General features: G+C 69.5%; 58 protein-coding genes (1 of these 58 cut by a window edge). 32 read left to right on the top strand and 26 right to left on the bottom strand.

The annotated features are described in order from the left end of the window. Positions 1-158, top strand: the end of a protein-coding gene (locus MKL09_RS08195; protein ID WP_244019419.1) for a YoaK family protein. 637 nt of this gene lie to the left of the window's left edge; 158 of the gene's 795 nt are visible here — the last part of the coding sequence; the start codon falls outside the window, past its left edge; the stop codon is at positions 156-158. 15 nt (positions 159-173) lie between these two features. Here MKL09_RS08195 and MKL09_RS08190 read toward each other — a convergent pair whose 3' ends face one another. The 4 genes from MKL09_RS08190 to MKL09_RS08175 all read right to left on the bottom strand — a co-directional run bounded on the left by MKL09_RS08190 (position 174) and on the right by MKL09_RS08175 (position 2,056). Next, positions 174-602: a carboxymuconolactone decarboxylase family protein gene (locus MKL09_RS08190; protein WP_244019417.1), complete on the bottom strand. Its 429-nt coding sequence runs from the start codon at positions 600-602 to the stop codon at positions 174-176. A gap of 20 nt (positions 603-622) precedes the next feature. Next, a complete protein-coding gene (locus tag MKL09_RS08185) occupies positions 623-994 on the bottom strand; it encodes a MerR family transcriptional regulator (protein ID WP_244019416.1) in 372 nt (123 codons plus the stop codon). 195 nt (positions 995-1,189) lie between these two features. Then, a complete protein-coding gene (arfB, locus tag MKL09_RS08180; RefSeq protein ID WP_244019415.1) occupies positions 1,190-1,621 on the bottom strand; it encodes an alternative ribosome rescue aminoacyl-tRNA hydrolase ArfB in 432 nt (143 codons plus the stop codon). Positions 1,622-1,759: 138 nt separating this feature from the next. Further along, a complete protein-coding gene (locus tag MKL09_RS08175) occupies positions 1,760-2,056 on the bottom strand; it encodes a BolA family protein (protein ID WP_244019414.1) in 297 nt (98 codons plus the stop codon). Between the two features lie 108 nt (positions 2,057-2,164). Here MKL09_RS08175 and MKL09_RS08170 point away from each other — a divergent pair, with 108 nt between their 5' ends. The 5 genes from MKL09_RS08170 to cobT all read left to right on the top strand — a co-directional run bounded on the left by MKL09_RS08170 (position 2,165) and on the right by cobT (position 6,985). Then, a complete protein-coding gene (locus MKL09_RS08170; protein WP_244019413.1) occupies positions 2,165-2,788 on the top strand; it encodes a J domain-containing protein in 624 nt (207 codons plus the stop codon). 208 nt (positions 2,789-2,996) lie between these two features. Then, complete coding sequence (gene cobS / locus MKL09_RS08165) at positions 2,997-3,980, top strand: cobaltochelatase subunit CobS (protein ID WP_244019412.1); 984 nt, start codon at positions 2,997-2,999, stop codon at positions 3,978-3,980. 44 nt (positions 3,981-4,024) lie between these two features. After that, entirely contained in the window at positions 4,025-4,495 is a 471-nt protein-coding gene (locus tag MKL09_RS08160) for a DUF29 domain-containing protein (RefSeq protein WP_244019411.1), read from the top strand. Between the two features lie 84 nt (positions 4,496-4,579). Further along, on the top strand, positions 4,580-5,071 hold the full coding sequence (locus MKL09_RS08155) for a DUF29 domain-containing protein (protein ID WP_244019410.1): 492 nt from the start codon (positions 4,580-4,582) through the stop codon (positions 5,069-5,071). Between the two features lie 6 nt (positions 5,072-5,077). Further along, positions 5,078-6,985: a cobaltochelatase subunit CobT gene (gene cobT, locus MKL09_RS08150; RefSeq protein WP_244019408.1), complete on the top strand. Its 1,908-nt coding sequence runs from the start codon at positions 5,078-5,080 to the stop codon at positions 6,983-6,985. 27 nt (positions 6,986-7,012) lie between these two features. Here cobT and MKL09_RS08145 read toward each other — a convergent pair whose 3' ends face one another. After that, on the bottom strand, positions 7,013-7,492 hold the full coding sequence (locus MKL09_RS08145; RefSeq protein ID WP_244019407.1) for a carboxymuconolactone decarboxylase family protein: 480 nt from the start codon (positions 7,490-7,492) through the stop codon (positions 7,013-7,015). Between the two features lie 79 nt (positions 7,493-7,571). On the opposite strand from MKL09_RS08145, the gene MKL09_RS08140 reads away from it, so the two are divergent. Continuing rightward, complete coding sequence (locus tag MKL09_RS08140; protein ID WP_244019406.1) at positions 7,572-8,027, top strand: MarR family winged helix-turn-helix transcriptional regulator; 456 nt, start codon at positions 7,572-7,574, stop codon at positions 8,025-8,027. Positions 8,028-8,121: 94 nt separating this feature from the next. On the opposite strand, the gene rpmB is transcribed toward MKL09_RS08140, so the two are convergent. Beyond that, positions 8,122-8,424: a 50S ribosomal protein L28 gene (gene rpmB / locus MKL09_RS08135; RefSeq protein WP_058190906.1), complete on the bottom strand. Its 303-nt coding sequence runs from the start codon at positions 8,422-8,424 to the stop codon at positions 8,122-8,124. Positions 8,425-8,764: 340 nt separating this feature from the next. Between rpmB and MKL09_RS08130 the strand changes: the two genes are divergently transcribed. From MKL09_RS08130 to MKL09_RS08100, 7 genes are all read left to right on the top strand, one after another. Continuing rightward, positions 8,765-9,670, top strand: coding sequence for a DUF3108 domain-containing protein (locus MKL09_RS08130; RefSeq protein ID WP_244019405.1), 906 nt, complete (start codon positions 8,765-8,767; stop codon positions 9,668-9,670). Positions 9,671-9,747: 77 nt separating this feature from the next. Further along, on the top strand, positions 9,748-10,038 hold the full coding sequence (locus MKL09_RS08125) for a DUF1330 domain-containing protein (protein WP_244019404.1): 291 nt from the start codon (positions 9,748-9,750) through the stop codon (positions 10,036-10,038). A gap of 654 nt (positions 10,039-10,692) precedes the next feature. Next, positions 10,693-14,016, top strand: coding sequence for a helicase-related protein (locus MKL09_RS08120; protein ID WP_409566908.1), 3,324 nt, complete (start codon positions 10,693-10,695; stop codon positions 14,014-14,016). 9 nt (positions 14,017-14,025) lie between these two features. Next, positions 14,026-14,319: an RNA-binding S4 domain-containing protein gene (locus MKL09_RS08115; protein WP_244019403.1), complete on the top strand. Its 294-nt coding sequence runs from the start codon at positions 14,026-14,028 to the stop codon at positions 14,317-14,319. A 215-nt stretch (positions 14,320-14,534) separates the two neighbouring features. Beyond that, a complete protein-coding gene (fdxA, locus tag MKL09_RS08110; protein ID WP_058190913.1) occupies positions 14,535-14,873 on the top strand; it encodes a ferredoxin FdxA in 339 nt (112 codons plus the stop codon). Between the two features lie 557 nt (positions 14,874-15,430). Beyond that, positions 15,431-16,027: a CarD family transcriptional regulator gene (locus MKL09_RS08105; protein WP_244019402.1), complete on the top strand. Its 597-nt coding sequence runs from the start codon at positions 15,431-15,433 to the stop codon at positions 16,025-16,027. Between the two features lie 332 nt (positions 16,028-16,359). Beyond that, positions 16,360-17,235 (top strand): RNA polymerase factor sigma-32, encoded by an 876-nt coding sequence (locus MKL09_RS08100; protein WP_244019401.1) that lies wholly within the window; start codon positions 16,360-16,362, stop codon positions 17,233-17,235. Positions 17,236-17,469: 234 nt separating this feature from the next. On the opposite strand, the gene MKL09_RS08095 is transcribed toward MKL09_RS08100, so the two are convergent. The 3 genes from MKL09_RS08095 to MKL09_RS08085 all read right to left on the bottom strand — a co-directional run bounded on the left by MKL09_RS08095 (position 17,470) and on the right by MKL09_RS08085 (position 19,758). Then, complete coding sequence (locus MKL09_RS08095; protein WP_244019400.1) at positions 17,470-18,702, bottom strand: MFS transporter; 1,233 nt, start codon at positions 18,700-18,702, stop codon at positions 17,470-17,472. Between the two features lie 87 nt (positions 18,703-18,789). Further along, positions 18,790-19,182 carry a tautomerase family protein gene (locus MKL09_RS08090; protein WP_244019398.1) on the bottom strand — a complete coding sequence of 131 codons (393 nt, stop codon included), beginning with the start codon at positions 19,180-19,182 and terminating at the stop codon, positions 18,790-18,792. A gap of 15 nt (positions 19,183-19,197) precedes the next feature. Then, entirely contained in the window at positions 19,198-19,758 is a 561-nt protein-coding gene (locus MKL09_RS08085) for a DUF4865 family protein (RefSeq protein ID WP_244019397.1), read from the bottom strand. Between the two features lie 91 nt (positions 19,759-19,849). Between MKL09_RS08085 and MKL09_RS08080 the strand changes: the two genes are divergently transcribed. From MKL09_RS08080 to MKL09_RS08070, 3 genes are all read left to right on the top strand, one after another. Continuing rightward, complete coding sequence (locus MKL09_RS08080) at positions 19,850-20,725, top strand: LysR family transcriptional regulator (protein WP_244019396.1); 876 nt, start codon at positions 19,850-19,852, stop codon at positions 20,723-20,725. A 182-nt stretch (positions 20,726-20,907) separates the two neighbouring features. Further along, entirely contained in the window at positions 20,908-21,333 is a 426-nt protein-coding gene (locus tag MKL09_RS08075) for a hypothetical protein (protein WP_244019395.1), read from the top strand. 3 nt (positions 21,334-21,336) lie between these two features. Continuing rightward, positions 21,337-21,492, top strand: coding sequence for a hypothetical protein (locus tag MKL09_RS08070; RefSeq protein ID WP_244019394.1), 156 nt, complete (start codon positions 21,337-21,339; stop codon positions 21,490-21,492). 145 nt (positions 21,493-21,637) lie between these two features. Here MKL09_RS08070 and secB read toward each other — a convergent pair whose 3' ends face one another. Next, complete coding sequence (gene secB / locus MKL09_RS08065) at positions 21,638-22,138, bottom strand: protein-export chaperone SecB (RefSeq protein WP_244019393.1); 501 nt, start codon at positions 22,136-22,138, stop codon at positions 21,638-21,640. A 339-nt stretch (positions 22,139-22,477) separates the two neighbouring features. Here secB and MKL09_RS08060 point away from each other — a divergent pair, with 339 nt between their 5' ends. From MKL09_RS08060 to gmk, 9 genes are all read left to right on the top strand, one after another. Beyond that, entirely contained in the window at positions 22,478-23,194 is a 717-nt protein-coding gene (locus tag MKL09_RS08060) for a Tim44/TimA family putative adaptor protein (protein ID WP_244019392.1), read from the top strand. A gap of 18 nt (positions 23,195-23,212) precedes the next feature. Next, entirely contained in the window at positions 23,213-24,394 is a 1,182-nt protein-coding gene (locus tag MKL09_RS08055; RefSeq protein WP_244019391.1) for a murein transglycosylase A, read from the top strand. Next, the gene (locus tag MKL09_RS08050) at positions 24,391-25,038 is read left to right on the top strand and encodes a Smr/MutS family protein (RefSeq protein ID WP_244019390.1); all 648 of its coding nucleotides are present in this window, start codon (positions 24,391-24,393) and stop codon (positions 25,036-25,038) included. The genes MKL09_RS08055 and MKL09_RS08050 overlap by 4 nt, the downstream gene beginning before the upstream one ends. A 128-nt stretch (positions 25,039-25,166) precedes the next feature. After that, entirely contained in the window at positions 25,167-26,057 is an 891-nt protein-coding gene (mutM, locus tag MKL09_RS08045) for a bifunctional DNA-formamidopyrimidine glycosylase/DNA-(apurinic or apyrimidinic site) lyase (protein ID WP_244019389.1), read from the top strand. Positions 26,058-26,239: 182 nt separating this feature from the next. Continuing rightward, positions 26,240-27,673, top strand: a complete 1,434-nt coding sequence (gene mltG / locus MKL09_RS08040) for an endolytic transglycosylase MltG (protein WP_244019387.1) — start codon at positions 26,240-26,242, stop codon at positions 27,671-27,673. A 339-nt stretch (positions 27,674-28,012) separates the two neighbouring features. Beyond that, the gene (locus MKL09_RS08035; RefSeq protein WP_244019386.1) at positions 28,013-28,198 is read left to right on the top strand and encodes a hypothetical protein; all 186 of its coding nucleotides are present in this window, start codon (positions 28,013-28,015) and stop codon (positions 28,196-28,198) included. A 3-nt stretch (positions 28,199-28,201) separates the two neighbouring features. After that, a complete protein-coding gene (locus tag MKL09_RS08030; protein WP_244019385.1) occupies positions 28,202-28,765 on the top strand; it encodes a type II toxin-antitoxin system VapC family toxin in 564 nt (187 codons plus the stop codon). A 279-nt stretch (positions 28,766-29,044) separates the two neighbouring features. After that, positions 29,045-29,923, top strand: a complete 879-nt coding sequence (locus MKL09_RS08025; RefSeq protein WP_244019384.1) for a YicC/YloC family endoribonuclease — start codon at positions 29,045-29,047, stop codon at positions 29,921-29,923. Positions 29,924-29,966: 43 nt separating this feature from the next. Continuing rightward, positions 29,967-30,641 (top strand): guanylate kinase, encoded by a 675-nt coding sequence (gene gmk, locus MKL09_RS08020; protein WP_244019383.1) that lies wholly within the window; start codon positions 29,967-29,969, stop codon positions 30,639-30,641. 107 nt (positions 30,642-30,748) lie between these two features. Here gmk and MKL09_RS08015 read toward each other — a convergent pair whose 3' ends face one another. From MKL09_RS08015 to MKL09_RS07970, 10 genes are all read right to left on the bottom strand, one after another. Continuing rightward, positions 30,749-33,364, bottom strand: a complete 2,616-nt coding sequence (locus tag MKL09_RS08015; RefSeq protein WP_244019382.1) for a histidine kinase dimerization/phosphoacceptor domain -containing protein — start codon at positions 33,362-33,364, stop codon at positions 30,749-30,751. Between the two features lie 360 nt (positions 33,365-33,724). Continuing rightward, entirely contained in the window at positions 33,725-34,753 is a 1,029-nt protein-coding gene (truB, locus tag MKL09_RS08010) for a tRNA pseudouridine(55) synthase TruB (RefSeq protein ID WP_244019381.1), read from the bottom strand. A 54-nt stretch (positions 34,754-34,807) separates the two neighbouring features. Next, on the bottom strand, positions 34,808-35,242 hold the full coding sequence (rbfA, locus tag MKL09_RS08005; RefSeq protein WP_244019380.1) for a 30S ribosome-binding factor RbfA: 435 nt from the start codon (positions 35,240-35,242) through the stop codon (positions 34,808-34,810). 136 nt (positions 35,243-35,378) lie between these two features. Beyond that, entirely contained in the window at positions 35,379-38,336 is a 2,958-nt protein-coding gene (infB, locus tag MKL09_RS08000; protein WP_244019379.1) for a translation initiation factor IF-2, read from the bottom strand. A gap of 79 nt (positions 38,337-38,415) precedes the next feature. After that, positions 38,416-39,150 carry an RNA-binding protein gene (locus tag MKL09_RS07995; RefSeq protein WP_244019378.1) on the bottom strand — a complete coding sequence of 245 codons (735 nt, stop codon included), beginning with the start codon at positions 39,148-39,150 and terminating at the stop codon, positions 38,416-38,418. A 24-nt stretch (positions 39,151-39,174) separates the two neighbouring features. Then, a complete protein-coding gene (gene nusA / locus MKL09_RS07990; protein WP_244019377.1) occupies positions 39,175-40,809 on the bottom strand; it encodes a transcription termination factor NusA in 1,635 nt (544 codons plus the stop codon). A 76-nt stretch (positions 40,810-40,885) separates the two neighbouring features. After that, positions 40,886-41,671 (bottom strand): ribosome maturation factor RimP, encoded by a 786-nt coding sequence (rimP, locus tag MKL09_RS07985; RefSeq protein WP_244019376.1) that lies wholly within the window; start codon positions 41,669-41,671, stop codon positions 40,886-40,888. Positions 41,672-42,018: 347 nt separating this feature from the next. Further along, entirely contained in the window at positions 42,019-42,318 is a 300-nt protein-coding gene (locus tag MKL09_RS07980) for a type II toxin-antitoxin system YafQ family toxin (protein ID WP_313901173.1), read from the bottom strand. A 67-nt stretch (positions 42,319-42,385) separates the two neighbouring features. Further along, complete coding sequence (locus tag MKL09_RS07975) at positions 42,386-42,679, bottom strand: type II toxin-antitoxin system RelB/DinJ family antitoxin (protein ID WP_244019374.1); 294 nt, start codon at positions 42,677-42,679, stop codon at positions 42,386-42,388. A gap of 84 nt (positions 42,680-42,763) precedes the next feature. Beyond that, the gene (locus MKL09_RS07970) at positions 42,764-43,774 is read right to left on the bottom strand and encodes an aldo/keto reductase (RefSeq protein WP_244019373.1); all 1,011 of its coding nucleotides are present in this window, start codon (positions 43,772-43,774) and stop codon (positions 42,764-42,766) included. 196 nt (positions 43,775-43,970) lie between these two features. Here MKL09_RS07970 and MKL09_RS07965 point away from each other — a divergent pair, with 196 nt between their 5' ends. The 3 genes from MKL09_RS07965 to MKL09_RS07955 all read left to right on the top strand — a co-directional run bounded on the left by MKL09_RS07965 (position 43,971) and on the right by MKL09_RS07955 (position 45,863). Further along, on the top strand, positions 43,971-44,915 hold the full coding sequence (locus MKL09_RS07965; protein ID WP_244019372.1) for a sulfite oxidase heme-binding subunit YedZ: 945 nt from the start codon (positions 43,971-43,973) through the stop codon (positions 44,913-44,915). Positions 44,916-44,967: 52 nt separating this feature from the next. After that, positions 44,968-45,357 (top strand): hypothetical protein, encoded by a 390-nt coding sequence (locus MKL09_RS07960; RefSeq protein ID WP_244019370.1) that lies wholly within the window; start codon positions 44,968-44,970, stop codon positions 45,355-45,357. 140 nt (positions 45,358-45,497) lie between these two features. Continuing rightward, positions 45,498-45,863, top strand: a complete 366-nt coding sequence (locus tag MKL09_RS07955) for a hypothetical protein (protein WP_244019369.1) — start codon at positions 45,498-45,500, stop codon at positions 45,861-45,863. Between the two features lie 11 nt (positions 45,864-45,874). Here MKL09_RS07955 and MKL09_RS07950 read toward each other — a convergent pair whose 3' ends face one another. Then, a complete protein-coding gene (locus MKL09_RS07950) occupies positions 45,875-46,051 on the bottom strand; it encodes a hypothetical protein (protein ID WP_007569379.1) in 177 nt (58 codons plus the stop codon). A 146-nt stretch (positions 46,052-46,197) separates the two neighbouring features. Further along, positions 46,198-46,596 (bottom strand): DUF4174 domain-containing protein, encoded by a 399-nt coding sequence (locus MKL09_RS07945; protein WP_244019368.1) that lies wholly within the window; start codon positions 46,594-46,596, stop codon positions 46,198-46,200. Between the two features lie 108 nt (positions 46,597-46,704). Here MKL09_RS07945 and MKL09_RS07940 point away from each other — a divergent pair, with 108 nt between their 5' ends. The 3 genes from MKL09_RS07940 to MKL09_RS07930 all read left to right on the top strand — a co-directional run bounded on the left by MKL09_RS07940 (position 46,705) and on the right by MKL09_RS07930 (position 50,858). After that, entirely contained in the window at positions 46,705-47,721 is a 1,017-nt protein-coding gene (locus tag MKL09_RS07940; RefSeq protein WP_244019367.1) for an NADP-dependent oxidoreductase, read from the top strand. 168 nt (positions 47,722-47,889) lie between these two features. Continuing rightward, a complete protein-coding gene (gene ssb / locus MKL09_RS07935) occupies positions 47,890-48,465 on the top strand; it encodes a single-stranded DNA-binding protein (protein ID WP_244019366.1) in 576 nt (191 codons plus the stop codon). Between the two features lie 479 nt (positions 48,466-48,944). Then, positions 48,945-50,858 (top strand): M23 family metallopeptidase, encoded by a 1,914-nt coding sequence (locus MKL09_RS07930; RefSeq protein WP_244019365.1) that lies wholly within the window; start codon positions 48,945-48,947, stop codon positions 50,856-50,858. A gap of 70 nt (positions 50,859-50,928) precedes the next feature. On the opposite strand, the gene MKL09_RS07925 is transcribed toward MKL09_RS07930, so the two are convergent. The 4 genes from MKL09_RS07925 to MKL09_RS07910 all read right to left on the bottom strand — a co-directional run. After that, the gene (locus MKL09_RS07925) at positions 50,929-51,807 is read right to left on the bottom strand and encodes an SDR family oxidoreductase (RefSeq protein WP_244019364.1); all 879 of its coding nucleotides are present in this window, start codon (positions 51,805-51,807) and stop codon (positions 50,929-50,931) included. Between the two features lie 255 nt (positions 51,808-52,062). Next, positions 52,063-52,872, bottom strand: a complete 810-nt coding sequence (gene xth, locus MKL09_RS07920; RefSeq protein ID WP_244019363.1) for an exodeoxyribonuclease III — start codon at positions 52,870-52,872, stop codon at positions 52,063-52,065. A 340-nt stretch (positions 52,873-53,212) separates the two neighbouring features. Then, complete coding sequence (locus tag MKL09_RS07915) at positions 53,213-54,142, bottom strand: outer-membrane lipoprotein carrier protein LolA (protein WP_244019361.1); 930 nt, start codon at positions 54,140-54,142, stop codon at positions 53,213-53,215. A gap of 146 nt (positions 54,143-54,288) precedes the next feature. Beyond that, positions 54,289-54,832 (bottom strand): DNA translocase FtsK (locus tag MKL09_RS07910; protein WP_279605740.1); only part of this gene is annotated, 544 nt, incomplete at its 5' end.

Below are 54,832 nucleotides of genomic sequence, written 5' to 3'. Positions count from 1 at the left end.
GCGAATCCGCCTTCCTGTTCCCCGCTGGCCTGGCGGCGATTCTGGCTCTGGTGGCGATCGCCCTGACCATTGCCAAACCCGGCAGCACCCTGGTCGCCGGCTCGGCCCCCGCCCCCGATGCGAGCCCGAAGGCGAAGGTGATCGACGCGATCCATTGAGTGGTCCGTGCTGCCTCACTCGGTGGCGAAGGCATCGCGCGCGGTGCCGATGGCGTTGAGCGCCGCGGGAAAACCGGCATAGGGGATCATCTGCATCACGGTCTCCACGATCTCCTGCCGCGAAGCCCCGACCCGCAACGCGGCCCGCATGTGGACCTTCAGCTGCGGAGCCGCCGTCCCCATGGCGGTGAGGGCCGCGACGGTCGCCAGTTCGCGAGTCTTCACATCCAGACCCGGACGCGCGAACACGTCGCCATAGGCGAACTCGACGATGTAGCGGCCCAGGTCGGGAGCGATGTCACTGAGGCTCTCGACCACTGCCGCGCCCTGCGTTCCGCTGATGGCCCTGAGTTGGGCGAGACCGCGCTCATACCGATCCTGGGGCTTCGATCCTTCAGGAACGCTGGAGCCATCCGCCAGCGGAAGCGCCGCCGCGCCGGCCATAACAGTGCGTCGATCGACCATCATAGGTTGTCTCCGGTTTGGATTTCTCGGTCGTGATAGTGAGCGATCTTCGCGTCGAGCGCCGCGATGAGGCCGCGCAGTTCGTCCTGGCGCGCGACGAGAGCGGCCCGGTGCGCTTCGAGCATCGCGCGACGCGCACCGAGGGTGGCGTCGCCCTTGGATCGCAGGCGGCTGTATTCGAGCCGTTCGCGGATCGGCATGTCCATCGCTTGGAGCTTGCCCAGGAAGCGTGCCCAGGCGAGATCATCCGCCCCGTAGCTGCGCCGGCCGCCGCCGTCGCGCGCGGTTCGGGGCAACAATCCGATCCGCTCGTAATAGCGGAGGGTGTCGGTGCTGAGGCCGCTTCGGGTTGAAAAATCGCTGATCTTCATCGGGCGAGACTCACTGCGCCGATGCGGTTTACGTGTTGGAGTGCGCTCCACGTCAAGCGGGCGTTTCGCGACAGCCTCGTGAGATCCTGAGCCTTCGGGCAAACGGCACGCGAAAGCGCGCGCCGCCGAAATGGATACGGGTTCGGCGCATGCGAGCCTGATGGCAACGCGATCGGGGCTGCCTCTAACGCTGGATCAGCCGTCCGAATCCCGGTAGCTGCCCCGCCCCTGCTTGATCACGGCGCGGCTCTTCTTGGCACCGATGCGTCGCTCCTTCGAGCCCTTGGTCGGCTTGGTCGCGCGGCGGATCGGCGGCGGCGGCTTGGCCGCCTCGGTCACGAGATCGACCAGCCGCTGCAGCACATCCGCCCGGTTGCGCTCCTGGGTGCGGTGCCGCTGCCCGGACAGGACCAGGACGCCGTCCTTGGTCAGGCGCCGGCCGGCGAGCTTGTACAGGTTCGCCTTGACCCGCTCGTCGACCGAGGGTGAGGCGAGGATCGACCAGCGCAGTTGGACCGCGGTCTCGACCTTGTTGACGTTCTGCCCGCCCGCCCCCGAGGCGCGCATGAACGACAGCTCGATCTCGTCGTCCTCGATGGCGATCCGCGCATTCACCCGCAGGGACATGGCGACCTCCGGACCGCGCCTGACCCGGCTCGGCGGCAGGTGCCTCGACACACCGGCTCCGGCCCGGGAACGGCGATCTTGATGATGCGAACCGAAGCCACGATCGCCATATCCCCACCTCCCAGTCCGATGCCGGCTTCAGGCGGCCTCGGCCGGGGTCCGGGCGCGCAACGCCAGAGCATGCAGCCCGCGCTTGAACGCATCGTCCAGCAGGGCATTGACCAGCCGGTGCCGCTCCACGCGGCTCTTGCCCTCGAACGCCGACGCGACGATGTCGAGCCGGTAATGGGTCTCGCCTCCGGGCCGCGCGCCGGAATGGCCGGCATGCAGGTGTGATTCGTCGATCACATCAAGGTGTGCCGGCGCCAGTTCCGTGCGCAGTTTCGCCTCCATCCAGCCCCGAAGGGTGTCGTCTTCACCAGTCCCGTCAGCCATCGCGCCCTCGCCTCATGTCGCCACCATCCGTCAAGCCCGATCCCGCGCATGCGTCATCAGGCCCAGTGCCCTTGTGTCTCCGGTTTGCCCCCTCATAATCGGCCCGTCATGGATCTCAACTCGCGCCTGTTCGACAGCATCCGGATCAAAAAACCGTCCTGCGACGAGCCCAAGCCCGCGGCTGACGGCACGTGCGAGGCCCAAGGCTGCACGCAGCCGGGGCTGCACCGGGCTCCGAAGGGTCGGAAGGCGGAAGGCCAGTACTGGCGGTTCTGCATCGATCACGTCCGCGCCTACAACGCGAGCTACAACTATTTCGACGGCATGAACGATGCCGCCGTCCAGGCCTATCAGAAGGACGCGATCATCGGGCACCGCCCGACCTGGGCCATGGGCGTGAACCCGGCTGGCCAGGGCAAGCCGGCCGAGGAGCCGACCCGCGACTGGGCCTATGTCGATCCGCTCGGCATCCTGAGGGGCGCCGGTGTCGAGGGACGCCGCCGCGCCCGCCAGCCGGAGCCGGAAAAGCCCCGCCGCACCGCCACGGTCCGCCGCGCCCTCGACGTGATGGGCCTCGAAGAAGGGGCGGACGGGCCCGCCATCAAGGCGCAGTACAAGGCGCTGGTGAAGCGCTTCCACCCCGACGCCAACGGCGGAGACCGCTCGTTCGAGGAGCGCCTGCGCGACATCATTCGCGCCCACGACGTCCTGCGCGCCGCCGGGCTCTGCTGAGCGGCATGAACGATGCAGGCCGATCCGGTCGTACGATAGGGCAAACCGCGCGGCGTGACCCTATATGGAGCCGGTGCCGATCGGTGGCGCAGCGCCGCGCCGCCGTTTAAAGATTGAGTCCGCCCCGCGGCGGATGCCCGGCTCGACGTTCTTCCGTGCGGATGCTCCCACCTTCGGGCCGGAGTTTCCGCGCCTCACGAGGTCCCGAATGCTCTCTGACGACACGCCCGCCGCGCTGCCTGACCGCACCGTTTCCGTCCGCGAGGTCTTCGGCATCGACCTCGACCTCAAGGTCCCGGCCTATGCCGAGCCAGAGGAACACGTTCCTGATCTCGATCCGGACTACATTTTCGACCGGGAGACGACCCTGGCCGTGCTGGCCGGCTTCGCCCGCAACCGGCGCGTGATGGTCACCGGCTATCACGGGACCGGCAAGTCGACCCATATCGAGCAGATCGCGGCCCGGCTGAATTGGCCGTGCGTGCGGATCAACCTCGACAGTCACGTCTCGCGCATCGATCTCGTCGGCAAGGACGCGATCGTCCTGAAGGACGGCAAGCAGATCACGGCCTTCCAGGACGGGATCCTGCCCTGGGCGCTGCAGAACAACGTCGCCCTGGTGTTCGACGAGTACGACGCCGGCCGTCCGGACGTGATGTTCGTGATCCAGCGCGTGCTGGAGCTGTCCGGCCGCCTGACGCTGCTCGACCAGAAGCGCGTGATCCGCCCGCACCCGGCCTTCCGGCTGTTCGCCACGGCCAACACGGTCGGCCTCGGCGACACGTCGGGCCTCTATCACGGCACCCAGCAGATCAACCAAGGCCAGATGGACCGCTGGTCGATCGTGACGACTCTGAACTACCTGCCGCACGACCGTGAGGTGGACATCGTGCTGTCGAAGGCGGTCCATTACCGCAACGACCAGGGCCGCGACATCGTCAACCGGATGGTGCGCGTGGCGGACCTGACCCGCAACGCGTTCATGAACGGCGACCTCTCCACCGTCATGAGCCCGCGCACCGTGATCACCTGGGCCGAGAACGCCGACATCTTCAAGGATGTCGGCTTCGCGTTCCGGGTGACGTTCCTGAACAAGTGCGACGAACTCGAGCGGACGCTGGTAGCCGAATTCTACCAGCGCGCTTTCGGCAAGGAGCTGCCCGAGAGCGCCCTGAACGTCGCCTTGAGCTGAACCGCATGGAGGACCACGTGGCGCGTCCGGCCCGAAGCGAAGCGATGGCGGCGGCTGCCCCGTCCGCGCGGGGCCGCACGCGCTACGAGGACGACCTGTACACCTGGGTTCAGGAGCAGGTCGCGCTGTTGCGCGCCGGCCGGTTCGACGAGGTCGATGTCGAGTTGGTCGCCGAGGAGCTCGAGGATGTGTCGAAGCGCGAATATGCCAGGCTCTATAGCTGCCTGCGCGTGCTGGTGATGCACATGCTCAAGTGGGATCAGCAGGCGGAGCATCGCACACCAAGCTGGATCTTCTCGATCCGCGAGCAGCGCCGACGCTTCGATCGGCTTCTCAAGGGCAGCCCGGGCCTCAAGTCCCGGCTCGATGAGGCCCTGGCGGAGGCCTATCCGGACGCGCGGGACTGGGCCGCCAACGAGACCCACCTCCCACCCGACGAGTTCCCGCCGGACTGCCCCTACGCTTGGGACGATCTGCTTGAACGTCCGTTCGACCTCGATTCGGTGAAGACGTAGCCCCGCATGTCCGTCACCCTTCAAAAAGGACCTGTCCGGACCCGCGGCGGCAGCGGTGCCGATCCTGTCAGCGTGGAGGATTCCGTGGCGCATCCGGCCCAGACGCACGAGCCTGCTCCGGTCGTGCCTGCCGGGGGCCGGACGCGGTATGCGGACGATGTCTACACCTGGGTTCAGGAGCAGGTCGCGCTGCTCCGCGCCGGCCGGGTGGACGCGCTCGACCTCGACAACATCGCCGAGGAGCTGAGCGACGTGGGCCTGAGCGAATATTACCAGCTCCAGAGCGCTGTCGAGATCATCCTGCTTCACATGCTGAAGTGGGATCACCAGCCGGAACGGCGTAGCCGAAGCTGGGCGCTCAGCATCGCCGAGCATCGTGAGCGGGCTCGGATCCGGTTGCGGAAGAGCCCCGGCCTGAAAGCGAGCCTGGACGAAGTGCGCCTCGACGCCTTCCGCCTCGCCCGGCTGGGTGCTGCCCGCGAAATGGAGCGCTCGCCCAAAACCCTGCCCGAAGAATGTCCCTACACCTGGGACGACATCCTGAATCGCCCCTTCGAATTCGAGGCCGACCGGTAGCCCCGCATGTCCATCTCCAACCGCAAGCCCGGCGAGCGTCGCGAATCCGTGGCCGAGCCCCTGAAGCGCTCGGTGGCGGGGTGCCTGCGCGCCATCGCCCGCCGGTCCGAGGTCGAGGTGACCTACGCCACCGACCGGCCGGCGCTGACCGGCGACAAGGCTCGGCTGCCCGAGCCGCCCCGCAAGCTCTCGGCCCAGGACGTGGCGGTGCTGCGCGGCAATGCCGACGCCATGGCGTTGCGGCTCGGCTGCCACGACATCGCGGTGCATCGCCGGCTCGCCCCCGAGAACGCCGCCGCCCGGGCGGTCTACGACGCGGTGGAGCAGGCCCGGGTCGAGGCGATCGGCTCGCGCCGGATGGCGGGCGTTGCCAGCAACATCACGGCGATGCTGGAGGACCGCTACCATCGCGGCGGCAAGTACGAGACCATCACCGACCGGGCCGACGCGCCGATGGAGGATGCCGTCGCCCTGATGGTGCGTGAGCGCCTGACCGGACAACGGCCGCCGGAAGCAGCGGCCAAGATCGTCTCGTTGTGGCGCGAGCATATCGAGGCCAAGGCCGGCCCGAACCTCGACGGCCTGATCGGCTCGATCGAGGACCAGCGCAAGTTCGCACGCTCGGTGCGCGACCTGCTCACCTCCCTCGACATGTCGGACGAGACGCCGTTCGACGCCGAGGATGACGAGAACGACGACGAGAACGACGCCCAGGACGACGAGCAGAACCCCAGCGAGGGCGATTCCGAGGAGAAGAGCCAGGGCGAGCGCGCCGAGATCGAGACCTCGGAGGAAGCCTCCGACGAGATCGAGGAGGGCGCGCAGGAATCGGCCGACGCGCCGTCGGGCGAGTTGCCCGACGAGTCCGAGGACGCGGAATCCGAGGAGGCCTCCGAGGCGTCCCGGCCGCCGACGCGCCAGGGCAACGAGGCGCGGGGCCCCGAATACCGGGTGTTCAACCCCCGGTTTGACGAGATCATCCACGCCGAGGAGCTGTGCGACGCCGATGAGCTGTCGCGCCTGCGCAGCTATCTCGACAAGCAGCTGTCGCACCTGCAGGGCGTCGTCGGGCGTCTTGCTAACCGGTTGCAGCGCCGGCTCCTGGCGCAGCAGAACCGTGCCTGGGACTTCGACCTGGAGGAGGGTCAGCTCGACCCGGCCCGGCTCGTCCGCGTCGTCACCGACCCCCATCAGCCTCTCTCCTTCAAGCAGGAGAAGGACACCAATTTCCGCGACACCGTGGTCACCCTGCTCCTCGACAATTCGGGGTCGATGCGCGGCCGGCCGATCACCGTGGCGGCGACCTGCGCCGACATCCTGGCGCGGACGCTGGAGCGCTGCGGCGTGAAGGTCGAGATCCTGGGCTTCACCACCCGGGCCTGGAAGGGCGGCCAGAGCCGCGAGGCCTGGCTCGCCGCCGGCAAGCCGCCGAACCCGGGCCGCCTGAACGATCTGCGCCACATCGTCTACAAATCCGCCGACGCGCCGTGGCGCCGGGCGCGGAAGAATCTCGGGCTGATGATGCGCGAGGGTCTTCTCAAGGAGAACATCGACGGCGAGGCCCTGGACTGGGCGCATAAGCGCCTGCTCGGGCGGCCCGAGCAGCGCAAGATCCTGATGGTGATCTCGGACGGTGCGCCGGTCGACGACTCGACCCTGTCGGTCAATGCCGGCAACTACCTTGAGCGGCACCTGCGCTGGATGATCGAGGAGATCGAGACCCGCTCGCCGGTAGAGCTTCTGGCCATCGGCATCGGCCACGACGTGACCCGCTATTACCGCCGGGCCGTGACGATCATCGACGCCGAGGAACTGGGCGGCGCCATGACCGAGAAGCTGGCCGAGCTGTTCGAGGAGAACGGCTCCCCGACGGCGACGGGCAGGGCCCTGCGCACGGCTGGCGGACGGCGCTGACGGTTTGCCGGAAGCCCGGCGCGGCCCTCAGGCCGCCTGCCGGGCGGGCGGCGGGAAATGCAGCCCGCCCGCGATGCGGTTCCAGGCGTTGATGGTGGCGATCGCGACGGTCAGCAGCAGCGTCTCGTCCCGGCTGAACAGTGCGCGCGGCGGCTCGGCGGCGCGCGACGGCACAGCACCATCGGCCATGCGCGTAAGCTGCTCGGCCCAGGCCAGGGCAGCGCGCTCGCGGGCCGAGAAGCCCGGATGGTCGCGCCAGACCGCGATCGCGTCGAGAATCGGGTCGGCAATGCCGAGGCGGCGCGCCGTGTCGAGGTGGAAACCAACGCAGAACGCGCAGCCATTGATCTGGGAGACGCGGATCTTCACGATCTCACTGAGATGCTTGTCCAGGCCGGCCTCGTCCACGGCCTTGCCGAGGGCGAGCAGCGCGGCCTGGGCCGCCGGGACCGAACGCCTGAACGTGTCGTAGGAAAAGTCGGCTTCCGCCAGATCCACGTCGGACATGGTACGCCTCCCGCGAGTCAGATAACATCAGAGCACGAATAACATATCAGAGCTCTGATAAACGGCAAGGGGCGACGCCATGGGAGACTTGCCCGCGGTCGGCGAAGGCAAGCGTGGGGAGGACGGCCATCTGGGCTATCTGCTGCGGCAGGCAGCCCACGCGCATCGCCAGCGCGTCGAGCAGCGGCTAGGCGACCTCGGCCTGACCCTGCCGCAATTCTCCGTCCTGACGATGCTGGCCGCCTATCCCGGCCACAGCAGCGCGGATCTCGCGCGCCTCGCGCTCGTGACGCCGCAGACCATGAGCGTGATCGTCGCGAACCTGCTGAAAGCCGGTCTCATCGTGCGGACACCGCATCGGGTTCACGGCCGGATCCAGAGCATCGCGCTGACGGACGCGGGCGAAGCGACGCTCGGAGACGCGAAGCAACGCGTCTATGCGCTGGAAGCGGAGATGCTGCGCGATCTCGCGCCCGAGGCGCAGGCTGCGATTCGTCAGTGGCTGACGCGAATCACACAGCCGGAGGCCGCGTAAGAAAGCGCGGCGCAGGCAAGCGCAAACCGCCGCGGCAGGGCTGCCACGGCGGTTTGCGTCGTCCGATGATTGAGGGGCGCGGAAGCGCCCGAGATCAGGCCGCGACGGCCGGGGTCTCGGCGAGCTTCTTGTGGATCTCGCGCTTCAGCAGGCGGGCGGTCTGCGACAGGTCGCCTTCGCCGGCCTTGATCAGGAAGGCGTCGAGGCCGCCGCGGTGCTCCACCGAGCGCAGGGCGTGCGCGGTGACGCGCAGGCGCACCCGCTTGCCGAGCGCATCCGACTGGAGCGTGACGTTGCACAGGTTCGGCAGGAACCGGCACTTGGTCTTGTGGTTCGAGTGGCTCACGAGGTGGCCGACCTGAACGGCCTTGCCGGTGAGTTCGCAGCGGCGCGCCATGATGACTAAAATTCCCGTCTCGTTCCGCCCGAGAAGACCCGATCGCAAGCGGCGCGATCATCGTCGCAGCGGGCGGCGCCCGATACGTATTCCAGGTCCAGCGGAGTCCTGTTGAAGGCGCGAGCCTATAGGCGACCCGGCCCCGATGCGTCAAGCTCCGGACCGATCGGAGGCGTCCCGAGTGTCCAACGGTCTGTTAACCACGATGCCGGGATATAACCGTCATCGGCTCGACGAAGGCCGGCGCCGCGCTGGCACCGATGCGTCGAGCGCCCGTCTCGCGAGATCGTCTCGCAAAAGATATTTTTTCGCCCGCGTTTCCTGGGATGCGATCCGGATCATGAGCGCCACGCCTGTCCGTCGGACGATCAATCTGCTGACGACGCGCCTTCTCGGGACCGTGCTCGCCGTCGCGGCGCTCGGCGCCCCGATCGATGCGACCGCCCGCGCGCGGCGGGCCGCCGCCGCAGCACCCGCCACGGTGACGGTCGACTACAGCATCAACCTCGCCGGCCTGCCGATCGGCACGGCGCGGCTCGCGGGCAGCTTCGAGCGCGACCGCTACCTCATGGACGTCTCGGCGACGCTGACCGGCCTGGTCGGTGCGATCACAGGCGGCAAGGGCTCGGCCCGGGCCTCCGGGATCTTCGCGGCAGCGCCGCAGCCGGGCGCCTTCTCGATCGCGACCCATACGGCGAGTTCCGGGATCGCGGTGCGCATGGCGCTGGCGCGCGGCAACGTCGTGCAGGCCGAGATCACGCCGCCCCTGGTCGACATGCAGGACCGGGTACCCGTCACGGCCGCCCACAAGCGCGGCATCATGGATCCGGTGAGCGCATTGCTGATGCCGGCCCAGGGCCGGGGCGAGCCGCTCGATCCGGGCAATTGCAACCGGTCCCTGCCGGTGTTCGACGGCGCGACCCGCTTCAACGTCGTGCTGAGCTACGCCGAGACCCGGGACGTGCAGAAGCCCGGCTATGCCGGCCCGGTCCTCGTCTGCACCGCCCGCTACCAGGCGGTGGCTGGCCACCGGCCGGACCGGCCCGGGGTGAAGTTCATGGAGGACAACCGCGAGATGTCGGTCTGGCTCGCCCCCGTCGAGGGGACGCGGGCGCTGATTCCGTTGCGCATCTCGGTGCTCACCACCATCGGCACCAACATCATCGAGGCGACCCGCTGGACCCAGGGCGCCGCCACCGGGACGGCCGGCGCCAGCGTCGCCCAGGCGAGCCTGCCCGGGCAGTAGCGTCCGGCCGCGCTTCGCCTTTGACCGGCGGTCTCTTTCCGGGCATCGCGTGCGCCGCGACCGGGAGGAGGCAGACCATGGCGAAGGGCTACATCATCGTCCGGATGACGGTCACCGATCCCGACACCTACGCGGCCTATTCCGAGATGGCCTCCGCGGCGATGCGGCTCCACGGCGCCAAGCCCCTGGTGCGCGGCGGGCGCTGCGAGGCGCTGGAAGGCGAGGCCCGGCCGCGCAACGTCGTGCTGGAATTCGAGTCCTACGACGCGGCACGGGCCTATTATGTTTCGCCCGAATACCAGGCGGCCAAGGCCAAGCGCCTGCCCGCCGGCATCGGCGAAGTCGTGCTGGTCGAGGGTGCCGATTGAGGCGGCCGGTTTACGCCGCCAGGGGCGCCCGGCCATTCGACCAAAAATTGGCTCGCGCGCGCCGACGATCTGGGTTCGATCTGGCGGGCGGCCTGTTCGCGCTCCTGCGGGTATGGTGGACGTAGCCGGAGAGCGCAGCGAGCGGACCGCCAACGCGCTCTGAAAATCTTTCCTCTTTCGGGCGATCATCCGCCCATGAGCTTACACCACCTCCGAATCGCTCTCGCTGTCGCGGCCCTCGCCGGCCCGGCCGAAGCCCAGCCCCTCACCGCCGGATCGGCCGATCCCGGCTGCGGCGGCGACGCCTTCTCATCGGCACAAGTGATCGAGCACCGGCCGCCGCGGCACGGCCCGCTGGTCGTGGTCCCCGACACCCTCTGCGCCGACCTCGCGCCCCAGCCCGGATCCCCCGCCACGCAGATCGATGTCGTGCCGCTGATTATGCCGCAGGTTGGCAGCGGCCCGGGTGATATCCCATATGGGGGAGGATCGAGGCGGCCCTATCGTCCCTGACGCGACCGGCCGCCCGAACCTCCCTGCCCGCGCCAGACGGCGCCGCGCCGGCCTTCCCGCCCGAAGGAACCGCCGACCATCGACGCGCCGCTCCGCTCCCTCTCCCGCCGGTCCCTGCCGCGCGACGCCCGCGCCCGCGGCGTGACGGCGGTCCTCGGGCCGACCAACACCGGCAAGACGCATCTCGCCATCGAGCGGATGCTCGCGCACCCGACCGGCATGATCGGGCTGCCCCTGCGGCTGCTCGCCCGCGAGGTTTATCTGCGCGTCGTCGCCAAGGTCGGCCCGGAGAAGGTCGCCCTCGTGACCGGCGAGGAGAAAATAAAGCCGGACCGGCCGCGCTACTGGATCTGCACCATCGAGGCGATGCCGCGCGACCTCGACGTGGCTTACGTCGCCATCGACGAGATTCAGCTCGCCGCCGACATGGATCGCGGCCACGTCTTCACCGATCGTCTGCTCTACGTGCGCGGCCGGGAGGAGACCCTGCTGATCGGCTCCTCGACCATGCTGCCGCTGGTCCAGGGCTTGATCCCCAACGTCCACACCACGACCCGGCCGCGGCTGTCGCAGCTGAGTTTCGCCGGCGAGAAGCGGCTGTCGCGCCTGCCCCGGCGCACCGCGATCGTCGCGTTCTCGGCGGAAGAAGTCTACGCCATCGCCGAGCTGATCCGGCGCCAGCGCGGGGGCGCCGCGGTGGTGCTGGGCGCGCTCTCGCCGCGCACCCGCAACGCCCAGGTCGAGATGTACCAGGCGGGCGACGTGGATTACCTCGTCGCCACCGACGCGGTCGGGATGGGGCTCAACCTCGATGTCGACCACGTCGCCTTCGCGGCGAACTGGAAATACGACGGCACCCGCTTCCGCAAGCTGACCCCCGCCGAGATGGGCCAGATCGCCGGCCGGGCCGGCCGCCACCTCGCGGACGGGACCTTCGGCTCCACCGGGCGCTGCCCGCCCCTCGAGCCCGAGATGGTCGAGCGGCTGGAGAATCACGATTTCGACCCGCTGCGCATCCTGCAATGGCGCAACCCGGATCTCAGCTTCGGCAGCCTGGAGGCCCTCCAGGCGAGCCTCGACGAGCACCCGCGCGAATCCGGCCTCACCCGCGCGCCCATGGGCGAGGACCAGCAGGCCCTTGAGATCCTGATGCGCGAGGACGACATCCGCGACATGGCGCAGAGCCAATCGACGGTGCGACGGCTCTGGGACGTCTGCGGCGTGCCGGATTACCGCAAGGTCCACCCGCAGGTGCATGCCGACCTGGTGGCGCAGCTCTACCGTTTCCTCATGAAGGGCATGGCCGGACGCATCCCCGACACGTGGTTCGCCGAGCACGTGGCGATGATCGACCGCACCGACGGCGATATCGATACGCTGTCCCGCCGGATCGCCCAGGGACGGACCTGGACCTTCGTGGCGAACCGCCCCGATTGGCTGCGCGACCCTGAACATTGGCAGGGCGAGACACGTCGGGTAGAGGACAGGCTGTCAGACGCCCTGCACGAACGCCTCGCGAGCCGCTTCGTCGACCGGCGCACAAGCGTCCTGATGCGGCGCCTGAGAGAGAACACGATGCTCGAAGCCCAAATTTCCGCCGACGGTGACGTCACCGTCGAGGGTCAGCATGTCGGTCACCTGCATGGATTCTTATTCGTCCCTGATGCCAGCGCCGAGGGGCACGAGGCCAAGACCCTGAGGAGCGCGGCCGAAAAGGCGCTCTCCGGAGAGATCGAGGCCCGGGCCGACCGCTTCGCGGCGACCGCCGATTCGACCCTCGTGCTCGCGCATGACGGAATGATTCGCTGGACCGGCGCCCCGGTGGCGAAGCTGACTCCCGGCGAGAAGCTGTTCGCGCCTCAGATTCGCCTGCTCGCCGACGACAGCCTGACCGGCGTGCATCGCGAGAAGGTCGAGGCCCGCCTCAATGCCTGGCTGAAGGCCATGATCGTGCGGCTGCTCGGGCCGCTGATGGAACTCGAGACCGCGGCCGATCTCGTCGGGCTGGCCAAGGGCATCGGCTATCAGGTGGTCGAGGCGCTCGGCGTGCTGGAGCGGTCGAAGGTCGCGCAGGAGATGCGCAGCCTCGACCAGGAGGGGCGCGGCGCGCTCCGCCGGCACGGCGTGCGCTTCGGCGCCTATCACATCTTCCTGCCGGCCCTGCTGAAGCCGGCCCCGCGGACCCTGGCCGCCCAGCTCTGGGCCCTGCGCAACGGCGGACTCGACCAGCGCGGCCTCGACGAGATCGCGCATCTCGCCGGCTCCGGCCGGACCTCGATCAAGGTCGATCGCGAGATCGCCAAGGGCCTCTACCGGGCGGCCGGCTTCCGGGTCAGCGGCGAGCGGGCGGTGCGGGTCGACATCCTGGAGCGGCTGGCTGACCTGATTCGCCCGGCCATCGCCTATCGCCCCGGCACCACGCCTGGCGCTCCGCCGGACGGCACGGCCGACGGCGACGGCTTCGTGGCGACCGTCGGCATGACCTCGCTGGTCGGCTGCTCGGGCGAGGATTTCGCCTCGATCCTGAAGTCCCTGGGCTACTCCCTGGAGGCCCGCCCTGGCCCGGCCATCACGGTGCCGCTGCTGCCCGCCGCGGCGACGGCGCCGGTCGTGGTCACCCCTGCATCGGAATCCGCGCCAACGGACGAGACCGAAGCCACCGGTCAGGACTCAGCCGGCGACGAGACGGACGCCGCCGCGCAGGCTGCCGATGCCGAGAGCTCTGGCGACGCGGCATCGGCCCCGGAGAACGCGGCGCCCAGCCTCGCCGCCGAGGCAGGTCCCGAAACCGGATCCGCTCCCGTTGCCTCGACGGAAGCCGAGCCCGTCGAACCCGTTGCCGAAGCCGAGCCGGACACGGTCCCCGCGGTGCAGACCGAGCCGGTCGAGGCTCCGGCCGAAGTCGCCCAGGCCGCCGAGACACACGAGTCGGAGACGATCCAGTCCAGCGAGACGGCCGCCGAGTCGGAAGCGACCGACACCGCGTCGGACGCCGAATCGACCGAGACCGACTCCACCGGTGCAGAGAGCGAGGCGCCGGCCGAGCAGGTCCTGATCGAGATCTGGCGCCTGCAGCGCCATCAGCGCCCGGCCCATCCCCGGCCGCAGAACCGCCCGCGCGGGGCAGGTCGCGGACGCGACGGTGGCCAGCAGGGCCAGCACCAGGGTCCCGGTCGCCCGGAGGGCACGCGTCCCGATCAGCAGCGGCGGGCCGAGGGCGCTGAGCGCCCCGGTAACGAGGGCGGACCCCGCACCGGGCGCGACCGCGGTCCCCGTCGCGAGCGCTTCGAGGGCGGGCGCCCCGAGCGCCGGGACGATCAGCGCAATGCCGAGCAGCGCCAGTCGGCGCCGCGTCCCGACCAGCGGCCGCCCCGGCGGGAGCGGGCTCCGGATCCCGACTCGCCCTTCGCCAAACTGGCCGCGCTGAAAGCACAGCTCGAAGCCGGCGACGGCGGGAAGCGCTGACGCCCGCTTATGCGGGAGGATCGGCAGCGGCTCGACAAGTGGCTGTGGTTCGCGCGGTTCGCGCGGACCCGATCGTTGGCCGCGCGCCTCTCTGAAGACGGTTTCGTGCGGGTGAACGGAACCCGGGCCGAGAACCCGGCCAAGGGCATCGGGATCGGCGACGTCGTGACGGTGGCCGCTCCCCACGCGACCCTGGCCGTGCGCGTGCTCGGCCTCGGCGAGCGGCGGGGTCCGGCCCCGGAGGCGCGGCTCCTCTACGAGGATCTGGCCGGCGTCCAGTCGGGGATCGAACCGCCCAAGTGATGAGCCGGCGCCACAGCCGCCGGTCGAGGACCGGGTCGCGCCCCCCTGGGACACCCGCGCGCTTGTCAGCCCGGGAGGCAGGGTCTAGAGCCCTTGGCTTCCGAAAGACTTGGTTCGACGCCAGGTTTTGCGGCGCACCATCGCAGCGCCACCTGGGCGTGCGGGCCTTCGAGGCTCCGCCCCGGCAGACCAGAATTTTGGGACGAAGACAGCCGATGACCTACGTCGTCACCGACAATTGCATCAAGTGCAAGTACATGGATTGCGTCGAGGTGTGTCCGGTGGACTGCTTCTACGAAGGCGAGAACATGCTCGTCATCCATCCGGACGAGTGCATCGATTGCGGCGTCTGCGAGCCGGAATGCCCTGCGGAGGCGATCAAGCCCGATACGGAATCGAACCTCGAGACCTGGCTGAAGCTCAATGCCGACTACGCCAAGAGCTGGCCGAACATCACGCAGAAGAAGGACGCTCCGGGCGACGCCAAGGAATGGGACGGCGTCGCCGGTAAGCTCGAGGCGCATTTCTCGGCCAATCCCGGCTCGGGCGACTAGAGCGCTCGCCGCCCGAGCGACCGGTTCGACGGGATCGGTTCTACAATCGGTCGCGTCGGTGCAGAAACGGGATAACCGATTGCCTCACGATGTTGCGATCCGTCGTTGGTCTCCCCGGCGCCTGTGGATCGTCGTCGAAAGCCGGATTGGCCTGCGTCAAGCGAAGCCCTGAGCCGCGGCCAGGTCATTCCGCTCCGGCCAAGCCGGTGTAAAACTCTTTCGAGGCCGCGCCCGGACCGCGCGCGCTTCTTCAGGGATGCTTTGATCTGCGCGCCGGATTGTGATACCCAATCCGCCTGCCGTCGCTCGCGCCAGACGTGCTCCCTCGGGCCGAAACGCCTTTTGCTTTCGTAACCTAGTGGGGTGGCACGCGAACGACCGCCGAGGGTGACTTCGGCGGATGTTCCGGTGTTTGCACGGTCGCGCCGGGGACCACCCGGATCTTTGCCCCGTGGGGCGAGGATTCCGGGAACGGCGAGGCAAACCGGGTGTCCCGCCCGGAAGAACACGGTTTTGCGCGGCGCGGAGCGTCGCGCGCCAGTGGAGGCCCTTCTCGCATGACCACAGCCAAGAAGACGACGACCGCAGGCCGGCAAGGCTTCAAGACCGGTGAGGCCGTCGTATATCCGGCCCACGGCGTCGGTCGCATCACCGCGATCGAAGAGCAAGAGATCGCGGGCTACAAGCTTGAGCTGTTCGTCGTCTCGTTCGAGAAGGACAAGATGGTCCTGCGCGTCCCGACCGCGAAGGCCAACAGCGTCGGCATGCGCAAGCTCGCCGAGCCGGAACTGGTGAAGAAGGCGCTGGACGTGTTGACCGGCCGCGCCCGGATCAAGCGCACCATGTGGTCGCGCCGCGCCCAGGAATACGAGGCGAAGATCAACTCGGGCGACCTGCTGGCCGTCACCGAGGTGGTGCGCGACCTGTTCCGCTCCGAGGCCCAGCCCGAGCAGTCCTATTCCGAGCGCCAGCTCTACGAGGCGGCCCTCGACCGGATCGTGCGCGAGATTTCTTCGGTCAACCGCATCACCGAGACCGAGGCGCTGAAACTGATCGAGCAGAGCCTGGCCAAGTCGCCGCGCCGCGCCAAGGAAGCTGAGCCCGAGGCTGAACCCGAAGGCGAGGGTGACGACATCCAGGAAGTGGCCGCCTGAGGCGCCCTTCCTCTACGGTGATACGAAGCCCGGCCCCGAGTGGCCGGGCTTTTTTTATGCTGACGCACCGGGCGCGCGATGCGGGATCGACCTGTCGCTTTCCCCACCGGTTCGGAGGGTCGGGGGCTGGACGACGCGCCGCCGAAACCCATGTTCTCTCGACGGAACACGAAAACGTGGCCGCCCCGCTGTCGCACTGCGAAGCGACGCGGCGGAACTTTCGTGTTTTGCCTCCCGTTGTCGGTTGCCTGGCGCCGCCCATCGGTGACGCCCTGCGGGTTGGACGCTCCGTTCGGCGCCGCAACAGCACTCGGCAACAAGAGGCAGGCGGGATGGCTGATATCGCTGGAATTCGTCGGCAGTTCATTCGGACTGCCATGGAGGCGCCCTTCCTGGCACGGGAAGAAGAGCGCGGCCTCGCCGTCCGCTGGAAGGACAACCGCGACGAGCGTGCGCTGCACCGACTGATTTCAGCCCATATGCGCCTCGTCATCGCCCTGGCGGGGCGTTTTCGTCACTACGGCCTGCCGATGGCCGACCTCGTTCAGGAGGGGCATGTCGGCCTGATGGAGGCCGCCGCCCGGTTCGAGCCGGAGCGGGATGTCCGGTTCTCGACCTACGCGACGTGGTGGATCCGGGCCTCGATCCAGGACTACATCCTGCGCAACTGGTCGATCGTGCGCGGGGGCACGTCCTCGGCCCAGAAGGCCCTGTTCTTCAACCTGCGCCGGCTGCGCGCCCGGCTGATGCAATCCACCGAAGAGCATGTCGGCGACGAGATCCACCGTCGCATCGCCACCGCCATCGGCGTCTCGCGCGACGACGTAGCTTTGATGGATGCCCGCCTCTCGGGCCCCGATATGTCGCTCAACGCCCCCGTCGGCGAGGACAACGACGCCTCCTCCGAGCGCATGGATTTTCTGGTCGACGGCGCTGCGCTGCCGGATGAGACCGTGACCGCCACGGTGGATGGTGAGCGGCGCCTCAGCTGGCTGCAGCAGGCGCTGACGGTCCTGTCCGAGCGCGAGCTGCGCATCCTGCGCGAGCGGCGCCTCGCCGAGGATCAGGCGACCCTCGAGGCTCTGGGCCAGCGCCTCGGCATCTCGAAGGAGCGGGTCCGCCAGATCGAGAACCGCGCCCTGGAAAAGCTCCGCCGCGCCCTGGCCGATCGCTTCCCTGCCGCCACCGGCAGCCCGCATATCGGCTGATCGTCCGCGCTGAGCAACGATGCGTGGATGGCTCGAATGAGCCCGGCCATACAGGCCGGGCTTTTCGCTGTTTAAGACCCGTTTCTCGAGCGACGGCGTCGATTCGACCGATGTCTGGAACTGCGTTCCGGTTTCAAAAGGTCGTCGACCTTTTGCGGGTGCAGGGCAGAGCCCTGCGAACTCGGGGCTCCGCCCCAAACCCCGCCAAAGGGCTGGAAGCCCTTTGAAATCCCATTACGCCCCCTGCACCGCCGCGCTGCGCCGCTCCCGCCGACGCCTGCGCCGGCCCGGCTCGGGGGTGGTATCGAGCCAGATCACCAGCGCCAGGGCCAAGAGCGCGGGCACGCCGAGGGCGAGGAACGCGCCGGTCCAGCCGAACAGCGTATAGGATAACCCGCCATACCAGCCCGATAGGGCGCCCCCGACACCCTGCACGGCGTTGACGCTGCCGAGCGCCGTCTGCGTGCGGCCGGAACCCCAGGTCAGATCGGCGACGATCACCGGCACCGCCACGCCGACGATGCCGGAGGCCACGCCGTCCAGGACTTCGGCCGCGATGAGCCAGACCGGATCGTCGATCAGGCCCGAGAGCACCGCCCGAACCGGCAGCACCGCGAAGGCCACCATCAGGAGCTGACGCCGTCCGCGCCGATCCGCCAGGGAGCCGGCGAACAGGGCCACCGGCACCATCACGAGTTGCGCCACCATCACGTAGCGGGCGGTCCAGGTCGTGGCGTCGGCGGCGGTGGCGACCAGCTTCTGGCCAAGCAGGGACAGCATGCCGCCGCTGCCGAGGTTGAACAGCGTCAGCGCCACGGTCAGGACCAGCAGGCGACGGTTGCCAAGGACCTGGCGGATGCCGCTGCGCTGCGGCTCGTCGTCCGCATCCTCCTGCCAGCCCACGGCGCGGCGGCGGTTCCAGGCGCCGGCCGGCGTCGTCAGGGTCGCGACGATCGCGGCGGCCGCCATGCCGCCGAGCACCCAGAAGGCGATGGCCGGGCCGAACGTGCCGGTGCCGAGGCTGATGCCCCCGGCGGCGATCAGGATGCCGACATGGTTGAAGGCCTGGTTGCGGCCCTGCTGCTTGGGGAAGCCGTCCTTCCCGACGATCCCGAGGGTCAGCGCCGCCACCGCCGGCAGCAGCAGGGTGCCTCCGGCGGCGGCGAGCAGCTGCGCCACCAGCACCGCGGAGAAGCTGCGCGCCGGCAGGAGCAGGAGCGTCCCCGCCAGGATCGCCGCGCAGGCGAGCGCTACCAACAGGCGCGGGCGTGGGAAGCGATCGACCAGCGCCCCGAACGGACCACTCAGGAACAGCGTCCCGAATCCGACCAGGGTGATGACGAACCCGACCCGCGCCGGGCTCCAGGATGCGGCCTGCGCCAGCCACGTCCCCAGGAACGGCCCGAGGCCGCCCTGGATGTCACCGATGAACAGGTTGATGAAAGCGAGATGCGCTGTGGGACTCATGCGATCCAGGTCTGGCGGCGGGACCCGGACCTGGACTCCGGTCTCGTTACGGTCAAGCCCGGCCCGGCGCACCCGCCTCCCGCGCCGTCAGGAGTCCGGCGGCCCGTATTGCATCAGCCCGTCGCCGAACGACCAGTTCTCGGGGGCGACCTCGACGAGGTTGATGAACACGTCGGCCGGCTTCACCCCCGGCCCGCGCCCGAGGTTGCGCGTGACGGCGGCGTAGAGCGCGCGCTTCTGGGCCGTGGTCCGGGTGGCATTGCAGGTGATCTGGATGATCACGAGACCGTCGCCGCGGTGGATGCCGAGATAGTCCGGCCCGTAGTGGAAGTTCGCGGTCTCGTGCTCGTGGACGAGGGCGAACAGGTCGCCTTCGGGCACCGCGAAGGTCTCGCGCAGGGCCGCATAGACGCCCTCCACCAGGGCGGTGCGGTGGGCCGGGTCGCTGCCGGCGCGCAGGGAGATACGGATCAGGGGCATCGCCTCACGCCTCGCTCATAGGCCGCGCAGGGCGGCGAGTCCGGGGGCTGCCAGATAGGCGACCTCGGCTTGGGGTCGCGCATCGGTTGGATCCGCGTGCAGGGTGAAGCGCGTCAGCCGCCAGGCCATCGGATCGAGCCCGGCCACGCTGGCCAGGATACCCGGTTGCGCGGCGAGGTCCCGGCCCCGGGCCTGCTCGGTCTCGCGCAGGCGGGTCAGATCCGCGTCGGGACCGACCGGCCGCATCTCCTCAGACAGGGCGACAGTCGTCGCGGCGGCCCCGAGGCTCACGTCGAACGCAAGCCAGGTCTCGACGTGCGGACGGCCGAAGCTCTCGATCACGGCGCGGAAGCCCGAACCGACGAGGAAATCGGCCGCGGCACCGGCGTCACGCCACAGGTAGAGCGAACTGTAGGCGTTCGCCGCCGCCCCCCGTACGCGTTCCTCGATGGTGACCGCCTTGAAGACGAGGCCGGGCATCGCATCCCAGGCGGGCGCGCGTTCGGCGATCCGCGCACGGATCCGCTCCATCGGATAATCGGCCGGCAAGCGGTGCCGGTAGCGGGCAACAAGCATCGTCCTCTCCTGGGTGGCACCGACACGGTTGCAGTCCATCGACATAAGAGCCAGATATCGCCGACAATATCTCTCATAACGGATGCTTGTGATGCTGCCCCGCCCCCTCGACCTCGACGGCGTCCTGGCCTTCGTGCGGGTGGTCGATCTCGGCAGCTTCACCCGGGCGGCCGAAGCCCTCGACACCTCGCAGGCGGCGATCAGCCTGCGCCTCAAGCGCCTTGAGGATCGGCTCGGGGAGCGGCTGCTCGACCGGACGCCCCGGCACGTGGCCACGACGCGAAAGGGCGAGCTGTTCCTGCCGGCGGCGCGGCGGCTGCTGGAAGCGCATGAGAGCGCCCTGTCGGAGATCACGGCCGACGTGCCGGCCCGGCTGTGCCTCGGCATCAGCGACCACGTCGCCGGCCCGGACCTGCCTGCCCTGCTCCGACGCCTCGGCCTCGACAGGGCCGGCCTCGTCACGGAGGTGCGGATCGTCCCGTCACGGGACCTCGCAGCCGCCTTCGAGGCGCCCGGCGAGGGCGGCTACGACGCGGTGATCCTGCGGACCGAGGAGCCGCCGGAAAACGGCGGGACGGTTCTGGCGCAGGAGCGCCTGGGCTGGTTCGCGGCGCCGGATTTCCCGGCCTCTCCGGCGGGCGAGCCCCTGCGGCTCGCGGGCCTGTCGGGACCCTGCAACGTCCGGGCGGCGGCGGCCCGCACCCTCGACGCGGCCGGCTTGCCCTGGACGGAAGTGTTCGTCGGCGGCGGCGTACTCGCCGTCGGTGCAGCGGTCATGGCGGGCCTCGCCATCGCCGCCCTGGCGCCAAGCACCGCCCCGCCGGGGGCCGTGGAGGTCGGCGCGCGCCTCGGCCTGCCGGAATTGCCGCTCACCTGGATCGTGCTCCGGTCCAGGCGACTGACCGGGCGCCCGGCGGAAGCGCTGCGGACGCTGGCGGCAGCCTATCGCGGTCCCGGCGGCCGCTGACGGCTCTCAAGATTCGCCTGCATCAGGTGAAAATTGAGGTCGCTGAAGGCCAATCAGTACGTCGCCGGAAGCAGCGCGGGACGTTACCTCGGCGCCTTGGCAGCCAGATCCCGTACAAACCAGCATCGGGGAAAGCCTCGCGACACCGCCACGGGACAGACTCGCGGTTCGGCGCCGTTCGCATGATCGACGCCGTCGGCCGAAGACGCAGCGGCAGACAGGACGGGACGATGTTCTGGGCAATCGTTGATGCGATCTACGATCGTCTAACGAACTCCGACCCATTTCCTGGATGGTCGTTCGTCGTCGGCATTATTGCTGGCGTCGTCATAGCCGTCGCGCTCGAGTGGTTCGGCCGATGGCGCAAGAAAGTGAATTCGGACGACGCCCTGCGAAAGCTCGACGCCAAAAAGCTCAACGAGCACCTGAAACTGTTCGGCAGCTTCACCAATACGCTTGGTGCGGCCATCATTGGCGCCGCCTTCATCGTCCCCTACATCGGGAATCACGCATCGCCCGATCAGGTGTCCGCGTGGGGGGTTGGCGCAGGCGCCCTCCTGCCACTTACGGGACAGATCATGCTACGGTTCATGCGAAGCGAGAGCTGAACGATGACGAACACGTCCCTGCTATTCCTCCTGGTCGGCGGAATAATCGGCGGTGGTTTCGCGTACTTCTTCCAATCCGCGCGTACCTTCGACCGCGAACACGGGCCGAAGCAGGATGGTGAAGCGAAACGCTCGGTTCCAGCCGCACTCAAGGGCTGAAGAGGCATTTTATTGAGCGCCCGCGTCTGCACCAAAGGCAGATGCCGATGCCGCATCGACCGGTGCTTCACGTAAAAACCTTGGAACCGTCCCCAATGCGACGCGATCGGGGACGGCTCGCAGAATGCCGAAGTGCCTGGGCTTGTCAGGAAGCAAGCGGGCCGCTGGCGCCCTGCGCTTCCACGGCCTTCTGGCGGTAGAGCGCGACGAAATCGATCGGGTCGATATACAGGGGCGGGAAGCCGCCGTTGCGCACCGCCTCGGCCACGATCTGGCGGGCGAACGGGAACAGCAGGCGCGGGCACTCGATCATCACGGCGGGATGAAGCTGGTCGGCCGGGATGTTGACCATCCGAAAAACGCCCGCGTACTTCACGTCGAAGGCGAACAGCACTTCGCTCTGGATCTTCGCATCGCCTTCCAGCGTCAGCTCAACCTCGAAATCGGTGTCGGAGAGCTGCTGAGCGGTGACGTTGACCTGGATGTTGATCTGCGGGCCCTGGCCTTCCTTGGGCTGAAGCGAGCGCGGCGCGTTCGGGTTCTCGAAGGACAGGTCCTTCGTGTACTGCGCCAGGGCGTTGATGGTCGGCGCGTCGCCCTGCGGCATGCCGCCGCCGTTGCCGTTGGCTGCCGGGGAGTCGGCCATGCGGATCATCCTTCTCGATGGGCCGGCAGGGCCGGCCCGGGTTGTCGCGGCGGAAGCCGCTGAACGGCACCGCGGAGCGGCCCGGAAGGCAGCGCCGCTAACACGCGCGTCGGGTACGGACAAGCAGCAGGCTGGCGTGGCGCTGGCGGCGGCGGTGTCCGCGCCCCATATCGGTTGCGGCACGGGGATCGCGGCGTTCCGCACCGGTACAACCGGCTCGCTCCGGGCGCGCTGGTCGGTTATGAGTCGCTGAGACCCGCGAGCGCTTTGCCGGCGCCGCACCGCGCACGACCTCGGCACGGGGCACGAGGTCCCGCCGCGGCCACCATCGGATCGGTGATGCAGGACAGTTTCGACGTTACGACGATCATCTTTCTCGCGCTCGCCGTCTTCGTGATCTGGCGCCTGCGCTCGGTTCTCGGCCAGAAGACCGGCGCGGAGCGCTCGCCGTTCAAGCCGGTGGATCGCAGCCGGACCGAGCCGCAGGCCCGCTCCGAGGGCGACAACGTCGTGCGGCTGCCCGGCGCCGACCGGGTGCAGCCCGTCCCGACCCAAGCCGCCGTGGCCGCGCGCGACTGGCGGGGCATCGCGGAGCCCGGCTCCGAGATCGCCCGCGGCCTCGAAGCCGCCGTGCAGGCGGAGCCCGGCTTCGACCCGCGCGCCTTCATCGAGGGGGCCAAGGCAGCTTACGAGACGATCATGATCGCCTTTGCCAAGGGCGACCGGAAGACCCTGCGGGGGCTCCTCTCCAAGGAGGTCGGCGAGGCGTTCGAGCGGGCGATCGCCGAGCGCGAGCGCAATCGGCAGACCCTGGAGACCACCTTCGTGTCGATTGACAAGGCCGAGATCGTCGCCATCGAGGTGCGCAACCGCGTGGCCCAGATCACCGTGCGCTTCCTGTCGAACCTCATCACCGCCACCCGCAACGCCGAGGGCAAGGTCGTCGACGGCAGCGCCGAGACCGTGGTCGAGGTGCCGGACGTCTGGACCTTCGCGCGCACCCTCGGCTCGCGGGACCCGAACTGGCAACTCGTGGCCACCGAGGCCGGCGCCTGATTTCGTGATCCCGTTGCCGTGCCAAACCTGCGTGCCTGGTCCGGAGGTTTCCCGGCCGTCCTTTTTGCGACGCTCCTAGCGGGTTCGGCATCGGCCGCCCCGGCCGAGGTCGGCGGGGCCGTTCTGACTCCGGTTCCGTTCGAGGCCCTACCGGGCTTTCCCGGCCCCGATCCTGCCGCCGCGCTCGATGCGTTCCGGCGGGTCTGCGCCGCCCCACCGCCGCCCACGCCGCAGCCGGCAGGTGTCGCCGGTAACCCGGCAGCCCTGTCAGCGACCTGCGCCGCCGCGGTGGATGTCGCGCCTGAAGCCGCGCCTACTTTCTTCCGGGATCGGTTCGAGGCGTTCCGGGTGGTGCGGCCGGGGGCCGAGCGGCCCGGCTTCCTCACGGGCTATTTCGAGCCGGAACTGGAGGGGTCGCTCACCCGGGAACCGGACTTCCCGACCCCGGTGCTCGCGCGGCCGGACGACCTCGTCTCGCTGGCCCCAGGCGAAACCCGGCCCGGTCTCGACCCGGCCCTGCGCGCGGCTCGCGCCACCACGGAGGGCTTTGCGCCCTATCCCGACCGGGCCGCGATCGAGGACGGGGCGCTGGGCGCCCGGGCGCGGCCGATCCTGTGGCTGCGTGATGCGGTCGATCTCCTGGTGCTGCAGGTTCAGGGCTCGGGCCGCGTCCGCCTTCCCGACGGGCGCGCGGTCCGGGTGCTCTATGACGGGCGTAACGGCCAGCCCTACACGGCGGTGGCCAAGCTGATCGTGCAGGAGGGTCATCTTCCGCTGAAGGGCCTGACGCTCGCCCGCTGGACGACGTGGCTGCGCGCGCATCCCGAGACCGCCCGGCGGCTGATCCGCGCCAACGCGTCCTACATCTTCTTCCGCCTCGCCCCCGTGGAGGATCCCGCGCTCGGGCCGCCCGGGGCCGCCAACGCGCCGCTGACGCCGGGGCGCAGCCTCGCGGTGGATGGCGGGCTGTGGCGCTACGGCCTGCCGTTCTGGCTCGTCGGACAGCTCCCGGGCGCCGTGCCGGGCGAGGCCGGCCGCCTCGTGATCGCCGCCGATACCGGCTCGGCGATCGTCGGCCCGGCCCGGGGCGACCTGTTCGTCGGGACCGGGGCGCAGGCCGGGATCGCGGCCGGAAACCTGCGCGACGCCGTCGACTTCGTGGTGCTGCTGCCTAAGTCCGCCCGCGGGGTCGCGCCGTGAGGCCGCCGCGCCAAAAACGCCGCCTCTCCGCCGGGGAGGCCCGGCTCTGGGGCGAGATCGCCAAGCTGGTGACGCCGCTGACGGGACGCGCGACACTGCCTTCCGAGGCGCTCCCTCCGCTGGTCCCGACCGCCACCATGCCACCGCTGACGGCACCGATCCTGAAGCCGACCGCGAACCCGACACCGAAAAAACTCCGTCCGAAGCCGCCGCCCAAGCCGTCGGCCGCACCGTCCCTCAAGGTCACTGCCGCCCCCTACCAGGCGCCGCCGCAGAGCCACACGCCGCCGTCGGGGCTGGAGCGGCAGGCCAAGATCGGGTTGCGCCGGGGACGTCTGGCGGTCGATGCGCGGATCGACCTGCACGGCATGGTGCAGGCGCAAGCCCATGCTGCGCTTACGGGATTCCTGTTGCGGGCGAGGGCCGCCGGGCATGCCTACGTGCTGGTCGTCACCGGCAAGGGCGGCCAGGACAAGGGCGGCTCGGCCTATCCCGACGCTTTTGCCGAGCGGGGTGTACTCCGGCGCAGCGTGCCGCACTGGCTGCGCGGCGCCGAGCTGAGCGGCATCGTGCTCGGCTTCGAGGAAGCGGCCCGGCATCACGGCGGCGGCGGCGCGCTCTACGTCAGACTTCGCAGACGTTGAGCGCCAGCCTTCGCGGGCTCTTCGCGGAGAGGGGCGGCAAACCGCGCCGGACCCGCACTGTTGCGGTTCTCCGCGAAGCTGTCGATATCCGCCCCTCGCGTATGGTCCCACGAAAAGTCCCGAAAAAAATGCCGGAGCTTCCCGAAGTCGAGACGGTGCGGCGCGGCCTGGTGCCCGCGATGGTCGGCGCCCGGTTCAGCCGCGTCACCCTGCGCCGGCCGAACCTGCGCTTCCCGTTCCCCGAACGATTCACGGCGCGGCTGGAGGGGCGGACCGTGACCGATCTCGCCCGCCGGGCGAAGTACCTCACCGCCGGGCTCGATTCGGGCGAGACGCTGATCATGCACCTCGGCATGAGCGGCCGGTTCGACGTGGCCTTGCCCGACGGCAGCAATCTCTCGCCCGGCGATTTCTATCTGGAAGGCGCGCAGGGCACGCCCAAGCACGACCACGTCGTGATGGCGATGAGCACCGGCGCCACGATCACCTACAACGATGCCCGCCGCTTCGGCTTCATGGACCTCGTTCCGAGTGAGACCCTGGCGGCCTGCCGCCACTTCGCCAACATGGGGGTCGAGCCCCTCGACGGGCTGAGCGGGGCGGTGATCGCCGGCTTGTTCCGGCACAAGATCGCGCCGCTCAAGGCCGCGCTCCTCGACCAGCGCCTGATCGCGGGCCTGGGCAACATCTACGTCTGCGAGGCCCTGCACCGGGCGCGCCTTCACCCGGAGACCCCGGCCGGCCTCCTGGTCAAGCCCGACGGGCGGCCGACGCCCAAGGCCAACGCCCTGGCCAAGGCGATCGTGCAGGTGCTGCAGGAGGCCGTGAAGGCCGGCGGCTCGACGCTGCGCGACTACGCCCACACCGACGGCAGCGCCGGGGCGTTCCAGCACGCCTTCCGGGTCTACGACCGGGTCGGCGAGCCCTGCCGCCATCCCGGCTGCGGCGGCGCGATCACCCGGATCGTGCAGGCCAACCGCTCGACCTTCTTCTGCGCGACCTGCCAGCCGCCGGTCTGATCGGCGCGCTCTCGCAGCGCAGAACGGCATTTTCGCCACAAACCCGGCTAGGGTCGCGGATCGCGATGCGCTCACCCGGCCTGCGGCGCGCGACCGGGTGAGCGCCAGGTCTTCGATGGTGCCGGATTTTCTGAGCCGAGCCGATGCCAGCGGCATCGGAACATGCTCTCGACAGGATCTCGATGTTCTTCCGCCGCTCCAAGACGCCCGCGCCCGAGAGGATCTCACAGGATTCGATCGCGCAGGATCCGACGGACGGCCCCGCCCTGCCGCAGCGGCTGTCGCCGCGCTCGCCGGGCGAGGCGATCAAGCCGACCGCCGCGCCGCCCCCGCCGGAGAAGCCGGTGCGCGAGCGCAGCGGTCTCGTCGGCATCATCAGCGGCGCCCTCACCTTCGCGGTGGTGATCGCCATCGCGGCCATGATCGGCATCACCCTGTTCCAGCGCCAGGTCCGCGAGCCGGGGCCGCTCGCCGCCGACAAGGTCGTGGTGATCCCGTCCCATAGCGGCACCGGCGAGATCGCCGAGGCGCTGAAGCGCGAGGGCGTGATCGACCATACCGGCCTGTTCGAGTTCGCCGCTCGCTTCGGCGGCCGTCCGGCGCTCCGGGCCGGCGAGTACATGTTCAAGGCGCATGCGAGCATCTCGGACGCCCTCGACACGGTCACCACCGGCCGGCAGGTGCAGCACGCGATCACCTTCCCGGAGGGCCTGACCTCGGAGCAGATCGTCACCCGGCTCAACGACAACGACATCCTCTCCGGGGAGATCAACGAGATCCCGCCCGAGGGCTCGCTCCTGCCCGACACCTACAAGTTCGAGCGCGGCGCCACCCGCCAGCAGATCGTCAACCTGATGCGGGCCAAGCAGCGCGAGGTGCTGAACCAGATCTGGCTCCGGCGCAGCGCCGAGGTGCCGGTGCGGACCCCGGCCGAGATGGTCACCCTGGCCTCGATCGTCGAGAAGGAAACCGGCCGCGCCGACGAGCGGCCGCGGGTCGCCGGCGTGTTCATCAACCGGCTCAACAAGCGGATGAAGCTGCAATCCGACCCGACCATCGTGTACGGGCTGGTGGGCGGCCGCGGCACCCTCGGGCGCGGTATCCTGCGCGCCGAGATCGACCGGCCGACCCCGTACAACACCTACGCGATCGAGGGCCTCCCCCCGGGGCCGATCGCCAATCCCGGCAAGGCCGCCCTGGAGGCGGTGGCCAACCCGTCCCGCACCAAGGACCTGTACTTCGTCGCCGACGGCAGCGGCGGCCACGCCTTCGCCGATTCGTTGGAAGGCCACCAGCGCAACGTCGCCCGCTGGCGCGCGGTCGAGAAGAGCCGCCAGGCGCCGCCGGCGGATTCGGTCGACAAGGTCGAGCCGGGCCCCGACCCGAGCGTCCCGGGCCGCGCCTCGGCCTTCGCGCCGGGCGGCGCCCCGGGCGGCAACGCGCCGAACACCAACGCGGCCTTCGCCCTCGAGTCCGGCACGCCGGGCACCCGCGCCTTCGACGCTTCCGAGGGCACGCGGCTCGATCCGCTGAAGAACCGCAGCTACGATCTCGGCTCGCCCAAGACCGTCCCGGCGCTGGCCGACCCGACGCCGGCCCCGCGCGGGCGGCGATAGGGGGGAGCTTACGAACGTCGTCGCTTGCTCGGCGGCAGCGTGTTGACTCACGCACTGCGTTGTTCGGTGAAGGCCAAGGGTTTACGTTAGCAGAATCAGAAGTCTGTTGATTGGCGCGGCGAGGCGATGGCCAGGATCACGACGGATCCCCCTACCGGGAAGGCTGGTCGGACGACCGGGCGGGCTTCCCAAAAGGCCAGGTCAGACAGCCTTCCCGCGACGCGGCGTCAGACACATAATATCCTTGCCGCTCCGATGTCAGGCGAAGATGCGGCTCTCGCCCAGATGGTCGATAGCTTACGCGCGCATCTTCCGAAGGCGGGTCTCGATCAGGGCGAGATGCAGCAGATCGGCGCCCGCTTGCCGGCGAGCCTGGTTCGGCAAGCGAAGAGGCGGACAGGTCTCAGCTCCAACACGGACCTGCTGACTGTCGCGCTCGCCAACCTAGCCCTTGAGGACGCCTTCGCGGATGCGTTCGAGGCGGCGCACGGCCAACTGGACCCCGAGCTCGATATCGGTTTCTGAGGCGTGTTCCCGATCTCGCGCTCGACGGAGAAGCTCAGCCTTCGTCGTGACCTGAAAGGAATTCGTCCGCGCGCTCGGCGCGATCTTCCTTTCATCGGAGTGACGGCACCGCCGGGCGGGCCGCTGATGCTCGATACCGGCGTCTACATTCACGGCCTCAAAGGGCAGACGCCAGCCGCCCTGCGGTCGCTCTTGAGAACGCGTACGGTCCATCACAGCGTCATCGCCATGCAGGAGATCCTGCACGCGATCGGCGTTCTCGATCCCGCGCATCCCGAAACCGCGAAGAACGTCGCTGTGATCCGAGCGCTGCTCGATCGTATTCCGCTGCACCGCCTCTACACGCCGGACCGAGACGTCTTGATCGACGCGGCGATCGTCGCCGGCATCCTCTGCCGTCTGCGCGGCTACGCGCGCGATCAACGCACGAAGGCTCTCCACGACTGCACGCTCTTATTGCACGCCGCCAGAACGGGCTGCACGCTTCTCACGGCCAATGTCTCGGACTTCGATCTGCTCCAGCAACTGAAGCCTGACAGCCGCGTGGTCTTTTATGAAGTCGTCTGAGATGGTCCCGGCTCTCGCCGACCCGACGCCGGCCCCGCGCGGGCGGCGATAGGCGGTGAAGGGAAAGATTAGATAGAGCGATCTCCCCTCCACGTCCTCATCTTGCGGTGGCAGATGGGATGTCCGCCGCGTTGCCCGCTGCCGGGCGTCACAGCTGGTGATCGAACCCGGGGCACCCAACCTTGGGACCCGTCCCCACCCTCTCCCGCCTCCGCCACCTCTTCCCCCCGAACAGATCCGTGCTACAGGCCCCGATCTTCTTGAGGACGGGGGGTCGGCATGGCCCAGATCGCGAGCATGACCGGGTTCGCCCGGGCGGCGGGCACCAGCGGGGCGGTGCAATGGGCCTGGGAGGTCCGGAGCGTCAACGGGCGCGGCCTCGACGTGCGCATCCGCGTCCCGGCCGGCTATGACGGGCTCGGCGAGACCGCGCGCAGCGCCCTGCAGAAGACCCTGTCCCGGGGCCAATGCCAGCTCACCCTGACCCTGACCAAGCCGGAGACGACCGCCCGGGTTCGGATCAACGAGGGTCTGCTCGCGAGCCTCGCCCAGGCGGTCGCCCGGGTGCCGGTGCCCGAGGGCGTCGCCCCGGCCACGATGGACGGGCTGCTCGGCGTGCGCGGGGTGATCGAGATCGAGGACGAGGCGGCGGCCGAGACCGATTCGCTCGCCCGGGATCTCGCCGAGGGCGTGGTCCGGGTGGTCGCCGACCTGGTCGAGGCCCGCCGGTCCGAGGGGCGCCAGCTCGCCGAGATCGTCACCGCGCAGGTCGACCGGATCACCGAACTGACCCGGGCCGCCAACGACAACCCGGCGCGCAGGCCCGAGGCGGTGCGCGCCCGGCTGGCGGCCTCGATCGCGGCGTTGAGCGACACGAACCTCGACCCGGACCGCCTGCACCAGGAGGCGATGCTGCTGGCCGGCAAGGCGGACGTGCGCGAGGAGCTGGACCGGCTGCACGCCCATGTCGCCAGCGCCCGGGAGCTGCTCGCCGTCGGCGGCGCGATCGGCCGGCGCCTCGATTTCCTGGCCCAGGAATTCGGCCGCGAAGCCAACACCCTGTGCGCCAAGGCCAACGACATCAGCCTGTCGCGGATCGGGCTCGACCTCAAGGCCGTGGTCGAGCAGCTCCGCGAGCAGGTCCAGAACATCGAATGATCTTTTGGGACCGGACCATGCACCACAGGACGGAGCCGCGCGGATGACCGAGCCGGCCAAGAGCGTCGCCAGCGTCTCCGAAACCATCGCGCGGCGTGGATTGATCCTGATCCTGTCCTCGCCTTCGGGGGCGGGCAAGACCACGCTGACCCGGGCGATCGCACAGGATCCCGCCTGGGCGCTCGACGTGTCGATCTCCGTCACCACGCGGTCGCGCCGCCCCTCGGAGATCGACGGGCGGCACTACCATTTCATCGACCGGGAGGCGTTCGAGGACCTGCGCAGCCGCGACGACCTGCTCGAATGGGCCGAGGTCCACGGCAATTACTACGGCACGCCCCGCCGGCCGGTGGAGAAGGTCCTGGGCTCGGGCCGGGACATGATCTTCGACATCGACTACCAGGGCACACGCCAGGTGCGCGCGAAGCTCGCCCAGGACGTGGTGACGGTGTTCATCCTGCCGCCCAGCCTGGCCGAGCTGCGCCAGCGCCTGGAACGCCGGGCCGAGGATTCGGCCGAGACAATCGAGAAGCGGCTGGCCAACGCCCGGACCGAGATCCAGCGCTGGAGCGAGTACGATTACGTGATCGTCAACGAGGATCTGCAGGACGCCTTCAAGGCGCTCCAGGGCATCCTCTCGGCCGAGCGGCTGAAGCGTTCGCGCCGCACGGGCCTGGCGCAGTTCGTCGACGGGCTGCTGGCGAAGGCTGACGCCTGAGCTTCCAACCCGTCATTGCGAGCGCAGCGAAGCAACCTAGGGACACGCTACGATCTGAGAGCGCGCTGCACTGGGTTGCTTCGCTGCGCTCGCAATGACGGTAGCGATCACGCGGTGATCGTGAAGCACGCGCCCGGGTTGTTCGCCACGTCGAGCCGGGCGTTGATCTGGTCGAGCATCGCCCGGATCAGCTTCATGCCGAGGCCCGAGCCCTTGCCGCGCGCCTTGGCATCGGCCCAGTCGTCGGGCAGGCCGGCGCCGTCGTCGCAGACACGGAGCTGGACCTCGCCGGGGCCGGAGGCCGAGACGCTGACCTCGACACGGCCGCCGCCGGTCGGGTTGGCGGCGTATTTGAAGGCGTTGGTGACCAGTTCCGTGGCGATCAGCGAGAGCGCCACCGCCTTGCGGTAGGGCACCATCAGCCCCGGCTCGGCCGAGAGGTCGACGGCGTGGCCGTTGCCGGCCAGGCCCGCGAGGTCGTTGCACAGGTTCTCGATGGTCTGGCCGAGATCGACCTCGTCGAAGCGCTCGGCCTGGTACAGGCTGTCGTGCACGCGCGCGACGCTCATGACCCGGGCCGAGGTGTCGGCAAACGCCTGCCGGGCCTCGGCGTCGGTGATCTGTCGCCGCTGCATCTGCAGGAAGGCCGAGACGATCTGCAGGGAGTTCTTGACCCGGTGGTCGATCTCCCGGGTCAATAGGTCCTTCTGCTCGAGCAGGCGCTCCTTCTCCACGAGCAGGCCGGTCAGCTCGTCGATCTTGCGACGCTGGCGCAGCACCACGCCCTCGACCGCCTCGGCCAGCGAGCCGGCGAGCTGGATCTGCCATTCGGCCCAGGCGCTGGCGAAGCCGGTGCGCTCCTCGACCCAGCGCTCGAACGAACGGCGCGGCAGCAGCGCTACCGGGCCGCTGCCGGCCAGCACGGGTTTGCGCGGGTCGCCCCCCCAGGTCACCGTGCTGGGCACCTCGGGCCGGAACCAGACCAGCAGGTTCTCGCGGGACTCGTCCACGAAGGCCGCGAGCAGGCCGCTGGCGATCTCCCGGTACGGGACCGCCTCCGGATAGGCGGCGGTGAAGTTGCTGGTGCTGTACTGGGTCTCGCCCGCTTGCAGCCGCTCCCGCAGCCAGCCCGCGATCCGCGCGACCTCGTCGGCGGGCGGTACCTGGCCGATCAGCGTGACGCGATCCCCCGAGACGATGCCGGCGCCGGTGGCGCTGAACAGGTCGAGCAGGGTGACAGTGCCGCCGGTCAGGGCGGCCACGAAATCGTCGGACCGGGTCAGGCCGCGCACGAGCCGGCCCTCGACGGCGAGATGGGCCTGCCGCTCGGTCCAGAGCCGGTGCGATTCGATCTCCTGCACCCGCATGGCGAAGGCGTCGGTGAGCACGGTGGCGGCCGAACGGGTCTCGGGCGTGACGTAGTGCGGCCGGCGGTGATGGCCGATCATCAGGCCCCAGAGCCGGCCCTCGACCATGATCGAGATCGACATCGAGCCGTTCACGCCGAGGTTGCGCTGGTACTCCAGGTGGATCGGCGACAGGGTGCGGTGCTGGGCGAAGGTTAGGTCGATCGGGCCGTTGCCGGCGCCGGGCGCGGCGACCAGCCCGACCGGCACGCTGTCGCGATCGATCACGAACCGGTTCTTCGCCCGGGTGTAGAGCGCGCGGGCCTGGGCGGGGATGTCGGAGGCCGGGAAGCGCAGGCCGAGCAGGCTGCGCGACCAGTTCGGCACCTTGTCCTCGGCCACCGCCTCGCCGTTCCAGTCCGCGTCGAACCGGTAAACCAGCACGGCCTCGAAGCCGGTGAGCGCGCGGATCTCCAGGGCGGCGATCCGGGCAGCCTCGACCAGGGTCCCGGCCTCGCGCAGGCGCCCGACGGCGAGCTCGGTGTCGACCTGGCTGGCGGTGGGGAAGTCGTCGGCGGATTCGGGCTCGAGTTCCAGCTCGACGATCACCCGCCCGGCATGAGCATGGGCGACCGCGTAATAGGGGGCGCCGTGATCGGTCAGGGTGAGCCGGCGGCGGGCGGAATGGCCGTCGACCAGGGTTCCGGCCGACAGCCGGTCCCGGACGAGCGCGACGAAGTCCCGGGGCAGCACCTCGTCCAGGGGACGGCCGGCCAGAGGCGGATCCGAGGCGTCGACGATCTCGCCGACATTGGCCGAGTAGGCCAGCACCTCCAGGGTTTCGGCATCGGCCGCGATCATGACGGCGTTGGGCTGGATCGAGCCCGGGATGTGGATCGGCTCGCGCTCGCAATGGCTGGCATCCACCGGCTCGGCCCGGGCGCGCCGGCCGATCGCGGCCATCACCGCCTCGCGGGACAGGCCGGCGCCGAGGCTCTCGATCGGGTCGATGGTCAGCCAGGTGACCGGGCCGGTCTCGGCAGCGGTGCCGTGGCGCATGTGGACCCGCGCCCGCAGGGGCTGGGGCAACCGGCCGAACACGTAATCGAAGCTCTCGTCCAGCGCCCCCCGGCGGCTGCCCGCGAGGAAGCGGCCGCGGAAGCTCGGCACGTTGGTGCCCGGCATCACCTCACGGAAATAGTTGCGGCCGAGCACCGACTCGCGCGACAGGCCCGAGAGCGCGCTGGCGCCCTCGCTGAACACCACGACGGTGCCGTCCGCATCGAGGCCGATCACGCCCTTGTCGAGGCGATCCAGCGCATCGGACGCGAGCACGTCGAGATCGAGGCCGCTTTCCGGGACCTGGTTCGGCGGCATCAGAAAAGAACCCCGCTCATCCAGTCTGATATGACTGGCGGCGTGGCGAAGTGCAATGCTTGCGCTTGCAGCAAGATCAGGGAGGGATCACGATGTCGCTGGGCGCAGATTAAATCTGACAAATCTTATGTGTGATTTCAGACAGTGCCGTCGAAAACCCTGTTTCAACTGCAAGATGGTACAAAGCTGACACTGCGCAGCCCGCGCCGTCTTGCCGACGCCGCTCGCGTCGCTCGATAGATGCACGATGCAGGGGCGAGCGCCACTCAAGCTTCAGCCCCTGCGTGTGGGCGGTGATCCCCTCGCCCCCGCGCGCAGGGAGAGGAGACCCGCTTCACGATGCGATCAGCGCAGCGCGGCTCAGGCGCTGCGGCCCGGAGCGGTGCCGCCGAGATGGAACACCCGGTGCGGCACCAGCTCGCCGCGCTCGACATCGCCGACCGCGACCAGGATGCCGCCGCAGGTGGCGAAGGCCTTGCCCTCCACCGGTGCGTCCCGGCCACGCAGGATCACCGGCTGGCCGCGCATCAGGCGCAGGCCCAGGTCGCGGGAGACCGTCACCTCGGGGATCGCGTCGAGCGCCGTCTCCACCGGCCGCAGATGCGCGAGCGCAGCCTCCGGGCCGCCCTCGGTCAGGCCGTCGGCGGCACAGGATTCCGCCTCGGAGAACGGGCCGACCCGGGTGCGGCGCAGGGCCGAGACGTGGCCGTAGCAGCCGAGCATCCGGCCGAGGTCGCGGGCGAGCGCGCGGACATAGGTGCCCTTGCCGCATTCGGCCTCGATCACGGTGCGCTCGCCATCATGCTCGACCACCGAGAGGCGGTCGATCTGCACCGGCCGGGCCACCAGCTCCACGATCTCGCCCTCGCGGGCCAGGTCGTAGGCGCGCTCGCCCTGGATCTTGATGGCGGAATAGCGCGGCGGCACCTGCTCGATCGCGCCCACGAAGGCCGGCAAAGCCGCCTCGACGGCCGCGCGCTCCGGACGGGCGTCGCTGGTCGCGACGGCGCGACCCTCGGCATCGTCGGTGTCGGTCTCGACACCCCATTGCACGGTGAACCGGTAGGCCTTGCGGCCGTCCATCACGAACGGAACGGTCTTGGTCGCCTCACCCAGCGCGATCGGCAGGATGCCCGAGGCCAGCGGGTCGAGAGTGCCGGCATGGCCGGCCTTCTTGGCGTTGAAGGCGCGCTTCACCACCGCGACGGCGTGGGTCGAGGTCATGCCGACGGGCTTGTCGAGGATGACCCAGCCCGAGACGTCCCGGCGCTTGGGCCGGTCGGGACGCGGTCCGCGTTGCGGGCGGCGCTCCTCCGGGCCCCGGCGCTCGGCGCCGGGACCGGATGCCGTGCGCTCGGCCGGCGGATGATCGTCGATGGAAACCGTCATGTCCTCGTATCCCCCGGGGTCGTTGCCCCGTGCCTGTCCGTTCGGTGACGGGGATCAATGCCCCGGCCCGGTCTCCGGTTCGCCATCCTCGTCGTCCCGTCCGGCGACGAGGTCGCGCTTCACCCGCTCGTCCCGGAGCAGCTTGTCGATGCGCGCCGCCTCGTCGAAGGTCTCGTCGCGCAGGAAGCGCAGTTCGGGCGCGAACTTCAAATTCACGCGGCGGGCCACCTCCTGGCGCAGCACCTTGCGGTGGCGCTCCAGGGCGGCGATCACCGGCGCCTCGTCCATGCCCCCCAGGGGCATCACGTACGCGGTGGCGAGCTTCAGGTCCGGCGACATCCGCACCTCCGGCACCGTCACGACATGCGTGTTGAGCACCGGATCCTGGATGTCGCCACGCTGGAGCACCTCCGCCAGGGCGTGACGGACGAGTTCGGCAACGCGCTGCTGACGCTGCGAGGGGCCGGTGGATGTGGGTTTCTGGGCCATTCTGTCTCGGGCCGGCAGCGCAAGGCGGCCGGTTCACGTCCAAGCGGAGAGAGGTGCAGGAAAGAAGCGATGCACCCAAAAGAAAAGACGGCCGCGGCTGAGGCCGCGACCGCCCTGTCCGGACGAGTCCGGGATCTCAGAGGGTGCGACGGATCTCTTCGACCCGGTAGCACTCGATGACATCGCCTGCGCGCATGTTCTCGAAGTTCTCGAAGGCCATGCCGCACTCCTGGCCGGAGGTGACTTCCTTCGCGTCGTCCTTGAACCGCTTGAGGGTCTTGAGCTTGCCCTCGTGGATCACGACGCTGTCGCGGATCAGGCGGACATGGGCACCGCGCTCCACGATACCGTCCTGCACGCGGCAACCCGCGACCTTGCCGACCTTGGAGACCTCGAAGACCTCCTGGATCGTGGCCTCGCCGAGTCGCTCCTCGCGGAGCGTCGGCGGCAGCATCCCCGACAGCGTGGCTTTGATGTCGTCCACGAGGTCGTAGATGATGTTGTAGTAGCGGATATCGATCCCGGCCCGCTCGGCGGCCTCGCGGGCCTCCTTGAGGGCGCGCACGTTGAAGCCGATCACGACCGCCTTCGACGCCTGCGCCAGGGTGATGTCCGACTCGGTGATGCCGCCGACGCCCGACAGGAGGATGCGGGCCGCGACCTCGCCGTTGCCGAGCTTCTCCAGGGCGCCCGAGATTGCCTCGACCGAACCCTGCACGTCGCCCTTGATGACGACCGGCAACTCCTTGCGGCCGGCGCCTTCCTTGAGGTCGCGCATCATGTCGACCAGCGAGCGGTTGGCACCGCCGGTGCGGGCATTCTGCCGCTCGCGCTTCTGGCGGGCACGATACTCGGTGACCTCGCGGGCCCGGGCCTCGCTCGGCACCACGGTCACGCGATCACCGGCATCGGGGGTGCCGTTGAAGCCGAGCACCTCCACGGGCACCGAGGGGCCGGCGTACTGCACGTTCTCACCGAGATCGTCGACCAGGGCGCGCACGCGGCCCCACTCGGCGCCGGCCACGACGATGTCCCCGGTGAACAGCGTGCCGCGCTGGACCAGCACGGTCGCCACCGGACCGCGGCCGCGGTCGAGCTGGGCCTCGATGACCGTGCCCTCGCCGTCGCGCTTCTCGTTGGCGCGCAGGTTCATGATCTCGGCCTGGATCTGGATACCCTCCAGCAGTTCCGGCAGACCGTCGCCGGTCTTGGCCGAAACCTCGAATTCCAGGGTCTCGCCGCCCATCGACTCGACTTGGATGTCGTGCTGCAGCAGCTCCGTGCGGACCCGCTGCGGGTTCGCGTCCGGCTTGTCGATCTTGTTGACCGCGATGATCATCGGGACGCCCGCCGCCTTGGCGTGCTGGATCGCCTCGATGGTCTGGGGCATCACGCCGTCATCGGCCGCCACCACGACCACCACGATGTCGGTGACCTTGGCGCCGCGGGCGCGCATCGACGTGAACGCCGCGTGGCCCGGAGTGTCGATGAAGGTGATCATCTCGCCGGACGGCGACGCGACCTGGTAGGCGCCGATATGCTGGGTGATGCCGCCGGCCTCGCCCTCGACCACGTTCGCCTTGCGGATCGCATCGAGCAGCGAGGTCTTGCCGTGATCGACGTGACCCATGATCGTGACCACCGGCGGACGGGGATCGAGATCCTCCTCCAGATCCGGCTCGTCGGACGACAGGCCCTCTTCCACGTCGGACTCGGCGACGCGGCGGACCGTGTGGCCGAGTTCCTCGGCGATGAGCTGAGCGGTGTCCGAGTCGATCACGTCGGTGATCTTGTGGATCTCGCCCTGCTTCATCAGCAGGCGGATCACGTCCACGGCCCGCTCCGACATGCGGTTGGCGAGTTCCTGGATGGTGATCGTCTCGGGGATCGTCACCTCGCGGGACAGCTTCTCTTTCTGCTCGACCTGGCCGCGGCCGCTCATGCGCTGCTGGCGGCGGCGGAACGAGGCGACCGAGCGGGTGCGCTCATCCTCGCCGGACGTCGCCGTGGCGATGGTCAGGCGGCCGCGGTTGCGGTCACCGCCCGGGGACTTCGGCGTCTTGGGCGGCGCGATGATCTTGAGCGGCATGCCGGGACGGCGGATCACCCGCTTGGTCTCGGACTCGTCCTCGTTCGTCTGAGCACCGCGGCCGGCGGGACGCGCCGCGGCGGTCGCGCCGGCGGGACGCGCAGCCGTGGTCGGCGTCGCGCTCTTCTCCGGCTCGGGCGCCGGGGCGGGCCGGGCCATGAAGTTGAGGTCGCGGGGCTTGCGCGAATCCGCCGTGATGGTCTTGCGCGGCTCGCCGGTGGCGGGACGGGCGGTCAGCGGCGGGCGGGCCGCAGGCGCGCCGGCCGGGGCCGCAGCAGCCGGACGTGCAGGCGTGGCCGCAGCCGGGCGGGCACCCTCGGGCTGGCGGGCCGAAACGGCGGTCGGACGCGCCGGCATCGGCCGCGTCGTCGAAGCCGGGCGGGCGGGCGCAGCGACCGGGGCAGCCGGCGCAGCAGCCACGGGGGCGGACGGCGCAGCCGGAGCCTCGGCTGCCGGAGCCTGGGCGGCGGCAGCAGCCGCTTGCGCAGCGGCGGCCTTGGCGGCCTCCTCGGCGGCGCGGGCGGCCTCGGCGGCGGCGGCCTTGCGGGCCTCCTCCTCGCGACGGCGCTCCTCGGCGGCCTCGCGCTCGCGGCGGGCCTGATCCTCGGCCTCCTTGCGGCGTGCCTGCTCTTCGGCCTCAGCCTTCTGACGGGCCTCGGCCTCGCGGCGCTTCGCGTCGGCGAGGGCGGCGACGCGGGCCGCGCTCTCCTGCTCGCTCAGCGTGCGCAGCACGACACCCGACGCCGAGCGCTGGGCCGGGCGCGGCGGTGGCGTTGTGGTGGCGGCAGGGGCCGGGCGCGGGGCGGGCGCAGGCTCACGGGCAGGGGCGGCCGGCGCCGCGCCGATGACGCCACGGCGCTTGACCGTCTCGACCACGACCTGCTTGGAGCGGCCATGGGAGAAGCTCTGCCGTACGGTACCCGCCTCGATCGGCCGCTTGAGGGAGAGCGGCTTCGGAGAAGTCCTGTTCAGAGTCTTGTCGCCCGGGTTGTTCGTGTCGCTCATTCAGCCTGAACCCTGAGGGTTTCCATCGTCCCGTGAACCGACGCCCGGTGGCGCCAGCCAAATTCGTCCTGGTGCGTCGTCAACGTGAGGCTTCGTCGATCCCGCCGATTCGGGCTGGACCGGGCTCCTCGGTCGCCGCGGCGGCGCCCTCGAAGGAGCGTAGCCGACGCCAACGCGACAGGCAGCCGGCAGCTCCGGCTCCTGCGACGAGCGCAGCGTGTATCACATGATCCCGACCTAAGGCCATGTCCAATTCATCTTCGGACAGGTCGTCGATGATCGGTATCCTTGACATGGCTTCGCCGTGCCGCCGGTACAAGGCCGAAGCGATCTTGCGGCGGCCGTCGGGACTGGCTTCGGCGGCATGAATCAATGCCACCGCGCCGGGCTGTCCGCCGATCGCCGCCTCGACCTTCGAGAACCCTGCGACCACGCATCCCGCCTTGTTGGCCATCGCGATTGCCTGCCGCAGATCCTCGCGCAGGCCGACCACGATCCGGTCGGGCAGGTCGGCACCGGCCTGGGCCGGTCCCTTGAACGCCCGCGGGAACAGGTTTTTCCGGACTGCCGTCGCGACCGCGTCCCGCCTCGCGCTGATCCAGGCGCCGCGCCCGGGGAGCTTCGCGCGCAGGTCCGGGACGACGGCGCCGTCCGGGCCGCGCACGAACCGGATCATCGCCTCCGGCGGCTGGACGACGCGCGTGACGATGCAGGTGCGCTGCGGCACGCGCCGGCCGGGGCCGCTATCGAGCCCCCCGGGATCGAGTCCCGGATCCTGCCCCTGGTCGGGCGGGGTCGTGTCGACCTCGGCCATCCGCGTGTCCGCCGCAGCCTCCGCTCAGGCCTCGGCCGGGGTGGTGGCGGCCTCGGGCGACTCTTCGCCCTCGGCGGCGTCCGCGCCGTCCTCGGCCTCCGGCTCGGGCAAAGCCTCGATCCAGCCGGCCTTGAGGCGGGCGGCCATGATCAGGCCCTCGGCCTCGGTGCGGGACAGCTCGAAGCCGTCGAGATAGCCCGCGTGGCGCACGGCGTCGGGGCCGCGGCCCTCGGTGTAGCCGACGAGGTCGTCCGTGGCGCAGCCGGCCAGATCCTCGATGGACTTCACGTCGTTCTCGCCGAGCGCGACCATCATGGGCGTGGTGATGCCCTCGATCTCGCGCAGCTCGTCGGCGACGCCGAGCTCGGTGCGGCGGGCGTCGTGCTCCTGCTCGATCCGGGCGAGGTGATCCTGGGCGCGGGCCTGGATCTCGGCGCCGGTCTCCTCGTCGAGACCCTGGATGCCGGACAGCTCCTGGATGTCGACGTAGGCGATCTCCTCGACATTGCGAAACCCTTCGGCCGCCAGCAGCTGGCCGACGGTCTCGTCGACGTCGAGCGCCTCCATGAACACCTGGGTCCGCTCGGCGAACTCCTTCTGGCGCCGCTCGGATTCCTCGGCCTCGGTCAGGATGTCGATGTCCCAGCCGGTGAGCTGCGAGGCGAGCCGCACGTTCTGGCCGCGGCGGCCGATGGCCAGCGACAGCTGGTCGTCCGGCACCACCACCTCGATGCGGTCGGCCTCCTCGTCGAGCACGACCTTCACCACCTCGGCCGGCTGGAGCGCGTTGACGATGAAGGTCGCCTCGTCCTCTGACCACGGGATGATGTCGATTTTTTCTCCCTGCAGCTCACCCACGACAGCCTGCACCCGGGATCCGCGCATGCCCACGCACGCACCGACCGGATCGATGCTGCCGTCGCGGGAGATCACGGCGATCTTGGCGCGGGAGCCCGGATCGCGGGCCACGGCCTTCACCTCGACGATGCCGTCGTAGATCTCGGGCACTTCCTGGCCGAACAGCTTGGCCATGAACTGCGGGTGCGAGCGCGACAGGAAGATCTGCGGGCCGCGCACTTCCGAGCGCACGTCGAACAGGTAGGAGCGGATCCGGTCGCCCGGCCGGAAGGTCTCGCGCGGGATCATCTCGTCCCGGCGGACGATGCCCTCGCCCCGGCCCAGGTCGACGATGACGTTGCCGTACTCGACCCGCTTGACGATGCCGTTGAGGATCTCGCCGATGCGGTCCTTGTACTCGTCGAACTGGCGGGCGCGCTCGGCGTCGCGGACCTTCTGGACGATGACCTGCTTGGCCGATTGCGCGGCGACCCGGCCGAAATCGAACGGCGGCAGGGTGTCGGAGATCACGTCGCCGACGAGCGCGCCCGGGTTGTAGCGGCGGGCCTGGTCGAGGGTGATCTCGCGGGCGTCGTTCTCGACCTGATCGACCACCAGGAGGTGGCGCGACAGGCGCAGAGCCCCGGTCTTGTTGTCGATCTCGGCGTGAACGTCGGTCTCCGCGCCGTAGCGGGAGCGCGCCGCCTTGGCGATCGCCTCCTCCATCGCGTCGATCACGATGGAGCGGTCGATCACCTTCTCGCGGGCGACCGCGTCGGCGATCTGGAGGAGTTCGAGCCTGTTGGCGCTGACGACGGCCATCGGTGTCGGTCCTTCTCTTCCGTCAAGTCTTCGTGCCGGGCGCCCAGGGGCGGCCGAGCCCGAATCTCAAGTCACTTCAATGCAGGTCGTCGCGGCCTTTGAGCCGGGACGCCTTGGACACGACCGGCTGCTTGGGACCGGTGCGCGGCGGCTTCTTCTCTTTCGGGGCCTTCGGGTCGGCCTTTGCGCCAACCTTGGCGGCCTTGCCCTTCGGACCCTGCAGCTTCGGCGCGGGGCGGGTGGGCGCCGCCGGCGCGTCGTCCTCGGCCTCGTCGTCCAGCGCGTCCGTATCGTCGGCCGGCGGGCCGCCGCGGCGCAGGGACTCGCGGATCAACTCGTCGGTGAGGACGAGATGCGCCTCGGCGAGGTCCTTGAGCGGAATGTCGACCCGGCTCGGCAGGCCTTCCTTCACGTCGGGCAGGTCGATCGGGACGGTGAGCTTCTCGGCATCCGGCGCGCCCAGGATGCCGCGAAACCGCTTGCGGCCGTCGAGCGGCGGGCTCAGCTCGACCTTGGCCTCGTAGCCGACCCAGCGGGCGAAATCCGAGACCCGCACCAGCGGCCGGTCGATCCCCGGCGAGGAGATCTCCAGGTTGTAGGCGGTGCCCACCGGATCGTCGACATCGAGCACCGGCGAGATCGCCCGGCTCACCGCCTCGCAATCGTCGATCGAGAATGTGCCGTCCGGCCGCTCCGCCATGATCTGGACGGTGCAGCCGTTGATGTTGGTGACCTTCACCCGGACCAGCCGGAAGCCGAGGCCCTGGACCGGCCCCTCGATCACCTGCACCACGCGCGCGGCGATGCCGGTCTCACGGACCAGGCGCTTCTCGGACAGATCCGCTTCGATCTCGGACGACATGAATATCAGCGCGCAACCCTTGCGGCGTCCTGGGTGGCACGTCCCAGCGTGCGGCCTCGCGCGTCCAAACCCGACGCGGCGAAAAAAAAGAGCGGACCCGGTGGGGCCCACTCCCGAACCGCAGCCTCTCGACTGCCATCAGAACTGTTGAACGGATAGATAGCCGCGGTCGGTCGTGAGCGCAAGGTGGATCGGTGCGTGTGGCGGCGGCTCTTGAGCGCCGCTGCCTCGGCGGCCTTCGCAAGATCGCCGTTTCGCGTGCGAGCCGGAGCACCACAGGCGTGGAAGCACTGTCCCGGCACTGGTCGGGCAGTCCCCATGCCTCGTTGAACCCGTGGCAGCGCCGCTTAAAGGCCGAGTTCGCTGTGCGAACCGATGCGGACCAAGTGCAGTTTCGGTCGCTCTGCCTGCTGGTGCGGTTTTGCCGTTGACGGCACGGATTTCCGATAGATCAAGACCAGATCAGGTTTGATATGGCAGTCGCGATGGTCCTTCCAATTGCCTCCGAGCGGATGGTCGACCATGTGGGCAGGAAGGGGACGATCGGCGGCGAGCAGGTTGACGGCCTGCAGCAAATCCGCCTGCACCGTCGCGCGATATCGACCCTTCCGCTCGCGCTTCATGTCCTTCTTGAATTGGCCTGTGATGACGACATCGCGCTGCGTAGCCCGGGCAGTTGCCGGCGCGGATGGGGTCGTTGCCGACGGCTTATCGTCAGTCGGCGTCAAGGGCGGCGAGGAGGTTCGACGGATCGCCGACGTGGATCACATCACCAGCAAGGTCCGCGCGCAAAGCCGCGATGGTCTCATCATTCGGGACGAGTGGATCGAAGGGAAGCCGCCCCTCGGCGACAACCCGTTCAAGCATCATGCGGAACGCGTCGGACAACGAAAGGCCGACCGCGCCGAGAACAGCCTCGGCCTCAAGCTTGACCTCCGGATCAACCTGCGCCCGGACCGACTTGGTCCTCGACACAAGTCTGACCTTCTCCTTCACGTCAGCGGCCATCGTCGCCCATCCTGTTGCCAATCCGGATTGTAACACGGTGCAGACGGCCCTCAATATACGGACGGGCGCAGGATTTGGCCGACATCAAACGCCCCGCGGCACACGCCCCTCCAGCGGATAGGCCGGATCGTTGTAGCCCGGCGTGGTCGGATGCCCGGCGGCCACGAAGCCGTCCACCAGGGCCTCGTCCTCCGGGGTGAAGGCGTAGTCGAGGGCGCCGAGATATTCCTGCCACTGCGCCTCGGTGCGCGGCCCGGCGATGACGCCGGTGATCAGGCGGTTGTTCAGCACCCAGGCGGTGGCGAACTGCCCGGCCGTGATGCCGCGCGCCTCGGCATGCTCCTTCAACGTGCGGGCGATGCGCAGGGATTCCGGGCGCCACTCGGTCTGCATCATCCGGGTGTCCTGCCGGCCGGCGCGGGATTCGGCGGGCGGCGGGGCGTCCGGGTCGTACTTGCCGGTCAGCACGCCTCGGGCGAGGGGCGAGTACGGGACGACGCCGAGCCCGTAATGGGCGCAGGCCGGCAGGTGCTCGGTCTCGGGCATGCGGTTGAAGGCGTTGTAATAGGGCTGGCTCACCACCGGCCGGTCGATGCCGATCTCGTCGCACAGCCGGCAGATCTCGGCGACCCGCCAGGACCGGTGGTTCGAGACGCCGAAATGCCGGATCTTGCCGGCCCGCACGAGGTCGGCCATCGCCCGCACGGTCTCGGCCAACGGCGTGTCGTGGTCCTCCTTATGGAGGTAGTAGATGTCGATGAATTCCGTGCCGAGCCGGCGCAGGCTGTCCTCGGCGGCCTTCAGCACATGGACGCGCGAGAGGCCGCGGTCGTTGACGCCCTGGCCGGTCGGGTTGGCGACCTTGGTGGCCAGGATCCAGGCGGCGCGGTCGCCCTGGATCGCCCGGCCGGTGATCTCCTCCGAGCGGCCTTCGGTGTAGACGTTGGCCGTGTCGATGAAGTTGATGCCCGCCTCCCGGGCGCTCCCGACGATGCGGCCGGCGGTCGCCTCGTCGGTCGGCCCGCCGAACATCATCGTGCCGAGGCAGATCGGCGAGACCTTGAGGCCGGAGCGGCCGAGATTGCGGTACTGCATGGGATCCATCCGGTGTCCGTCCGTCGGCTATCTCGGCACCGGGGCGGCGAGGTCAACCATTCAGGCGTAACCCCGAGCTATCCGCGGCGAACCGACCCGCGCGGGGAGCGATCCGCAGAAGCGCCCATTTCGCCTCCCAATATCCTCGGCCACGTGGCGCCCCGCTTCCCATGTCAGAAGGCCAAGTCCGAAAACAATGATCGACCGTCTGGCCGTTCCCCTCGGCATCCCCCTTCCCTGGCTCGACCGGGCCGGGCGCCTCTCATGGCTGAAGCTCGCGATGTTCCTGGGCTGCATCGCGCCAGCCCTGTACCTCGCGGCCGCGTTCCGGCTCGACGCGCTCGGCGCCAAGCCGATCACCGCGCTGATCCACGCCACCGGCGAATGGGCGGTGCGCTTCCTGCTGTTCTCGCTGGCGATCTCGCCCCTGCGCCGGATCGCCGACTGGGGGAAGGTGCTGGTGGTCCGGCGCATGCTCGGCATCACCGTGATGGCCTACGCGGTGGCCCATCTCGCGCTCTACGCGGTCGACCAGAACCTGGTCCTGACCAAGGTCGTCACCGAGATCGCCCTGCGGCTCTACCTGACCATCGGCTTCGTGGCGCTGATCGGGCTGATCGCCCTGGGGCTGACCTCAACGGATGCGGCGATCCGCAACCTGGGGCCGAACTGGCACCGGCTGCACCGGCTCGTCTACACGATCGCGGTGCTGGCTTTGGTCCACTACGTCCTGCAGTCGAAGATCGACGTCAGCGACCCGGTCTTCTCGGCCGGGCTGTTCCTGCTGCTGATGGGCTGGCGGGCGATGCGGCGGTTCAAGCTGCCGGAGCGGCCGTGGTCGCTGCTGCTGCTCGCGATCCTCGGCGGCCTCGCCACGGCGGGACTCGAGGCGGCCTGGTACGGGCTCGCCAGCGGCGTTCCGGCCAGCCTCGTTCTGGCGGCCAATCTCGACTTCTCCGGCCCGATCCGCCCCGCCTGGTGGGTCCTGGCGACCGGGCTGCTGATGCCCGCCATCGCGCTCGTGCGGGGCGCACGCGCGCCGGGCCGGACCGCCAAGTTGGGATCCGGCCGGGACCGCGTGCCCGCGCCGCGCGGGACGGACACCCGAGCCGCAGCCTCACCCTTGTCGCCGTCCGCCTGATGCCGCAGAACCCGCGGCCGGCGGTTCTGGCCGCAGCGGAGTGACACGGGCTATGCGCGGCAAGCTTCTCCTCATCGCGGGCATGCTCGCGCCGACCCTCGCTCTAGCAGCGCCCAAGACGGCACCAGATAAGACGGCACCGGACAAAGGCACGCCGCCGCCGGCCACCGCCCCGCTGGCGACGGCGTGCAAGGCGCCCGAGCCGCCGCCGGCCTCGGCGCGGCCGGTCAAGCCGGCCCTGCCCGAGAAGCCGGCCTGCCTCGACGCCAAGGGCGGCTGCCCCGGCTGGGAGGCCTACAGCTTCAACGACGCGGTCAAGGCCTACAACCTGCAAGCGCAGGCGTTCCGGCCGATCGCCGAGGCCTATGTGCAGAAGCTCAACGCCTACGTGAAGGCGAGCGGGGAATACGCCCAGTGCGAGATCAACGCGATGCAGAACTGAAGCCCGCTGTGGCAGAGCGGTAACCGGACAGCCGGCTGAACGGCGGGCAACCGGGGACGCGGCAGGGGTTCAGCCGGCGCGGCGCAGTCTCCGGCATCGAGGCCGCGATCCCCGCCGCCCGTTCCTGCCGAGGCCGACCAGTGCCCCTCCGTCATGTCATCGGGCGCGCCGGATTCTGCGCCCTGCTGTTCGCCGCCGGCCCAGCGCTGGCGGCCGATTTCGACGGCCCGCCGCCGCCACATGGGTATGGCGGCCCGGTGGACGGCTACGAGCGCGAGCGGCGGCCGCCACCCCCGCCTCCGCCACCGGAGCCGGAATTCCGCAGGCCGCGCTTATCGGCGGCGCCCCCCGAGGCGTGCCGGGAATTCGTCCGGCGCCGGTTCGATCCGGACAGGGCGCCGGTTTTGCGCCGGGTGCGGGTCTGCGACGAGCCGGCCTTCGAGCGCGGACCGCCGCCGCCGCCGGAGGATGACCCGCCCCGTCGCTGGGGCGGACCCCGCTGGTAGGACGGCCCGAATCAGATCCGGGCCGGGGCCTTCTTGAGGGCGGCCGCGAAGGCCTTGAGCTGGCGGTTCAGATCCGCCAGCTCGTTCAGCGCGATGGTCTTGTGGCCGTCGCGGACCGCGCGCTCGATATCCTCGACCTGGAGGCTGACGACGCGGCGGATGGCGGTGGCGACTTGTTCTCGGGTCATCGATGCGAGCGTCTCGTTCGCGCGTCCTGGCGGGCCTCAACGGACGGCCGAAACATGACCGCCGACACCGTTCGGTGATAGGCTGGTAGGCTTAACCGTTGGTGTCCGCAGGCCCCGCCATCCCCGGAAACCGGGCGCGCCGGAACCTAGCGACGCCCCTGGATCTCGCCGCGCCGCATCGGCATCGCGTCGATCGTTGCGAACAGTGTTTGGGGCGGGATCGGCGCTGCGGCTTTGAGCTTGGCGCCGCCATCCTTGCCGACCAGCACCGCCCGGAATTCGCCCGCCGGCAGGGACAGGTGCGTGCGCAAGCGCCGGGCCTCGGCCCCGTCCCCGATCGCCTCCAGCACCACGAGGTCGCGCTCGGCGGCGGCGCCCCGCATCGGACCCAGGGCCGCGCGCTGCGCCCGCAGATCCGGATCGGCCGAATCGGGAGCCGACAGCACCAGCACCCGGGAGCGCCAGCGATAGGCGTCGAGCGATCCGGCCATCGCGGCTCCTGCCGTCAGGGCAGCCAAGCCGAAGCCGATCAGGGTGGTGCGCATCGAGCCTCCTCGCCTACCGATCCCGGTCAACGCACGGAGCGCCCCATTGGCCGCCGCCGCTTGGCGCCCCAGATCGGGGGTCGCAGGCAGAGCATCCGGGAGCCTTTCATGAACGCCGTGAACCGCCGCATCGTCCTGGCGTCGCGCCCGCACGGGGAGCCGAAACCCGAAAACTTCCGCCTGGAAGAAGTGCCGGTGCCGGAGATCGGGCCGGGCGAGATCCTGCTGCGCACCCGCTGGTTGTCGCTCGACCCGTATATGCGCGGCCGGATAAGCGACGCGAAATCCTACGCGACCCCGGTCCAGATCGGCGAGCCGATCACCGCCGAGGTGGTCGGCGAGGTCGTCGCGTCGAAGAATTCGGACATCCCGGTCGGGGAGCTTCGCACGGCCTTCGCGGGCTGGCAGGAATACTTCGCCACCGACGGCAAGGGCACCCGCCGGGTCGATCCGGACGCCGCCCCGCCCTCGACGGCGGTGGGCGTGCTCGGGATGCCCGGCATGACCGCCTATACCGGCCTGCTCAATATCGGCCGGCCGAAGCCCGGGGAGACCGTGGTGGTGGCCGCCGCCGCCGGGCCGGTGGGGTCGCTGGTCGGACAGATCGCCAAGCTGAAGGGCGCCCGGGCGGTGGGGATCGCGGGCGGGCCGGACAAGTGCCGCTACCTCACGGAGGAACTCGGCTTCGATGCCGCCGTGGACCATCGCGGGACCGACCTGCCGGGGGCGCTGGCCGAAGCCTGCCCCAAGGGCATCGACGTGTATTTCGAGAATGTCGGCGGCGCGGTGTTTTCGGCCGTGCTGCCGCTGCTGAACCCGTTCGCCCGGATCCCGGTCTGCGGCCTGGTCTCGGCCTACAACGCCACCGAGGCGCCCCCCGGCCCCGACCGGCTGCCCGGCCTGATGCGCTCGGTGCTCACGAACCGCCTGCACATCCAGGGCTTCATCGTCTGGGATTTCGCCGACCAGGCCGAGACCTTTCGGAGCGAGGTCGGGGCGTGGATCCGGGCGGGCAAGGTCCGCTACCGGGAGGACGTGGTCGAGGGGCTGGAGAACGCGCCCGACGCGTTCATCGGCCTGCTGAAAGGTGGGAATTTCGGCAAGCTGGTTGTGCATATCCCGTAAGCCGATCTTGCCGACCAGATAGAACAGAGATAGAACACGCATGTTTGGCGCGTTGCGGATAGCGGGCACAAGCCCTCACCGCAGGTTGCCGCCCCGACGGCCCGGGCGCATGAGTCCCCGGCCGCCGGGCCCCAGGCCCAGTGAGATCCGTACGGTAAGGAGAGAGCGATGGCGGGCAGCGTCAACAAGGTGATTCTGGTGGGCAATCTCGGGCGCGACCCGGAGATGCGCCGCCTCGGCTCGGGCGACCCGGTCTGCAACCTGCGGCTGGCGACCTCCGAGTCCTGGAAGGACAAGGCCTCCGGCGAGCGCAAGGAGAAGACCGAGTGGCACTCGGTCGTGATCTACAACGACAACCTTGCCCGGGTGGCCGAGCAGTACCTGCGCAAGGGCTCGAAGGTCTATATCGAGGGCCAGCTCCAGACCCGGAAGTGGACCGACAATTCCGGCGTCGAGAAGTACACCACCGAAGTGGTGCTCCAGCGCTTCCGCGGCGAGATGACGATCCTCGACGGCCGCGGCGGTGGCGGCGGCGACTTCGCCGGCGAGGACGAGGGTGGCGGCCAGATCAGCCGCGGCGGCGACTCGGGCGGTGGCCGGGGCGGCGACCGCGGCGGTGATTTCGGCGGCGGCCGCGCCCAGGGCGGCGGCGGTGGCGGCCGTCCGGCCCCGGCTTCGTCCGGTGGCGGCGGCGGCGGCGGTGCCCGCGGCAGCTACGACCTGGACGACGATATCCCGTTCTAGTCCCGCAGGACCGAGCCCGGATCCCGGGGCGGCAAAAGCATCTCGCCACGACGATGATTGTTCAGGACCAAGGCCCCGGCCTTGGTCCTTTTTCGTTTCATGCAGATTCCAGAGTACATGAAAGGATCAGTCCTACACCGTAAGTTCAGCACTATTCATGATCATTTATTTATAGATATCATTTTTTACTAATGACACAACTCAGATAATCTGTCCGAGTCTTACGTCAAATTGGCTTGAGTTTTCCAGCTTGATTTTGTTATCATGCCCATCAAGCATAAATCTCGTGTTTAATTCTAGCCAACTCTGATAAAATCAATACAGATCGATTTTATAATGACATTTTACCGAATAGAATTGTGACATGGAAATTCCGCGATAGATTCTGGGTTCGCACCAAGCGACTCAAGATCAGGAAACTCGCCACGCTCGCCGACGAGCGCGGGGCCCATGCGCCCCTGCATTATCTCGGGGTGCGTATGGCCCCGATCGATCGGCGCGCCGTCAACCTGCGCTGGCTCTGTGCCAACACCCTCACGGGCCTGATCGGCGCCGGCCTGCTCGCCGCCGCTCTCCATGTCTCCCTGCAGGAGGACGGATTCGTTCCGATCCGTCCGGAGATCGGGGGCGCCCGAGCGCGGTCGGGCGAGACCGGCTCGAACAATGCGCGCAAGGGCGACCGTCTGGTGCGTACCCTGATGATCGCCTCGGCCAAGCAGAGCTTTCGCGCGCCGGTGACCGTCCGGCTGGGCGATCACGAGATCATCAAGGCCAAGGCCTTCGTGCGAAGCACCACGCCGCTGTCGATGACGACGGGCGTCTATGCCGGCGAGCCGCCCCGGTTCGACCCGATGAAGTTCGTTTCCGACGAACCCCTGGAGCGCGTCCCCGACGCGGCGGCCGACGCGCCCGGGGCCGAGGTGACGGTGATCAAGCGCGATCTCGGGGACGCCGCCATAGGCCCGAGCGCGCCAGCGCTCACCGACGACGACGTGACCGCCCAGGTCGAGGAGGAGCGCCGGATCACCGCCGAGGCCGGGCGCCGGGCCGCCATCCCGGTCGCGCCGCAGATCCTGCTGTCCCGGACCCTTCAACAGGGCGCGACGGCAGGATCTGCGAGCAAGGACGCGAACCCGTTCAAGGCGATCGAGGTTCTGGTCGTCCCCGAGAACGTCACCAAGGTCGCCAAGGTCGAGCTGAAGCCGAACGAGCCGCCGCTCGTCGAGGAACACAAGCTCGCGCTCAGACGGAGCGAGTCCCTGGAGGCCGCCCTGAAGACCGCCGGCTTGGCGGGCGACGAGCAGATCCGCGGCATCGTCGCGGCTCTGGGTGGCAAGGCTCGCATGGCCGCCCTCGCGGAAGGCCAGCACATACAGGTTCAGATCGCTCCCGGGCCCTATCCCGGCGACCTCCGACAGGTCACCCGGGTCATCCTGTACGGCGAGAGCGGCATCGAGGGCATCGCGGCGCTCAACGACCGCGGCGCTTTCGTCTCGGTGGCCCCACCGGCCGAGGAGGCCCCCGCCCCCAAGCCGCAACCTCAGGCCGAGGCGGGCGAGGACGAGGAGGATTCGGGATCCGGTCCCCGCCTCTACCAGAGCCTCTACGAGACCGCGGCACGCTACGACCTGCCCCGCGCCACCGTCGAGGATATCGTGCGGGTGTTCAGCTACGATCTCGATTTCCAGCGCCGGATCGCCAGCGGCGACGGCCTCGACGTGTTCTACACCTACGACGACGAGGCCGGCGCCGACCGCCCGGACCTGCTCTACGCGGCGCTGACCCTCGGCGGCGAGACCCACAAGGTCTATCGCTTCCAGTCCCCGGACGACGGCACGATCGATTATCTCGACGACCAGGGACGCTCCCTCAAGAAATTCCTGCTGCGCAAGCCCGTGGCCACCGCGGTCTTGAGTTCCAGCTTCGGCTATCGGCGCCACCCGATCCTCGGCTACGCCAAGCTGCATACCGGCGTCGACTGGGCGAGCCCTGTCGGCACGCCGGTCCTGGCCGCGGGCAATGGCACCGTGGCCCGGGTGAAGACCTCATCGAGCTACGGCAACCACGTCGAGATCCAGCACGTGAACGGCTACATCACGGCCTACAATCACATGTCGCGGATCGGAGCCGGTGTGCGGGAAGGCGTCCGGCTCCGGCAGGGGCAGGTGGTCGGCTATGTCGGCTCCACCGGCCTCTCCACCGGGGCACACCTCCATTACGAGGTGATCATCAACGGTCACTTCGTCGACCCGATGAAGATCCGCCTCCCCCGCGGCCGCGAACTGGACGGCCGACTGCTCGCCGAGTTCAATCGCCAGCGCGAGCAGGCCGACGCGACCATGCAGAAGGCGAAGACCACGACGCTCCTCGCCCAAAGAGGCGCCGAGCGCTGAAGCCGCACGGGCTCGACGGCATCCCCGCACTGGTGGGCGCGGGGGGTCTGCGTGGCGTGAGGCGATGGCCTCACAGCATCGGCATGCCGCCGGTGACCGGCACCAGGGCGCCCGACATGAAGCTGCCCTCGCGCGAGGCGAGCAGCACGTAGGCTGGAGCCAGCTCGGCAGGCTGGCCGGCGCGGCCCAGCGGGGTCTGGGCACCGAGCTCCGCGATCTGCTCGGGGCTCTTCACGATCGGCTGGATCGGGGTCCAGACCGGGCCGGGGGCGACGCAATTCACCCGGATGCCCTTGGGGGCGAGCAGGTTCGACAGGCCGATGGTCAGGCTGGCGATGGCGCCCTTGGTGGCGGCGTAGATCAGCATGGTCGGGTCGGCGACCTTGGCCTGGACGCTGGTCGAGTTCACGATCGCGCCGCCCGGCTTCATGTGCGGCACGGCGGCCTGGGTGAGGTAGTACATCGCGAAGACGTTGGCCCGGAACGAGCCCTCGATATCGGCGGCCTTGAGGTCGTCGAGACCCGCGTTCACCACCTGGGCGGCGGCGTTGTTGACCAGGATGTCGAGTCGCCCGAACGCGGCCATGGTGCGGTCCACCAGCGCCCGGCACTGGGCCTCGTCGCGGATGTCGCCCGGCAGCAGCAGGCAGCGGCGGCCGGCCTTCTCGACCCAAGCCTTGGTATCCTCGGCGTCCGACTGCTCGACCTCCAGATAGGAGATCGCCACGTCGGCGCCCTCGCGGGCATAGGCGATGGCGACAGCCCGGCCGATGCCGGAATCGCCGCCGGTGATCAGAGCCGCCTGGCCGGTGAGCAGGCCCTTGCCGACATAGCTCTCTTCGCCGTGGTCGGGCGGCGGCGTCATCCTGGAGATGAGGCCCGGCCGCTCCTGCTGCTGGTCGCCGGGGAACGGCGGCCGGGGACCGGCTTCGCGGGGATCGTCGGTCATCGGGGGCGCGTTCCTGCGGGCTGGGATCCAAGGATCACGGGCCGCGCCCAGCCGTCACAGACACGCCGCCGAGGATGAGGCGCGCCTCAGAACGCCCGGTCGCGGGCGGCGTGCGGACCGCCGTAGCGGCGGCGCAGGAAGGTGACGACCTTGGGCAACAGAAGGGCGATCAGGATCTTGCGCATCAGGCCAACTCGCATCGCGGGTTCGTGAACCGGCAATGCGCCGTGGTGATCGCGGTTCCGTGTGACCGGATCACAGCTCGAGCGTCAACGTCACAGGGGCGTGGTCGGAGGGCCGCTCCCAGCCGCGGGCGTCGCGCAGCACCTCCACCGAGCGGACCGTACCGGCGAGATCCGGCGACACCCAGGCATGGTCCAGGCGCCGACCCTTGTTGGCCGCCGACCAGTCGGGGGAGCGGTAGCTCCACCACGTGTAGATCTTCTCCGGCTCCGGAGTGAGGTGGCGGGCCGTGTCGATCCAGCCGGCCTCCCCGCGCAGGGTTTCCAGCGCCTCGGTCTCGACGGGGGTGTGGCTCACCACGTCGAGGAGCTGCTTGTGCGACCAGACGTCGTGCTCCAGCGGCGCGACGTTGAGGTCGCCGACCAGGATTGCCGGGCCGGAGACGCGCTTGCCGCCCCAGGCCCGCAGCTCGCCCAGGAAGTCGAGCTTGTGGGCGAATTTCGGGTTGAGGTCGCGGTCAGGCACGTCGCCGCCGGCCGGGACGTAGAAATCGTGCAGCACGATCCCCGACGCCGCCCCCGCCTCCGGCCCGAGCACCGCCGAGATGTGCCGGGCATCCTGCTTCTCGCAAAAACCCATCACGCCGCGGGTGTGCAGGGGGAAGCGCGACAGGATCGCGACGCCGTTATAGCCCTTCTGACCGGCGAACATGACGTGCTCGTAGCCGGAACCGCGCAGGGCTTTGAGCGGAAACGCGTCGTCCGGACACTTGGTCTCCTGGAGGCAGAGCACGTCCGGCTTGTGCTCGGCGAGCAAGCGCAGGACCAGATCGATGCGCAGCCGCACCGAGTTGATGTTCCAGGTGGTGACGGACAGGCACACGGGCGGGTCTCGGGTTGGGGACGTAAGGGGCAGCAGAAAAATTGCTTTACGCAAGTTCCGGCTCACAAATTTCGCGTTTCTCAGGCTCGCTCTCGATCAGGGACCTTACGGTCGCAAAATAAACCGCTCTGTCATTCCGGGGCGCCGGAGGCGAGCCCGGAATCCAGAGCCGCCGACGGTGCAAAGGCTTGATCCACCTGCGGTTCTGGGTCCCGGGCTCCGCTGCGCGGCCCCGGGATGACACGGTGGATGTTTCAACGCATGTGCCACCCTCGACCCCTTGGGCGAATGAGATCTTCGTAAACCGTTGCTCAACGAAGCATCCCGCACCGACCAAAAATCAGTTCGGCTGCTGTGATTGCTGGATCTGCTGCTGCATCGCCTTGTCCTCGGCGCGCCCGTAATTGATGAAGAACAGGCTGGCGTCGACGGCCTTAGGCTTTTGCAAGTTCGAGAGCTGCACCGTGGTGACGTAGCCCTGCGGGTCGGTGATCCGCCACTGCGACAGGACCTTCATCTCGGCATCGAAGAACAGCTGGATCTTCGAGGTGCCGCCGAGCGTCGCCCGGTCCTCCAGGCTGATGCGCACGCCGCCCGGGTCGTTGGCGACGTCGGTGACCGAGAGGTCGCGGGCCAGGTCGATCTTCTCGCGCAGCAGGAATTTCAGCGGCGTCTGGGCGATGAAGTAGAGGTCCTGGGTGGCGAGCTTGCGGTCGCGCACTGCCACGGAGGTGCCGTCGGCCACGACCTCCAGCGGCGACGGCTGGTCGTAGTCGAAGCGCAGGCGGCCGGGCTTGGCGAGCGTCAGCTTGCCGCCGATCCGGCGCCCGTCCGCGCCGATCTGCATGAAGGTGCCGGTTAGGGTGTTCATGGCGTTGAAATACGCATTGGCCTGGGCCAGCAGCGTGGCGGCGTCCGCGGGCTCCGATGGGGCCAGCGCCGCGGGCGCGCCCACCGCGGCGACCTTGGGCTCGGTCGCCTTGTGGTCGGATTTATCGGGCCCCTTGCCTGGCTTGAGGCTGCCGGTCTTCGGCGCGTCCTTGACCGCATCCTTGGCGGCAGAGTCCTTGGCGGTGGGCTTGGCCGCCGGCTTCTTGGCCGTCGGCGCGGGCGCCGCCGGGGCGGCCTCCGGCTCCGGGGCAGGCTCGTCCTTGCGGCCGAACAGGCTGTCGATGAACGCGCCGACCTGCGCCTGCGCCGGGGCGGCGGGGGCGAGCCACAGCCCGGCGGCGATCAGGGAGCCGGCTGTGCGGGTGCGGCGGCCGATCATCGGCAAAACCTCCTGGGCGCCCGGGCGGGCGCTCCGGCAGAAACGGGATGGGCGGGGCTGAGCGTCGAGCGCTTTAGAGCCCCGCCCTGTGGCGAAGATGCGACGCGCCGGGCCGCGACCGATCGGATCGCGGCCCGGCAGCGGCCTCACTCGTCGTCGTACATCCCGCTCGAGGCGTGCGGCGCGCCGGCGACCAGGATGTCGCGCTTGCCGGCATGGTTGGCTGGGCCGACGATGCCCTCGATCTCCATCCGCTCCATGATCGAGGCGGCGCGGTTGTAGCCGATCTGCAGGCGGCGCTGGATGTAGCTGGTCGAGGCCTTCTGATCGCGCAGCACCACCTCGATCGCCTGCTTGTACAGGTCGTCCGACTCGCCGCCCGTCGCCGCCGCGAAGGCGCCGATGTCGAAAACCGGGGCCTCCTCGTCGGGCTCCTCGGAACGCTCAACTTTTTCCGCCTTGGCGCCGCGACCGGACTTGCCCTCCTTGGCCGGCTCCTCGGGGGTGTCGTCGGTGGTGACGGCGTCGAGATAGCTCGGGCGGCCCTGACGCTTCAGGTGGGCGACCACGCTCTCGACCTCGCTGTCCGAGCAGAACGGCCCGTGCACGCGCGTGGTACGCCCGCCGCCGGCCATGAACAGCATGTCGCCCTGACCGAGCAGCTGCTCCGCGCCCATCTCGCCGAGAATG

Origin of the sequence: Methylobacterium sp. J-048, from assembly GCF_022829515.1 — a bacterium.
In the GTDB taxonomy this organism is placed as follows: domain Bacteria; phylum Pseudomonadota; class Alphaproteobacteria; order Rhizobiales; family Beijerinckiaceae; genus Methylobacterium.
Note: the sequence above shows the minus strand (reverse complement) of the source record. Positions and strands in the feature narration are given on the sequence as shown.

Bases quoted from the DNA above. Each gene is read 5' to 3' on its own strand.
- MKL09_RS08125 (WP_244019404.1), top strand. From the start codon at position 9,748: ATGGCGAAGGGCTACATCATCGTCCGGATGACGGTCACCGATCCCGAC.
- MKL09_RS08160 (WP_244019411.1), top strand. From the start codon at position 4,025: ATGGCGGCGGCTGCCCCGTCCGCGCGGGGCCGCACGCGCTACGAGGAC.
- MKL09_RS08100 (WP_244019401.1), top strand. From the start codon at position 16,360: ATGGCTGATATCGCTGGAATTCGTCGGCAGTTCATTCGGACTGCCATG.
- ssb (WP_244019366.1), top strand. From the start codon at position 47,890: ATGGCGGGCAGCGTCAACAAGGTGATTCTGGTGGGCAATCTCGGGCGC.
- MKL09_RS08175 (WP_244019414.1), bottom strand. From the start codon at position 2,056: ATGGCTGACGGGACTGGTGAAGACGACACCCTTCGGGGCTGGATGGAG.
- cobS (WP_244019412.1), top strand. From the start codon at position 2,997: ATGCTCTCTGACGACACGCCCGCCGCGCTGCCTGACCGCACCGTTTCC.
- cobT (WP_244019408.1), top strand. From the start codon at position 5,078: ATGTCCATCTCCAACCGCAAGCCCGGCGAGCGTCGCGAATCCGTGGCC.
- rimP (WP_244019376.1), bottom strand. From the start codon at position 41,671: ATGTCGTCCGAGATCGAAGCGGATCTGTCCGAGAAGCGCCTGGTCCGT.
- MKL09_RS08115 (WP_244019403.1), top strand. From the start codon at position 14,026: ATGCGGGAGGATCGGCAGCGGCTCGACAAGTGGCTGTGGTTCGCGCGG.
- MKL09_RS08025 (WP_244019384.1), top strand. From the start codon at position 29,045: ATGGCCCAGATCGCGAGCATGACCGGGTTCGCCCGGGCGGCGGGCACC.
- truB (WP_244019381.1), bottom strand. From the start codon at position 34,753: ATGACGGTTTCCATCGACGATCATCCGCCGGCCGAGCGCACGGCATCC.
- MKL09_RS08190 (WP_244019417.1), bottom strand. From the start codon at position 602: ATGGCCGGCGCGGCGGCGCTTCCGCTGGCGGATGGCTCCAGCGTTCCT.
- MKL09_RS07970 (WP_244019373.1), bottom strand. From the start codon at position 43,774: ATGCAGTACCGCAATCTCGGCCGCTCCGGCCTCAAGGTCTCGCCGATC.
- gmk (WP_244019383.1), top strand. From the start codon at position 29,967: ATGACCGAGCCGGCCAAGAGCGTCGCCAGCGTCTCCGAAACCATCGCG.
- MKL09_RS08085 (WP_244019397.1), bottom strand. From the start codon at position 19,758: ATGCTTGTTGCCCGCTACCGGCACCGCTTGCCGGCCGATTATCCGATG.
- fdxA (WP_058190913.1), top strand. From the start codon at position 14,535: ATGACCTACGTCGTCACCGACAATTGCATCAAGTGCAAGTACATGGAT.
- MKL09_RS08145 (WP_244019407.1), bottom strand. From the start codon at position 7,492: ATGTCCGACGTGGATCTGGCGGAAGCCGACTTTTCCTACGACACGTTC.
- MKL09_RS08080 (WP_244019396.1), top strand. From the start codon at position 19,850: ATGCTGCCCCGCCCCCTCGACCTCGACGGCGTCCTGGCCTTCGTGCGG.
- MKL09_RS08075 (WP_244019395.1), top strand. From the start codon at position 20,908: ATGATCGACGCCGTCGGCCGAAGACGCAGCGGCAGACAGGACGGGACG.
- nusA (WP_244019377.1), bottom strand. From the start codon at position 40,809: ATGGCCGTCGTCAGCGCCAACAGGCTCGAACTCCTCCAGATCGCCGAC.
- mltG (WP_244019387.1), top strand. From the start codon at position 26,240: ATGTTCTTCCGCCGCTCCAAGACGCCCGCGCCCGAGAGGATCTCACAG.
- MKL09_RS07940 (WP_244019367.1), top strand. From the start codon at position 46,705: ATGAACGCCGTGAACCGCCGCATCGTCCTGGCGTCGCGCCCGCACGGG.
- secB (WP_244019393.1), bottom strand. From the start codon at position 22,138: ATGGCCGACTCCCCGGCAGCCAACGGCAACGGCGGCGGCATGCCGCAG.
- MKL09_RS07965 (WP_244019372.1), top strand. From the start codon at position 43,971: ATGATCGACCGTCTGGCCGTTCCCCTCGGCATCCCCCTTCCCTGGCTC.
- infB (WP_244019379.1), bottom strand. From the start codon at position 38,336: ATGAGCGACACGAACAACCCGGGCGACAAGACTCTGAACAGGACTTCT.
- MKL09_RS07915 (WP_244019361.1), bottom strand. From the start codon at position 54,142: ATGATCGGCCGCCGCACCCGCACAGCCGGCTCCCTGATCGCCGCCGGG.
- MKL09_RS07925 (WP_244019364.1), bottom strand. From the start codon at position 51,807: ATGACCGACGATCCCCGCGAAGCCGGTCCCCGGCCGCCGTTCCCCGGC.
- MKL09_RS07950 (WP_007569379.1), bottom strand. From the start codon at position 46,051: ATGACCCGAGAACAAGTCGCCACCGCCATCCGCCGCGTCGTCAGCCTC.
- MKL09_RS08015 (WP_244019382.1), bottom strand. From the start codon at position 33,364: ATGCCGCCGAACCAGGTCCCGGAAAGCGGCCTCGATCTCGACGTGCTC.
- MKL09_RS07930 (WP_244019365.1), top strand. From the start codon at position 48,945: ATGGCCCCGATCGATCGGCGCGCCGTCAACCTGCGCTGGCTCTGTGCC.
- MKL09_RS08035 (WP_244019386.1), top strand. From the start codon at position 28,013: ATGCAGCAGATCGGCGCCCGCTTGCCGGCGAGCCTGGTTCGGCAAGCG.
- arfB (WP_244019415.1), bottom strand. From the start codon at position 1,621: ATGTCCCTGCGGGTGAATGCGCGGATCGCCATCGAGGACGACGAGATC.
- MKL09_RS07945 (WP_244019368.1), bottom strand. From the start codon at position 46,596: ATGCGCACCACCCTGATCGGCTTCGGCTTGGCTGCCCTGACGGCAGGA.
- MKL09_RS07995 (WP_244019378.1), bottom strand. From the start codon at position 39,150: ATGGCCGAGGTCGACACGACCCCGCCCGACCAGGGGCAGGATCCGGGA.
- MKL09_RS08140 (WP_244019406.1), top strand. From the start codon at position 7,572: ATGGGAGACTTGCCCGCGGTCGGCGAAGGCAAGCGTGGGGAGGACGGC.
- MKL09_RS08060 (WP_244019392.1), top strand. From the start codon at position 22,478: ATGCAGGACAGTTTCGACGTTACGACGATCATCTTTCTCGCGCTCGCC.
- mutM (WP_244019389.1), top strand. From the start codon at position 25,167: ATGCCGGAGCTTCCCGAAGTCGAGACGGTGCGGCGCGGCCTGGTGCCC.
- MKL09_RS08170 (WP_244019413.1), top strand. From the start codon at position 2,165: ATGGATCTCAACTCGCGCCTGTTCGACAGCATCCGGATCAAAAAACCG.
- MKL09_RS07975 (WP_244019374.1), bottom strand. From the start codon at position 42,679: ATGGCCGCTGACGTGAAGGAGAAGGTCAGACTTGTGTCGAGGACCAAG.
- MKL09_RS08090 (WP_244019398.1), bottom strand. From the start codon at position 19,182: ATGCCCCTGATCCGTATCTCCCTGCGCGCCGGCAGCGACCCGGCCCAC.
- MKL09_RS07960 (WP_244019370.1), top strand. From the start codon at position 44,968: ATGCGCGGCAAGCTTCTCCTCATCGCGGGCATGCTCGCGCCGACCCTC.
- MKL09_RS08070 (WP_244019394.1), top strand. From the start codon at position 21,337: ATGACGAACACGTCCCTGCTATTCCTCCTGGTCGGCGGAATAATCGGC.
- rpmB (WP_058190906.1), bottom strand. From the start codon at position 8,424: ATGGCGCGCCGCTGCGAACTCACCGGCAAGGCCGTTCAGGTCGGCCAC.
- MKL09_RS08095 (WP_244019400.1), bottom strand. From the start codon at position 18,702: ATGAGTCCCACAGCGCATCTCGCTTTCATCAACCTGTTCATCGGTGAC.
- MKL09_RS08105 (WP_244019402.1), top strand. From the start codon at position 15,431: ATGACCACAGCCAAGAAGACGACGACCGCAGGCCGGCAAGGCTTCAAG.
- MKL09_RS08185 (WP_244019416.1), bottom strand. From the start codon at position 994: ATGAAGATCAGCGATTTTTCAACCCGAAGCGGCCTCAGCACCGACACC.
- MKL09_RS08130 (WP_244019405.1), top strand. From the start codon at position 8,765: ATGAGCGCCACGCCTGTCCGTCGGACGATCAATCTGCTGACGACGCGC.
- rbfA (WP_244019380.1), bottom strand. From the start codon at position 35,242: ATGGCCCAGAAACCCACATCCACCGGCCCCTCGCAGCGTCAGCAGCGC.